A 42,596-nucleotide genomic window follows, 5' to 3' on the forward strand; every position below is an offset into this window, starting at 1 on the left:
GCTGCAGCCGGCAATGAAGCCGGGCGCGCCCTTGAAGGCGACCATGGCGACCAGAAAGCCGATCGCCTGCGAGACGAACGGGTGCATGCCGAACATCGCGCCGGCCGCGTTGGTGACGAAGTAGCTGACGACGATGCCGACCCAGACCTGCGCGATCCGCTGCCCCCAGGTGAGGCCGGTTTCGACCAGCAGGCTGACGATCGACCCGAGGCCGGCGGGAACGAGGCTGATGACGAACGCCAGCAGCCACGTCCCGAATTCGTGGAGGAGATCCTTCATCGTTCAATCGCTCCAAAGCTGGATAATGTCGCGAACGGTGACGGCCGGCGCGGTGGCAGGGACTGTGACGGCGGTGCCGGCGGGCAGCACGGCACCGAGCCCGGCTAGGCCGGGATTGGCGGTGAGGACCGGGGCGAGATTTGCCGCGGCAAGGCCGCGCTCGCGCCAGATCAGCGCGTCGAGCGTGTCGCCCTGCTGCGATCGGATAACGTCCGCCATCAGATCAGCTCGATACGGGTGCGGGTGCGGCCGAGGATGCTGCGGACCGCCTGGATGGCGTTGCGGCGCAGCTCGTCGACCGACGGTTCGAGATCCTCGACCTTCCGGTCGCCGCGACCGGTCAGATCGGTGTCGCGATAGCCCTCGATGATGCGGGCCTTTGTCTCATCGGCGATCGCGCTGAAATAGAGCAGCAGCAGACGGCTTTGCCCGTCGATCATTTTCGCCGGCACGGCCGCGAGCGTCGCATATCCCGCGGCGCGCTGCGTTTCCGCCCAGGTATCGAGGTTGTCGCCGACCGTGATGATGGCGGCGAGGATCTCCTTGCGCAGACGCGGGGCGAGAACGCCATCGCGGATCCGCGCTTCGGCGCGCAGCCGCATCGGGTCGATGTTCGGATACCAGCCATCGTTGACGACGATCGCCTCGGCTGCTGCCGGATCGTCCGACACGACGGTGGGGTTGAAGCTGAGCGTCATGCGAGGTTCGCGCAGATCGCGTTGGCGGTGAGGATGAAGATCGCCAGGCCGACGATGAACAGGATCCATCCCAGCACGGTATCGTCGGTGTCACGGTACTCAGGCGAATTGACCAGCGCGATGACGGCGCCGGCCAGCGTGAGAGCAACGCCGACGCCGAGGCCCAGTGTGAGAGCGAGTAGAGCGCACATCTGCGACAGGGCAGCCATCGGTTGATCCTTGGAAATCTCGGGGGTGGGGATCAGGGTCGGACGATGGCCCTCAGTGCCGAAGCACCCTCCCATCCCGCGTGATCCGCCCCCGAGCGCCGGGGGCGAGCTTAGGAGCCGGTGGGACCGGCGGTATCTGGAGCGGCCGGGACCGTCGTCGGTTCGGCGCGCTTGGTGATGGCTTTTTCGAGCCGCTTGATCTGGCCGGCGACGCCGACCCGGTCATGCAGGCGGACGGCTTCGCGCAGCGGCGCCAACGCGCGGACGGCCGCGACCACGAACTCGGGCTTGGTCGGATCGATATCCTCGGCCGTGCGCGCCAGTTCGGTGCCGATGGCCTTGTGCAGCTTGGCGCGCACCTGGTCGTGCATGTCCGCGTCGGCCGTCAGCTCTTCGACGTGTTCGAGGACGTCGAGCGGGAATAGCTGTTTCGCGGTCTGCGCCCGGATCGCGGCGTCGGCGATCTCTTCGACGATCAGCGTGGGCGCCGATCGCTCGTAGCGCGACGGCAGCGGAACGTCATAGGCGACGACATGGTCGGCGAGTTCGAGCGCGCGTGCATAGTCGCCGGTATCGATCAGCCAGACCATGATGGTCGGCAGGACGTCCTCGGCAACACCGACGCCGGCATTGCGACCTCCGTCGAGCAGTCCGGCAATCCAATCGGCATAGGCGGGCAACAGCTCGCGCTTGGTTTCGATCTTGCGCTGGATCGACTGGATCTCTTTCAGCCGGCGCAGGTCATGCTGCAGCCGCATCGCGATCGACGCCGCAGCGCGTTCGGCGGGCGTGCCCGCGTCGGACGCTGGCGCCGAGGCGGTATGGGATAACCCGCTCTCCGTGACGGGAGCAGATGCCATCTGGGATGCAAGGATACGATCCCGATGTTTGCGAGCAAGGCTCATGGCATGTCCTGTGGAGAGCGGGCTAACTGGTGGGGGCAGGGCGGCCTGATCAGGCCGGCTTCTTGCCCATGACGATGTTCTCGACGAGCGCGACCTTGCCCATGTCCTCGACCACGAAAGCCTGATTGACGCTCTCGTAATTCTCGACCTGGTCGCGCTTGGCGTTGTCCTCAATCTTGCGGCGCTCGGTGCCGATCTGCTCATAGACCGAGAGGTTCGCGAGCGTGGTGATGAGCAGCGCGTTACGCGGGAACTTCGGGACGCGGACTGCGTCCAATCCGCCGAGCTTCTTCGCCGACAGAAGGACGTCGCGCGCGAGCAGTTCGGTCGCCTTGTCGCCGGCCGCGTTGACGATCGAGAAATACTTGTCGTGAACCAGATCGCGGCCGACGATCACGACCAGGTCGGTGTCATCGCGGTAATTCTCATCGAGCAGCTCGATCGCGTCGTAGATCAGCGCGTCGATGTTGACGTAGTCGACATCCTCACCGACCTCACCGGCACCGACGTACACCGCGCCGGCAACGGTCACGACGCCGTTGACGCGGGTGGCGGGCTTCAGCTCGCCTTCGGCCAGCACGCGGGCGGGCGCATCGAGGCGGATGTGCTGCAGCCAGCCGATGTTGACGTCCTGCAACAGCGGGTACGTGGTCGGGTTCGTCTCGACCGCGACGTGCGTGCCGTTGAACCCGATCGTGATGATGTCGAGCGCCTTGGCCTTGACGATCGCGTCGCGGATCAGCGGCTGGAAATTCGGCTGGTGTGCCCAGGCGTCGAGCGTCTCGTAACGGATTAGCGTATCGAAGTCGGTCTTCTCGCAACGGTAGCGCGTCTCGTCGAGATCACCGGGATAGCGCGGCTGGCGATCGTGAACGCGCGTGTCGGTGCGGCTGGCGATCGTGCCCTTCACGCCGACGCCGACCTTGTCGCCTTCCTGCGCGACAACGGGGATGATGTTGATGCTGGTCAGGAATGAGCTCGATGCCTGAATCTTGCCGCGGAGCGTCTGCGCGACCGCGGGGGCAACGGTGAACGACTTGCCGGTGTCGGCAACGCCGTTCAGCTTGCCGATCTGGATCGTGTAGGCATCGTATTTCAGGCGGGTGTCGTTAAGCATGGGGGCGGCTCCTGGGCGGATATCGTGCGGGTCGAAGGGGGGCTGGCGTCAGCAGTCGGTGACGAGATCGCCCGTGCCACCATTGGCGGGCGCACGGCCGAACTGCGGCTCAGGCGTTTTTTCGAGCTTGCCCTTCAGCGTCGCGAACTCGCTCTGCATCGACGTATGGGCATCGGTGATCGGTTTGAGTGCGGCCGCGAGCGTGGTCGCCATCGTATCGCCCATGGCGACCGCGAAGGCGGCGAGATCGTTGTCGTTCGCCGGTTTCGGCTTTGGTTCGGGCTTCGGCTTCTCCGGTTCGCCGGCCTTGAACATGGCAGCAACACCAGCGAAGCCTGCCTTGATCGCGTCGGCGATGCTGGTCGGCTCGACGGACTTGGCTTCGAATTCGAGCGCTACCGCATCGGGCGAAGCGGCGAACACTGTGCCGGGGGCGGTGCGCGAGAATTGGAGGCGCTGGGTGCCGATCGATGCCGGCGTATCGGTGAACGCGAGACCGATCAGGCCGATCTTGTCGGTGCCGGCATAGCTCGGCGTCAGCTCGACCGAGGGATAAGGCTTTTGGTCGGCCTTCGCGAGTGCGACGAGCTGGTCGTTGGCATCGACCTGGCAATACAACGCCTTGCGCTTCTCGACCTTGCCGTCGATCGTGAAATCATCGCTCTGCACCTTCACGGCGACGACATCGCCGTAACCGTTGAACGGTGGTTCGGGGCTGTAGCCCGCGAGATGCTCGATGTTGATGCGGGGGCTGTAGGTTTCAGCGTTGAAGGTCGAGACGACCTGATCGATCATCTCGTCGGTGATGACGCGCCCGTCGCTTATCGTCGCGCCGGATACGAATGCGCGGAAGAACTTGTTCTTGGTGCCCATGGCGGTCGGTCCCTCGGGGTTCGAAATCGGTGGGCCGCGTCGGGCGGCATCTGGAAGCTCGCAAAGGGACCGAAACTGCTCAGCTTCTCAAGCGAGCGGTCTTGTAGAGAGCCTCTCTACAAGAGCCGGCGCTAAGTTCTGGCGAGTGCGCCCGGCTAGGTTCGCCGCGTCATGGACAAACTTCCCGCCGATACCGGCATGCCCCTGCCAGCCTCCACGTTTCCCATTCCGGTGGACGTGCGTCGTCAGGCGCGCAGCCTGTATTGGCAGCGTTGGGGCGTTACCCAGATCGCCGAGGAACTGCACCTCAACCGGGCGACCGTGGAAAGCTGGAAGCAGCGTGGCAAATGGGACGATGCGCCCTGCATCGCCAAGATCGAGGATCACCTCGAGGCTCGGCTCTGTGGGCTGATCGCCAAGGATAAGAAAACCGGGGGTGATCTGAAGGAGATCGACCTGTTGATGCGCGCCGTGACGTCGGCCGCGCGTGTCCGGCGGTTCGAAGCGCCGGGCGGGCATGAGGGCGATCTCAACGAGAAGGTCGCCAACCGCAATGCCGGCGAGCGCAAGCCCGGCAAGCAGAAGAACCACTTCACGACCGAACAGGTCGAGCAGCTCGAACAGATTTTCCACGAGGAGCTGTTTGGCTACCAGGAGGACTGGTGGGCGGCGAAGGATCAGCGCACCCGCATGATCCTGAAGTCGCGGCAGATCGGCGCGACGTGGTATTTCGCCCGCGAGGCGCTGCTCGACGCGCTACGCGGGGGCGGCAACCAGATCTTCCTTTCGGCGTCGAAGAACCAGGCGCATATCTTCCGCAACTACATCGTCCAGTTTGCCGCGCGCGTTGGCGTGAAGCTGCAGGGCGACCCGATCGTCGTGACGGCCGAGACGATGCCGGAAGGCGAGCCCGCGGCCGAGCTGATCTTCCTCGGCACCAACGCCCGCACCGCGCAGGGCTATCACGGCAATTTCTACTTCGACGAGTTCTTCTGGACCTACGAGTTCGAGGAGCTGAACAAGGTCGCCAGCGCGATGGCGATGCACAAGCGCTGGCGCCGGACCTATTTCTCGACGCCGTCAACGATCGCGCATCAGGGGCACCCATACTGGACGGGCGAGCGGCGCAACCGGCGCGTCAAGAAGGCCGACCGGATCGAAATCGACGTAACGCACGCCCGCCTGCAGGCGGGCGTGCTGTGCGAGGACCAGGTGTGGCGGCAGATCGTTACGATCGAGGACGCAGCGGCGCGTGGTTGCGACCTGTTCAATCTCGACGAGCTGCGCATCGAATATGCGCCCGACGAATTCGCCAACCTGCTCATGTGCCAGTTCGTCGACGACAGCCTGTCGGCGTTCAAGTTCAACGAACTGCAGCGCTGCACGGTCGACGCCATGGTCGACTGGACCGACGTCGACATGCTGGCGAAGCGGCCGGTCGGCAACCGAGAGGTGTGGGCGGGGTTCGATCCGCAAGAAAGCGAGGACGGCGATAATGCCGGGTTCGTCATCGCGCTGCCGCCCGCCGGCCCCGGGGGCAAGTTCCGCCTGCTCGAACGCCATCAGATCAAGGGTGACTTTCAGGCGCAGGCCGAGTTCATCCTCTCGCGCCTGGCGCGGTACACCTGCACCTATCTCGGCATCGACAAGAAGGGCGTCGGCGCCGCGGTCTACCAGCTGCTGCGCGACAAGATGCGCGGCGTCGTTGCGATCGAATATTCGCTCGAGGTGAAGACCGGCTTGGTCATGAAGGCGCAGCACACCTTCGCCCGCCAGCGCGTCGAATACGATGCCGGCTGGATCGACCTGCAGTCTGCGTTCCTGTCGATCAAGAAGGCGCTGACCCAGAGCGGCAAGAGCGTGACGTTCAAGACCAGCCGCACCGAGGCGGTCGGGCACGGCGACCTCGCCTGGGCGGCGATGCACATCTTCATAAACGAACCCCTCGACGGCCAGGCGCGCCCGAAAACACGAATGGAGCTATTCTGATGAGCAAGCGAAACCGGGCGCAGCGTATGTCGCGCGGCGAGACCACCGCGGCGCGTCAGGACGCGCTGCAGGCGACCGCCAGTCCGTCGACCGCCGTGCAGGCATTTTCGTTCGGCGAGCCGGTCGAGGTGCTGAACCGGCGCGAGATCATGGATATGGTCGAATGCTATCGGAACGACCGCTGGTACGAGCCGCCTCTATCGCTCGACGGCCTGGCGCGCGCGTTCCGCGTGTCGCCGCATCACAGCTCGGCAATCATGCTCAAGCGCAACCTCGTCACCTCGGCGTTCGATCCGGTGCCGCGGAGTGCTGGCGACCCGACGCCGATCCTGTCGCGCTCGGCATTCGGCAAGGCGGTGCAGGACTATTTGGTGTTCGGGAACGCCTATCTCGAAGCGCGAAAGAACGTGCTGGGCAGGGTGATGGATCTGCACCATGCGCTCGCGAAATATACGCGGCGCGGTATCATCGACGGGGAGTTCTTCTGGGCGCCGGGGATCTCGGCGCCGACCGCGTTCGCCGCTGACAGCGTGATCCAGATCATGCAGCCGGACATCAACCAGGAAATCTACGGTGTCCCGGAATATCTCAGCGCACTGCAGTCGGCATTGCTGAACGAGGCGGCGACGCTGTTTCGGCGCCGCTATTATCTGAACGGCAGCCACGCCGGTTATATTCTTTATGCCACCGGCGACATCGACGAGAACGATACCGACGCCCTGCGCGACGCGCTGAAGAACTCGAAGGGGCCGGGCAACTTCAAGAACCTGTTCGTCCATGCGCCTGGCGGCAAGGAGGGCAGCATCAAGATCCTGCCGATCGCCGAGGTGGGCGCCAAGGACGAGTTTCTCGGGATCAAGAACGCGACGCGCGACGACGTGCTGGCGGCGCATCGCACGCCGCCGTCGGTCCTCGGGATCGTGCCGGCGCAGGGCTCGCAGCTGGGCAAGATCAGCGAGGCCGTCGACATGTTCTTCGAGCTGGAGATCCGGCCGCTGCAGTCGGCGTTCCTTGAGATCAATGATCGCCTCGGCTTCGAAGCCGTCCGATTCACAGCGCGCGCGCCTGCTGCGGTCAAATAGCTTTCGCGTCCGGCATAGCCGGGCGGGGGATGCCGGGGTGCAACCCGGCAAACCGACGAGGATCTGTCTCGCCACGACCATCGGCCACTGGCCGTCCCGCACCCCACCGATTCGCGGGGTGCGGGCCTTATAAGCGAGAACAGAAAGTGAACACCCTTAATTTTGTTCGGCCCGTCGCACCCGCGGCCGGCTACATTGGCGGCAAGCGCAATCTGGCGTCGCGTCTGGTCGCGATGATCGAGCGTGTCGACCATGACGGCTATGCCGAGCCGTTCGTCGGCATGGGCGGCGTCTTCCTGCGGCGCCGATCGCGGCCGAAGGTCGAGGTCATCAATGACGTGTCGGGCGATGTCGTGACGTTCTTCCGCGTGCTGCAGCGCCACTATCCGTACATGATCGACATGCTGCGGTTCCGGGTGGCCGCTCGCGCCGAGTTCGAACGGCTGAAGGCGACGCCGGCCGAGACGTTGACCGATCTCGAACGCGCTTGCCGGTTCCTCTACCTTCAGCGCCTGGCGTTCGGGGGGAGGGTGAACGGCCGGAATTTCGGCGTCAGCACGACCGTCGGTGCGCGGTTCAACGTCACCAAGCTGGAGCCGATGCTCGCCGATATCCATGAGCGGCTGGCCGGCGTCGTGATCGAGCAACTCGGCTATGCCGACTTCATCCGGCGCTACGATCGCGCCGGAATGTTGTTCTATCTCGACCCGCCCTATTGGGGATGCGAGACCGACTACGGCCAGGACGTCTTCAGCCGCGCCGACTTCGACCAGCTGGCCGACCAACTCGCCGGCATCAAGGGCCGCTTCATCCTGTCGATCAACGACACGCCCGGCGCGCGCGCAACGTTCGCGCGGTTCCACGTCGATTCAACCGACACGACGTACACGGTCGGCACTGGCGCGGCTAAGCGCGTCGGCGAGCTGATCGTGTCGAACTTCGCGATCTAAGCGGCCCACTCTTCTGGAGGTAGCTGACAATATTCGTCCCATACTCCCGGTTGCGGTCTCGGTGCCGGTAGTGTGGGACGATCGCCACCAAACCTCAGCCGGATTGTAACTGTGTAGGTGTCGAGCCCCTGGAATATCGCGATGCAAGTTTCACCGGCCGCAAGCCTGCTGCCGATCCAGCCGCACCGCTCCGCCGCCAGATAACCGAGCTGGATGCCGCGTTCGCTGACGACGGCAACGGCACGAGGATCATATTTGTTTCGCGGCTCTGCCACGAGCCGCACCTCGTCCCCTGGCTTGCATAGTAAGGCCTCATACCGTCGATCGCTCTTATCGGTGTTCGGATATTGGATCCCGACAACCGCCGTACTGAACTCGTTCACGCGCACTCCACTTGAGAACATAACGGGAACGCCGTATAGATTTCGGCGTCGATTCGGCAAGAGGATTGAGCGATGTACGACGACCAGGATGTGATCGAGGCGAAGCCCGAAGCGTTCGGCCGATGGCTGCTACGGCAGCGTGATCGGGGAGATTGGATCGATGGTGTTGCCGAAGCGGCGCGGGGCGATCGGCAGTTCCCGAGAGACGGCGATCCCGAGGCGGTTCGCAAGCGCCTGCGTGAGATGTCGGCCGACGGCGACGCGTTCGCGGCGATCGACGACGCCGAAATGCACTGGCTGGCATACTGATGAGCGCGAAGCTTTGCCTAGTGCTATCGCCGGCTGATCCGCGTCAGGCGCTGCGGCTGGCGGTCAACCAGCGGGGCGAAAGCCTCGCAGCGTTGTCGCGCTTGATCGACCGATCTCCGGGCTACCTGGCGCGCTTTATCGACGACGGCCGGCCGATAGCGCTGTCCGAGCGCGATCACGGGATGCTTGGCGCCTACCTTGGCGCCGGCCCGCTCGGGCTGGGCATCCGCGACCTGTGGGCACGACCATGAACAGAATCAGCCGGGAAGAGCTGCGGATGATCATCGAGGTTGCGCTGACGGTGCGACGTAAGTCCGAACGGATGAGCGTCGACCTGCAGGGCGCTCGTGCCGTGCAATCGTTCACTGACGACTTGCTGCAGCGTATCATGGGCCAGGAGGGCAGCGAGACCATCCTGATCGTGCCGAGCAATGTCGGACCGCAGCACTCACCGAAGCGCGGATCATGGGGTGTCGATGAACCGCACCCTCATCCGGACCTTTCCTATCGGCACCATATCCTGCAGCATCCGAGAGGCGGGGGGATCTAAGCTATCCTGCGGCCCTAGGGGCGGTCGTTTGCCCGGCCGCCCCTAGGCGTTGCCGCCTACCGCCGGCAGGGCAGGGTGCCCACCACGGGGCGCTCCGTGCCTACCAGGCCCCAACTGTTCGGTGACCCCAAATACGGCGCAAGAACCCCCGCCTCGCCCGCGAGCTTTTTATGTCGCTCGCGATGCAGTCGGCGGATGCGATGCGGAGGGAGGACGACGCATAGCTTCAGCGGCCATCTGATCGCACACCTGATGATGCAAATTGATGCAGCTGTCGCCGCAATTCGTTCACTGCCCCCGCCCTCCGCCCGCGTTCTTCTCGAGTTGCAAAAGCGGCAATGACATAGCCAGGCGGAACCGCCCAGAACAAGGCATTCGGAGTGGCTGTTGCGCTTCCTGATTGCGGACGTTCATTAGGAGGGTTAGCTACCGCTCATGCGAACAGCCATGAACGCGCCGCCTGAGGCACTGGATGATCCCGAGCGAGCGTTTATAGCCAAGGTCCGAGAGCATGGCTGGTTCGACACCGCAGTGTTTGGCGACGTCGAAGGGCCGGGCTTCTCATTTACCACGGGGTTATGGGTGAACACAGGTCAGCCAGAGTTGATCATGTTCGGCATGAAGCGTGAGATGGCTCATGACGTGTTCTGGGAGTTGTTCCGAGAGGCTAAGGCAGGATTGCCGCTACCAGTGGGTGAGCCAACCGATAGAGCATTCGAAAATCTTCTTGCCTATGCATTTCCGGTGGCGAAGCGGTTCTACCGCGATCACTTGGGCTGGAGCCGATGGTTTTACGGCGGCGACGAGTTCCCCTGCCTTCAAATTGTCTGGCCGGATCGGAGTGGCGTTTTCCCATGGGAGCAAGGGTTCGACACAGCTTTCGCAGCCGACCAGATCGACTTGACAGAAAATGGTTGGGAGTCAGCGCTTACACCGTGAGTCCGCTTTCCATCGAACTGGCCTCAAAAGCCGCCGGTCCGCTATCCTTCCCATCCCGGCCATTCCCAAAATTCGATCCCAATCGGGAACGAAACAAGCGTTGTCGTTTTTGCGGAATTCAGATTGATCAGCCCAAAATTGCAAAGTCCGAGAGGCCAGATGCCAATGTATCGAACACCGCTCGACACCTGCGGCTGGTCCGAAGGTCCTCATGCATCACGAGCCAAAGCGGAAGGTCGAGACTGAATGCCTCGGGTAAGACGCGGACCAGTCCATCGTCCCGTGCAGCGATCATGGTCTGACATATCCCGATGCCGAAGCCAGCGCGCAGCATGGCAAGCTGGACCAGATTGCTGTCGACACGCATGGCGAAGTCGGCATGGCTCACTCGCGGAAGCATCCCCATGACCGCCTGGCCGGTAGTCGATAGCGTATCCATACCGATCAGGTCGTGGGCAGCGAGGCTGACCACATCGGCCGGTCTACCTCGGCGTTCCAGATAATCCTGCCGCGCGAACAGCCCGAGCGTCACCTTGCCAAGCCGGCGTGCAATCAGGGCGTGCTGGGTCGGATCGGTCATGCGCAGCGCGATATCCGCTTCGCGCTGAAGCAAGTTGGTGACTGCGTCTGTAGGTGCCACCTCGATCGACAACGCCGGATGTTTGCGGCGCAGTTGCGCCAGCAGCGGTGGCAGATGCTCGGCCGCGAACACCTCGGCCGCCGTCACGCGGACTGTGCCGGCGACCTCGTCGTCCGCTGCCGAAGCTGCGCGCAGCAACGCATCCGTCGTCTTGACGAGTTCGTCGGCGAACGGGCGCAGGGACAAGGCGCGATCGGTAGGCGATAGTCCGCGCTGCGACCTTAGGAATAGCGTGCCGCCAACCGCCTGTTCCAGCGTCTCGACATGGCGTGCTACGCTGGGCTGGGTGAGTCCTAGCAGACGTGCCGCGCCCGACATAGAGCCCGTCCGCATCACTGCGGCGAACGTCCGATACAGATCCCAGCTCGGCCCTGTGTTCATTCATTATCGTATACCTATGCGCCGTTTTTCGTCAATTCCGTGGTGATCGCCTCTGCTCCATCTTCCGGCAGCAATATGGAGGCGGTAATGACACGAACGGCTTTAGTGCTGGGCGCAACGGGTGGGATCGGAGGCGCGGTAGCGCGCCGGCTGATACAATCGGGCTGGTCCGTCCGCGGGATGGTCCGCGACGGCGGTGCAAAGCGTCTTTCTGCAGGCGTACTACCGGTCATCGGCGATGCCTTGGATGCGGCTGCGGTCGCCAAGGCCGCGATAGGGACTGAGTTGATGGTGCATGCGGTCAACCCGCCCGGCTATCGCAACTGGCGCCAGCTGGTCCTGCCGATGCTCGACAACAGCATCTCTGCGGCTAGCGCAGCCGGTGCACGACTTCTCCTTCCTGGAACCGTCTACAATTACGGACCCGACGCATTCCCGGTCATTGGCGAGCAGGCGCCGCAGCGACCCCGGACGCGCAAGGGCGCGATCCGTGCCGAGATGGAACTTCGCCTTCGCGATGCCGCTGAGGCCGGCGATCTAACGTCGTTGATCGTGCGAGCGGGCGATTTCTTCGGACCCGGCGCCGCCAACAACTGGTTTAGTCAGGGATTGGTGAAGCCCGGTACGCGTCCGACGATCATCCATAATCCCGGTGCACGGGGAGTGGGTCATCAATGGGCCTATCTGCCGGACGTCGCTGAGACTATGGTCCGCCTCGTCGAGGAAGCCTCGCTGGCACCGTTCGACACCTTCCACATGGATGGTCACTGGGATGCGACCGGCACGACGATGACGAACGCGATTGTGCGGGTGTTGGGCGATCCAACCATGCCGGTTGGGCAGCTTCCCTGGTGGCTGTTGAAGATCGCAGGACTGTTCGCCGCCACCCCGCGTGAGCTTGTGGAAATGCGCTACCTGTGGCGCGACCCGGTTCGTCTGGACAATGCTCGCCTGCTGGCGACGCTCGGCTCGGAGCCCCGCACGCCTCTCGATGACGCGGTGCGTACGACGCTAAGTGCCATAGGGTGCCTTCCAAGTTCTCAAATGAACAATGCCAGCGGGCTTTGATAATGCTAAAACTTTCCCAAAACTCGATCCTTTTCGGGAAAGGGCGGCCGCGCTGGGAACGTCCGCTAACGCCATCTGCCTCCCCAATAGCTGCCGGTCCGCTTTCCTTCCCATCCCATCGATTCCGCTTAGGGGGTATCGCAACATGGTCGACGTGGATGGGTGAAATGGCACTGAATTTGCGCATCCTTCCCAGGATGCACGGGACGGCGCAAGCCGGCACGCTCGCCAGCGGTTGCTGGACGTTGAGCCCGCTGGGTTCGGGGCCGTCGGGGCTTGGTGGAGCTTCAAACTGCGTACGCCATAGGCGTTCCACTTATCTTTAAGTCTTACAGGGCCTCTGTGTGACCGCTCGGCGGATTTGCACTATCAACGGAAGCGCGGACGCGAGCGAGGATGGCGCGCAGCTCGGGGCTTTGGACCTCGGCGATCACGTCGTCGACCGTCGCGGTGTCCAGCTTCTTCTGGCGTGCGAGTTTCTCGGCAACATCGCGGACGAACTCGCTAGGCTTACGAAGCATGCGGCGGACGCACTCCCGCACCGTTGGCGGTTGCAGCAGGATAAAGGCGTTGGCGATCTGCTCGCTCTGCTGCTCGTCAGGCTCAGCATTCTCGATCGGAACGCAGCGCCGGATCCAGTCGAGGAAGCCGCACGCCTTCAGCCTGTCGAGCGCCTCGCCTACGGCGCTGCGCGACCGATGTATCTTGTCCGCTATCCATTGATAGGTCGGATCGAGCCGGCCGTCCTTACGGCCGCGCAGGCGCAACAGGCAGCGCAGCACTTCGAGCCCGATCGCGCCGAGCGCGCCGTTGCGCTTCCCCGGTAGCTTCCTTTGGTGCTCGAACGCCTCGGCCGCGCGCATCCGCGCGTTATGCTCTGTCTTTGGAAATGTGTTGTGCGTTCGCCATAGCGACACCTCCGATCCGCCGGCATTGTAGCTGTTGCGGCGTACTGGTGAGTTTGAGCGTGCGCGGTCACGGATACCGGTCGTAACCTCGCTAAACGAGCGGGCAATGTTGCTCACGACCGGTTAGCCAGTTTGTCGGAGATCCGCAGGTTTGCGCGGTCGGTATCTTGTAGGTTAGCCAATCCAACGTATTGATTTGGTGCAGTTATTGGAGACCAGTCGGGTGCACCAGACCTCTCCGATGACGCACCTCGCGCAATCTCCCCGCGGTCGGCCGCAGACACTGAAGGCAAAGACTTAAAAAGGCGCCCCCCCGGAAGGATCGCGGTTATTTGGTGCGTCTCACGCTGCTTGTTATCGGCCAGCCTGCGATGTCTGAAAAGGGCAGGCGCGCGCGAACGTGTCGCGCGGTCGACGATGGACAGATGCCTACTTGAGTTCGCGCACCGTCTGGATCAGGCCCAGCTTGCAATCAGCGTCGTGCCAGGTCGGGGTGAAATTACTCAGGGTTCGCCGACGGCCGCCCCGGACTTGATCTTTGGCGGCGGCGTCTTGGGCTTGAACGCGCAGAGGTCGCTGACGATGCACCGCCAGCATTCGGGTGTCCGCGCCTTGCACACGTAACGGCCGTGCAGGATCAGCCAGTGATGCGCATGGAGGCGGAACGGCTGCGGCGTCGCCTTGTCGAGCTTGAGTTCGACCGCGAGCGGGGTCTTGCCGCGCGCCAGGCCGGTGCGGTTGCCGACGCGGAAGATGTGCGTGTCGACCGCGAACGTCTCCGCGCCGAATGCGACGTTGAGGACGACGTTGGCGGTTTTTCGGCCGACACCGGGCAGCCGCTCGAGCGCTGCGCGATCGTTGGGGACGACGCCGCCATAGTCGTCGATCAGCATCTGCGAGAGTGCGATGACGTTCTTCGCCTTGGTGTTGAACAGGCCGATCGTCTTGATGTGGCGCTTCAACTCGTCGAGCCCGAGCGTGACCATCTTCTCGGGCGAGTCGACCTCGCGAAACAGCGCACGCGTGGCCTTGTTGACGCCGATATCGGTGGCTTGCGCGGACAGCGCGACCGCGACGACCAGCGTGTACGGATTGACGAATTCGAGTTCGGTCTCGGGATGCGGGTCGGCCTCGGCCAGACGCGCGTAAAACTCGAGGACGTCGGCCTTTTTCACCGCGTTACAGCCCGAGCACGTCGCCCATCCGGTAGCGACCGGCAGGCTGCGCCGCGAGCCAGATCGCCGCGCGGACCGCACCCCGCGCGAAGATCGAGCGATCGTCGCCGCGGTGGTTGAGTTCGATCCGCTCGCCTTCGGTCGCGAAGATCACGCTGTGATCGCCGATCACCGATCCGCCACGTAACGACGCGAAGCCGATCGTGCCCTCGGTGCGCGCGCCGACAAGCCCCGCGCGGCTGTCGACTCGGAGTTCGGCGAGCGACGATCCGCGGCCCTTGGCGGCGGCGTCGCCAAGCAGGAGCGCGGTGCCCGAGGGCGCATCGACCTTGTGCCGGTGGTGCATCTCGACGATCTCGACGTCCCAGTCCGGGCCAAGCCGCGCGGCTGCCTCGCGAACGAGGATCCCGAGCAGCGTCACGCCGAGCGAGGTGTTGCCGGTCTGGAGGATGGCGATATCCCGCGCCGCGGCGTCGATCATCGACTGATGCTGCGGCGACAGCCCCGTCGTGCCGATGACGATAGCGGTACCAGTCGAACGCGCGGCCGCGAGGTGCGCCTCGACCGCGGAGTGGGTCGAGAAATCGACCAGAACATCGGCGGCGCGGGCGAGCGGAGTGGGATCTTCGCCCGCATCGACCCCACCGGCGAGCGATGCGCCGGCGGCCTCGATCGCGTCGACGATCGCGCGGCCCATCCGTCCGGCGCTACCATAGATGCCGATCGAAGGCGTGCCGCTGACGTGCGGGGCGGGGTGCGGCGCGGTGGCCGGTGCGGGCGTCTGCATCACAGCGCTTTGCACCAAGCGGCGGTTTGGGGACAGGGGCGAACGATAGCCCGAGGCAATTTGTCCATGAACATGCCGCGCAAGGTCGCAGCGCAGGAACCTCAGCCGTGCGCGAGCAGGTCGCGGACGAGGTCGAGGTCATCAGGCTTGTCGACGTCGACCGCAGCGAGGCCGAACGGGCTGGCGACTGCGGCAGCCTTCAGGTTGGCGAGCCGTCCCAGATGCGCCAGCGCAGCGACCAGCGTCAGGCGGCCGGACATATAGCGGAGCAGCGTGCCGATCCCGAGTCGACGGACGATCCGCCATGGCCGTTTGCGATCCGCCTCGACCTGCGCCCACAGATCAAGCGCGGCGACCGCGCGCGGCGTGGCGAAGTGGAACAGGTTGCATCCCGACCATGCGCCGTCGGCAAAGCGGAGATAGGTGCGGCGCGTGCCGGGGGCGGCCGCCTCGATCACGTCCCGGCGCGCGAGCAAGGCAGCGACGTCTGCGTCCGCGGGGACGTCGGCGAGGAAGCGCGTGATCCATTCGGGGCGGAGCAGCGCATGATCCGCCGTGGTGACGAGCAGCGGCGCCCCGAGCGCTGCGATCCCGTCACGGACGCTGTGGCTGGGACCGGATGCCGCGGTCAGGACGGTGAGGCCGAGCATGATCGCGGCGGCGCGGACGGCGTCGTCGGACACCGAGACCGCGATCTGCGTCGCGCCCGCCGCGCGCAACGCCTGCGCGACCCGCGCGAGCAAGGTCTGGTCATCGAGGACGATCAGCGCCTTGTGCGACACCCCGGCATAGTCTGCGACCGGATCGCTCCCGCCGCGCGATCCGGCGAGGATCAGCGCGTTGAATCCTGTGTTCATACCGTCTTGGCACCGGCCTGCGCCCGCGCACGCCAGACCCGCCAGAATACGCCGGGCGCCGCGAGGATCGGATGCTTCTCGCGCCACGGCGTCAACGGCACGACGATCCCGGTGTGCCGCTCGACCTTCCATACGCCGTAGCGCGCAGCCCCGTCGAAGGTGAACGCCGCGCGGACCAGTCGCGCGACATTGAGGGGTTTGCCGGCTCGGCGTCGGCGGTTCCAGGCGTGGAGCAGCGTGCGCCGCCGTGCAGGGGCAAGGTCGGGGCTCAACTTGCCTGCCTCGTCGCGGAACGCGATGCCGTCGGCGGTCCAGGCAAGCGGGAGAAGTTCGACATAGCGCGACGGGTCGAAGGCGAGAATCTGTCCCTCGCGGCCCTTGCGTTCGACGCGGAGTTCGACCGCGTAGGTCTGGCGAAACAGCGCGCGCCAATAGTCGTCTGCGGTGCCGGTTGCGGGCCCCAGCGCAGCGGCGAACCGCGCGGCCGACCTGGCCGCGTCGCCGATCGCGTTGGCTACCAGCGTTGCGGTAGCCTGATCGCGCACCCAGACCAGTGCGGAGGGCTGCACGAAACGAGTCCATATCGTCGTGTCGAGCGTCCGCGCCGCGGCAGCGTTCGCAAACGTCGCCAGTCGCATCGTCGCGATCTTGGCGCGCAGCATCTCGCCGTGCCGATCGACCTCGCGGTAGCTAACCGTCGGCCAGATCCCCCGTTCGGGAGGGCCCGCGGTCAGCACGTAGAAATCGAGCACGCCTTCGGTCGCCCCGGTACGCAGGTTCGAGCCGTAGAACAGCACCGCCACGACCCCCGGAGCGTCCGCCAGCAACGCCGCGAGATCGCGGACTGCGGGGATCGTCGGAACATGGAGCTGACGGCGGACGACGTCGCCGAGCGTGATCACGGGACGACGAAGCGGAGCGCGCGCGCCTCGCGGACGATGAGGTCGCCACCGGGATAGACTTCGCCATCGAGGATGAAGCCCGATTCGATCGACAAGTCGAAGCTTGGCGAGTCGATCCGGTGGTAGCCGGCGCGGTCAAGCCAGGCGGCGGGCGAACCGGTTACGATCAGTGGCGCTGCCGCCGCGAGCCAGCGTGGCGGCGCATCGACGACCAAGGTCTTCAACCCGGCGCGTGGCACGCCGAACGGGCGGATCCCGATCGGCATTCGCTTCAGTGTCGAGGCGAGCAGGATATAGCGCGCACGATCGGTGTCCGTGTTTCTGCCCGCGGCATGAACGCCCTCGTCACCGCGTGACTCGAAGCGGAGCCGCATCCGGCTGCCGGCACGCCACGCACTGTTCACACCACCGAACAGCGTCTGCAGTATCGCCCAGCACAAGGCGAGCCCGACCGCGACGCCGTTGAACGCGCCCGCACGGTGCGTCCGCTGCGCTAGGGCGGTCGCATCGACAAACGCACCGGCACCGAACAGAAATCCGTGGAGGCGCGTGCCCGAGTCCTTTCGAACGATTTCAATCGGGCTGCGGGTCTTGAGGTTACCACCCCGTGCCGCGGCAAGCGCCTGATCGAGCGTCCACGTATCGGGAATGCCAAGGTCGAGCGCGAGCGCGTTGGTCTTGCCCGAGGGCACGATCGCGACGCGCGGTGCCGCGCCGGTCCACACGCGCGCGGCGGCGGTCATGACATCGCGGATCGTCCCGTCGCCGCCATCGATCACCAGCAGTTCAATACCGTGCCGCGCGAAACCGGTCAGCACCTCGGCCAATTCGGCCTGGGTCCGCGGCGTTACGGCCAGCACGGTTCCCGACAGGAACGGCTTGGTCGCCTCGACGCTGCTGCGATTGCGATGGCTCTTGGGGTTGCAGATTATACCGGTACGGATCTTGGCGGCGGCGTCGCGTGGGCTCACGCCATGCCTTTCGGATACTGCCGGATCGAACAAGCCGTCAGGCAGCCAGGCCGGCGGTGCCGACGGCGAAAGCGGGTGCCCGCCAAAGGCATGAAAGTTCGAAACAGCATCGGCCACGATATAGGATACCCGTCACGGCGCAGAACCGCTACAATTTTGTGTCAGTTAGATTTCCGTTGCGCGTCGGTCGCAGCCGGTACGAGACTTATCGGCGATACCGCATCTTCATCCGTACGACGGCGCCGGATGCGGGAAGGGCGGTGCGAACCGCGTCGAACGACGGCAGCCCGATCGAAGTCGGCGCGTCGTTGGAAAAGCCGAAGCCCTCTTTCGGCACGAACAGCGTTCGGTTGAACTTATGGTCGCCATTCTCGTCGTGATATTGCGCGACCGCATAGTGACCCGGCTTCATCCAGAAGCAGGCGCGCGGGCTGGCCGCCGACACGCGAGCACGCCCGACCTTCGCACCCTTTGCCAAAAATCGTGACTTGTCGTCGGGATAGATCGCAAACGCGACCTCCCCCGCATTGTTGCGCAGCGTCGTTGCCTCCAAAATCAGCTTGGCATTGCCGCCGCCCGGCGTGCCTTCGCAGGTTTCGGCGGCGTGCGCCTGGACCGGCGCAAGCGCGGTCGCCGCGCCGAGCGCGAAAAGAAATCCGTAGTTCATTGACCGACTAAGCCCCAAAATAGTGGCGATAGAGCGGCGCGCAGATGACATTTGCGACGTGAACGAGGCGTTTATCGCAAACGTCGGTCGCTCCGTGGAGGCTATGCTCGTCCCGGCGTCCGGGTCATATGTGCGGCCGCAAACCCCAGCAGGATCGCAACCGCAACCGATCCGGCAGCGACCGAAGCGGCGATACCGGCCGATCCGTAGGCGGGCATCAGCGCAAAAGCCGCGACGAACATCAATGCGACCCCGACCGCACGAATCGCAAACACCGTGCCGGCGCGGTGCAGTGCGGTCATCACCGTGTCGAGGCTGACGGTGGCGAGATCAAAACAGCCCGCGGCCGCGAGCCACAGCAAGACCGGATACGCACCGCCGAACGACTTGCCGCCCACCAGCTTCAGGATCGGTTCGCCGACCAGCGCGACGATCGCGAGGATGACCAACGCCGCCGCGGTGCTGGCAAGCATGGTCCGCACCAAAATGCGGCGCAGGCGCGAGGGCTCGGCAGTCCGCACCGCGCGGACGATTTCTGGAAACGCGGCGCGCGACAGCATCTGCGACAGTTTGGCAAGCGCTTGTGCAAGCTGCGTCGCGAGGCGAAAGGCGCCCGCTGCGGCGGGGCCGATCGACGCGCCGACCAGCAGCAGCGGGATCTGCTTGCTCGACAGGCCCAGCGTCGCGCTGGCGTTGGTGCTGAGCGCGAACCGGACGATGCCGGGGTTCTCGTCGCGGACCTGCTGCCAACGCCCCCGACCGCGTGCGAGCAGTCGCAGGTCACCGCTTTTCGCGACCATGATCCAATAGGTCGCCGCGGTGACGATCTCGGCGACCGCCCAGGCGATCATGAAGCCGCGGATCGTCGGTTCGAACAGCATCGCCGCGCCTGCACCGACGAACCGCATGATCGGCGTCATGCTGTCGGCGAGCGCGGACAACGAGAATTTGTCGCGCAGCCGCAGGATCCCGAGCGGGGTCGAGCGGATCGTGATCAGCTGCACGACCGCGAACATCAGCGTGTCGCGCATCAGGTCGGGCGGAATGCCGAACCCGTCGCTCCACGCGAACAGGATCGCGACGGTCAGCGCAGCCCCGACCAGCGCGCTGCACAGGTCCAGGATTGCTGACAACCGAAGCAGGCGCGCAAGCCGCGGCGCGTCGCCCTGCTGGATCGGACCGACGCCGTACTGGACGATGATCTGCCACGTCTGGAATCCGACGAACGTCGTTAGCGCCTGCGCCGCGCCTGAGATCAGCGCGAACCGGCCGAAATCGACCACGCCGAGCGTGCGCGTCGCAAACCCGAGATAAAAGAGCGACAGGATCGCCAGAACGCTGCGACTGGCGAGCAGCCAGCCGAGGTTGCGCGCCGCCGCCCGGAAAATCCCGGTCGTGCCCGCACGTGCCGGTGCATCCGCCGGAGCCGGAGAAGGAGCGGGGTCCTGAACCATCTGCGACCGGCCCCTAGAGCGCGATCGTGGGTGCGGCAAGGTGCGCGGGGCGGCGGGGGGCGCAGAGGTGACAAAACCGGAGGCGGCCCCTAGACCGCGCGCGATCGGGCGACAGTGCCGCCGTCATGCGAGGGATCGTTCGTCATCTGCGGAATTGCCGGCCTTTACGCGCGGGGTGGCGGTGCCGTTTCGCCCCGCCTCGTCACCGCACCCCTGATCACCGCGCAGTGCGACGCGATCCTGCACCGCGGTCCCGACGACCAGGGCGTGATGACCGATGGCGACTTCGGCTTCGGGATGCGCCGGCTGAGCATCATCGACATCGAAGGCGGGCATCAGCCGTTCCACTCGCCCGACGGCCGCTATGCGCTGGTCTTCAACGGCGAGATCTACAATTTCCGCGACTTGCGACGCGAGTTGCAGGCACTAGGGCGGGTGTTCGAGAGCGCGGGCGATACCGAGGTCATCCTCGCCGGCTACGAACGCTGGGGCGACGATGTCTGGACGAAGCTCGACGGCATGTTCGCGGTCGCCGTGTGGGACATGCACGCCCGGCGACTGACGCTTGCGCGCGATCCCGTCGGTATCAAGCCGCTTTATTATACCGACCAGGCGGCCGGGTTCGCGTTCGGCTCCGAACTCAAGACGCTGACCTTGCTGCCGGGGATGGCGTTCGACGTCGACGCCCGCGCGCTCCACGATTATTTCAGCTTCGGGCATGTCCGTACGCCGCGCTCGATCTACGCGCAGGTCCGCACGCTGCCGCCGGGGCATGTGATGACCGTCGAGGCGAGCGGTCCCCCGGCGATGCGCGCCTATTGGACGCCTGCCTATCATCCGGCCGAGCCGCGGTCCGAGGCGCGGTGGATCGAGCAATTCCGCGACCAATGGCTCGACACGATCGGCAAGCAGATGGTCGCGGACGTCGATGTCGGCGCGTTCCTGTCGGGCGGTGTCGACTCGTCCGCGGTGGTCGCGGCGATGGCGCAGGTTTCGGATCGCCCGGTGCGCACGTTCACAATCGGCTTCCCCGATCCGCGCTTCGACGAATCGCCACATGCCGAGGCGATCGCGCGGCATCTCGGTTGCAACCATGTCACGCGCACGCTCGAACTGGCGGATGCGCAGGCGATGCTGCCCGAGGTCCAGCATTGCTATGACGAGCCGTTCGCCGATCCATCCGCGGTGCCGACCTGGTATGTCAGCCAGATCGCCGCGCAGGAGGTGAAGGTCGCGCTGTCGGGCGATGGCGGCGACGAGCTGTTCTTCGGCTACAAGCGGCATGCGACCGAACGCCGGATCGGTGCCTTGCCAGCACCGTTACGCAAGCTCGCGCGGGCGCTCGACGCGGTGCCGACCTTGCCGTCGCGGCATGCCAATGCGGTGTTGCAGCGCTGGCGGAAAACCACCGGTAGCGCCGCGCTCCCGAACGGCGTCGCGCGGTTCTTCGCCAAGACGCAGATCACGAACGAAGCCTTCCGCCGCGAAATCTTTTCGGCCGAGTTCATCGCCGAGGAAGAGGGCGGAATCGCCGCGCTGGTCGCGGAATATTTCCCTGATCCCGCCGCGATCTCGGCCGACACGCTCGAGCAGTTCGGGCTGGCGGATCTCGCGCTCAACCTGCCCGGCGCGATGCTGACCAAGGTCGACCGCGCGAGCATGGCGCACTCGCTCGAGGTGCGCGTGCCGATGCTGGGGCAGGGGATGGTCGACCTCGCGCTGTCCATGCCCGCGGACATGAAGCTGCACGGCAAGGTCGGCAAATACGTGATCCGTCAGGCGATCGCGCCGTGGCTGCCCGTAGGGATCCTCGACCGGCGCAAGCAGGGGTTCCAGATGCCGCTCGCTGCGTGGTTCGCGGGCGATTTCGGCGCCTATGCGGAGCAACTCTGGCGCGACAGCGGCGTGCGCGAGCAGGGGATGTGGCGCACGGGCGCGGTCGACAAGGTGTTCGCGGATCACCGGGCGGGGAAGCGGGATTACAGCCGCTTCCTGTACGCGCTGGCGATCTACTGCCTTTGGTGGATCGGCCGGCCCAAGGCCGTTGCGCTCGGCATACTCTAGATCGTCATCCTGACGAAAGTCAGGACCCAGAGCCACGGACGTCCACCTTTGTGACCCTGGATCCTGACTTTCGTCAGGATGACGGGGCGATGCCTATGCCAGCCAGCTCACCAGCGTCTCACCCTTGGCCTTGCGCGCCATCGCCTGCACCAGCCGCACCAGATGCACCACCAGCGAGATTGCGGTCCAGGCCGCCACGCCAATGATCCCCCAGTCGGGCCGCATCACCAGCAACCCCGCGAACAAAATCACCATGTTCGGATTGCGCCGCGCGGTGATCAGTCGGAACCAGCTGTCGAACCGCTCCCAGACGTGGATGTGCATCCCGAACCGGACAATGAACGCCCCCTCGATCAGCCGCTGCGCGACATAGCCGAACAGCATCGTCCCGATCACCGCCCAGAACATCTGGTCGTCGAGCGGCCGCCCATAGGGCGCGCACCCCGCCGCCCAGGCCCACCACCAGAAGGGCGGGTGGACCAGGTCAACGCCGTGATCCCACGCATTGCCGAGCTTCGACGACGTGATCGTGCACCGCGCGAGCTTCCCGTCGACGGTGTCGAGCACCATGAAGAACAGTCCCGTGGCAAGGCCCGTCCAGAACCAGCCATACCAGAACGCCACGGTCGCCACGATGCACAGCACCGATCCGAGCGCGGTCACTTGGTTTGGCGTGATCCCGGCGCGCGCGCAGACCCGCGTGATCGCCAGCGCCCATTCGGGCCACAGATATTTGGTGAGCAGATCGGTGACGCCCTTATAGGCGCCGACATAGCTCGCGCGCTCGATCGCCGGCACCGCGGGCGGAGTCAGCAGTTCGGCAAACGGGCGTTCTCGCTTGCGCAATGACTCGTTAAGGATCCCGTCCTCGGCTTCGGTGGCGATCACCGTGAGGCCGCTCACCAGCGGCGCCTCGCCGAGCATCGCCGCGGTCATCCGCGCGCGCTCGTCGGCGTCGCGGACATGCGCGAGAACGGGGACGCCGGTGCGTGTGACGACCGTACCGGGCCGCGACTTCAGATGCGCAATCCACACCGGATCGAACGCATAGGCGAGGTTGGCGAGAATGACGGGGCCGTCGCCATCATCTTCCGGCAACCCCTGCGCGACGCCGATCCGCCGGATCCGCTCGGCATTGGTCATGCCCCAGAGCAGCGTGTCGTTCGTCCGGACGGTGCGGAGCGCTGGCGTGGGGGCTGTAGAATCTACCATGCCGCACCCGTTAGCCGATCTGGTCCTGAAAGCGAGAGGGGGAGTTCGCGAGAGCCACGCTTCCCCAGGTCACCACCCCAGCGGAGGCCGGGGCCCAATTGGGACGGCCGGAGCAACTTCGCGCGGTCCCTTGTCAGCATCGTCCCCCAATTGGACCCCGGCCTTCGCCGGGGGTGGTGGGGTTTATCGAACTGGCTTCGCTTCCAACACGCGTACGACTTCCCGCGCAGCCCGCACCGCGCCGCCCTCGACCGCGCCGAGCGACCCGCCGGCGAACTCCGCCTGAATTGCCGCATACTCGGCGTGGAGCAACGCGGCACGATCGAGGGCCGTCACGACCTCCGCGACGTCACCGACCACCTCGCCGCACGCCCACATCGCGTAGTTCGGATCCCCCTCCCACGCGACGCCGCCGGCATTCAGAAACACGCAAGGCCGCGGCCGCATCAGGAACTCGATCACCTGGCTGGACGTGTCGCCGAGATAGACGTCCGCGACGCCGGTATAACTCCCGTCGACCATCGCGAAGCCGTCAATGTCGCAGTGCACGTGCGGCAAGCCGCCGATCTCGCGCATCAGGTCGGCCACCTCGGGCGCCTTCTCGACCAGGCGCTGATGCGGCGCGAAGATCAGATTGTAGCGCCCGTCCGCGACGATCCGCCGCACGACCTCCGCCCCCCAGCGCCACCAGGACGAGCGATGCTGTTGCCAGTGCGGCGTGTACAGCACCACCGGCCGCGTATCCGCGAACGGCGGCGCGGCGTGCGTGCGGTGCGTGAAATCTGCCTTCACATAGCCGGTCGCGACGAACCGGTCGGGCGCGAACCCGCGATCGAGATAGGTCTGACGCTCCCGCTGGCTCGGCACCAGCGTCAACGCTGCCGCGCGCCGGCGTGGGTCGTCGCGTGCGCTCATCGAGCCGACGCCGTGCGAGGTCTTCACGAACTTCGCGCGCATCGGAAACAGCCTGGGAAGCCAGAGGCTCGTCTGCTCGGCGCACACCACGACGCGTGCGCTGCGGAGATAGGGGAGCAGCCGCACCAGCATCGGGATCTTGGCCGGCAGCACGGGATTGCGCCCCGTGCCGTCGTCGGCGACGCGGCGGAAGCCCGGCACGCGGCGGATACGCACGCTGGAAAAGGGGGCCGTCCACCGGGTCAGGAGGTTCTCATGGACCGAGGTGCTCACCCACAGGTCGATCGGCACGTCTGAGGTGGCGGCGAGCGCCTCGACGATCGGATAGAGATGCGGGATCAGCAGCGTCTCGCCGAGAAACAGGAACGCGACCTTGCCTCTGGGAGGGGCGCTGGTCATGGCCGGTGATCGCGTTCCCACAGCGCGATATCCTCGGGCCGGTCGATCTCCTGCCAGTGCGCGGCGGTCGCGATCCGCACCGCCGTCACGCCAGGCCCCTGCGCGACGCGCGCGACGACGGCGTGGTGATAGGCGTGGATGCCGTTCTCCTCGCCGATGACCGCGCGCAACGCCTCGGCATAGGCGCCGCCGCCGTGCGACACGATCAGCCCGAGCGAGCGATCGGTCGCCTCATGCCCGACGAGGTGCTTGCCGACTGCGATCACGCGGGTCCCGTCGGCCTCGACCAGCATGTCGTCGAGCCCGGCGTCGACCAGCGGCTCGACGAGCAGCGCCACGCCCGCCGTGTCGCCGCCAAGCGCGGTGTGCAGGATCGTCGGGTCGAACACCGTATCGCCGTTCATCAGGGCGAACGGCGCGTCGAGATAGGCGCGCGCCGCCCAGGCGCTGCCGATGCTGTTCGCGCTCGACCAGAACGGGTTGAAGACGAGCTCGGTCGGCAGGCCGCCGTCCTGTGCGCCCAGATGCGCGTCGATCTGGTCGATCCGGTAGCCGCCGATGATCACCGCGCCATCGAAGCCCGCGGCGGCGACCGCGTCGAGCTGGTGATCAAGGATCGCGCGTCCGCCGACCTCGACCAGGCATTTGGGCGTGGTCAGCGTCAGGGGCAGCAACCGCGATCCGTGGCCCGCGGCGAGGATGATGGCCTTCATGGGGTGCGCCTCTACGCGGCAAGTGTGGCAGGAAAATGCAGTTGCGCGCCGTTCTCCCGCCTCCGGGGGGAGAGCGTTATCGCTGGACGCTCTCGCTGTCCGCCCGCGACCAGCCTCCGCCCATCGCCTGATACAGCGTGACATAGGCGGTCAGCCGATCCGCGCGTGCCTGCACCAGCGACAGCTCGGCGGTCAGCAACCCGCGCTGCGCATCGAGCTGATCGATATACGCCGAATACCCTGCCCGGTAGCGGTTCGATGCGTTGCGCAGCGCCCCCGCGAGCGCATCGCGCTGCCCGGCGAGCGCCACCGCCTGCTGGCCCGAGCGTTGCACACCCGCCAGACTGTCGTCGACCTCGCGGAACGCCTGCAACGCGGTGCGGCGATAGGCGAACGCCGCCTGGTCGCGGCGCGCGGTGGCGGCGTCGGCCTGCGCGCCGAGCCTGCCGCCGTCGAAGATCGGGCTCAGCACGCTCGCGCCGATTGAGAATACCGCGATCGGGTTCGCCAGCGCGCTCGAGAGCACCACCCCCGCCGAGCCGGTCAGTGCGAGGTTCGGCAACATCGCCGCGCGTGCGCTGTCGAGCGAGCGGTCGGTCGCCACCAACGTCTGTTCCGCCTGATAGAGATCGGGGCGGCGGCGGAGCAGGTCGGCGGGCAGGCCGTCGGGGATCGCCGGCGCGGCGAGCTGGTCGAGCGTGCGCCCGCGGGGGATCGGGCCCGGGTTGTCGCCGAGCAACAGGCTGAGCGCATTTTCCTGCCGGCTGATCGCGAGCTGTGCGGCGGGGACGAGTTGTTCGGTGGCGTGATATTCGGCCTCGGACTGGCGAAGTTCGAGGTTCGAGGTGTAGCCGGTCTCGGCGCGGCGGCGGGCGATCCGCAGGCCCTCCGCACGCGCCGCCAGCGTCTGCCGCGCGACTGCGAGGCGCAGGTCGAGCGCGCGCAGCGTGATGTAGCCGGTCGCGACGCTGCTCGCGATCCCGAGCCGTACTGTGTCCTGCGCCGCCTGGCTGGCGAGCAACTGTGCCTGCGCCGCGCGGCTCGCCTGGCGGAGGCGGCCGAACAGGTCGAGATCGTAGCTGATGCTGACCGAGGGCTGCGCGCCGATCGCGTCGGAGGGCAGGCCGAACGCGTTGACCGTCTGGCCGGTGGTGCTCGGCGCCGAGCCGTTCACGAGCGGGGTCTGTTGCGCGCGGGCGAGACGCGCGGTGGCGCGCGCCTCGTCGATCCGCGCGGCGGCGGCGCCGAGATCGGGGCTGTTCGCCAGCGCACGCGCGACGAGCGCCGTAAGCGCGGGATCGCCGAACGCGCTCCACCAGTCCGCACGGATCGGCGCGCCGGGCCCGAGCGTGGTACGCCATGCGGGGGGCGGGGCAACCGCGGTGGTCGCGGGTGCCTCGGGGCGGGGGCCGATGCAGGCGCCGGCGAGGAGGGCTAGGGGGAGGATCCCAATATCCCGAATCAACCGCCACCCCGGCGCAGGCCGGGGCCCAGGTGGAAAGGTCGTAGTAACGGCGGACTGTGCTTCGTTACAGCCGTCCCCCAACTGGGCCCCGGCCTTCGCCGGTGTGGTGGCCAGGATTGAGGTGGTGGCCTGGATCGAGGTGGTTTGTTCTGGGGCAGTGGCATTTCCCCTGTGTCCCCGCGAAGGCGGGGACACAGTCTGGGCTCCCGCCTTCGCGGGAGAACAGGACGCGGGCGTGACGTCGGGGTTGGGCGGCATCACCGGACGCCCGGTCCGCCGGCAGTGTCCACGCGCGCCTGCACCGACATGCCCGGCCGCAACCGTGCGCTCAGCCGCTGGCCGGCGTCGACGCGGATCCGTACCGCGATCCGCTGCGGCACCTTGGTGAAGTTGCCCGTCGCATTATCCGCCTTCAGCACCGCGAATTCGGACCCCGCGGCGGGCGAGATCCGCTCGACATGCCCAGTCAGCCGTTCGTTTGCGAGCCCGTCCACCGTGAACGACGCCGGCTGGCCGACCGCCATCCGCGCGGTCTGCGCTTCCTTGAAGTTCGCGATCACCCAGGTTTCGGGCGGCACCAGGAACATCAGCTGCGACCCCGCGGTCACATATTGGCCGAGGCGGACGCCGACCTCGCTCAGCCGCCCCGTCTCGGGCGCGCGGATGACGGTGTTGGCGAGGTCGATCTGCGCGAGGCTTCGCGCCGCCTCGGCCCCCGAGACGCCCGCCTGCTGCCCGCCGCGGCCGACCTCGACCGTGCGGATGTCCTGCCGGGCGATCTCGCGCGCGGCCTTGGCTTGCTGGACCTGCGCCTGCGCCTGGCGCAGCGCCGCCAGCGTCTGGTCGCGCTCGCGCAACGACACCGAGCCGTCGGTGACCAAATCGTTGACGCGCGCCATATCCGCCTGCGCCCGCATCAGCTGCGCGGCGGCGTTCGCGACCGCGGCGTCCTGTGCCGCGAACGTCGCCTCTCGGCTGGCCGCGGTCTGGCGACTGTTCGCGAGCGTCGCGGCTTGCGCATCGACCTGTGCCTGCGCCTGGTCGACTCGCTGGCGGTAGATGCGGTCATCGATCTTCACGAGCGGATCGCCCTGCTTCACATCGGCGAAATCGCGCACGAGCACCTGCGTGACATAGCCGCTCACCTGCGGGCTGATCACCGTCGTCCGGCCGCGGACATAGGCGTTGTCGGTCGATTGATAGGTCGTCGCGAACGGCGGCAGCCGCCACGCCGCGAGCACCGCGCACACGCCCGCCACCGCCAGTAACGCGATGATGATGATGACGTTGCGGCTCGGCGGCTGCGGTCGCCAGCCCGACCCGACCGGCGTGGCCGGAGCGGCCGGGGGCGGGGAGGGCGCCGGCGATGGTGCCGCCTCTGCGATCTTCTCTTCGGTCGCCGGTCCTTCGGCCACCGGGCTGCGCGCGTCGGTCATGTCGTCCCCTCCAGCCGCGTGCGCCGTTCGCGTCGCGCGCGTCTCGCCAGCAGGAACAGCAGATAGCCGAACGTCCCCCCCGCGAGAACGGCGATCAACCGGAAGACGTCGTCATACGCAAGCACGTTTGCTTCGCGCGTGGTGGTTTGCGACAGGATCGCCGCCCCCTCGGCGGTCCGCAGCGTCGGATCGACGATCACCCGGCTGACCGCGGCGCCGCCCGCGGCGATACGCTGCGCGACGATCGGGTCGGTCGGCGAGATCTGCTGGACCAGCGCCACGCTGTTCGCCTTCTCGCGAATCACCTGATAGCTGCCGAGCAGCGCGGTGCCGCCGAGCCCGCCCAGCGAATTGATGATCCCGAACAGCGCGATGAAGCTGATGATATGGCCTGCGCCTTCCTTCAGCGCGCGGGTCATGCCGAACAGCAGCGCGGGGCCGAGGAAGAACGTCGCGGAAAAGCCGATGATCGCCTGCGTGACGTACATCTGCGGCGCGCGCGTCAGGCTGGTCGCGTAGGAATCGAACCAGGCCGCCACCGCGACGAGTCCGATCGCGAGCATGATCGGATGGCCGAGCCGCTCGACGTCGAGCGTCACCGCGCTCGCGATGACTCCCGCGACCGAAGCGACGAAGATGATCAGGAAGAACGGCACCAACTGGTCGTTGTTCTGCCCCAGCACGGTCAGCAATCCGACCGCGGCATAGGTCTGCTCCGACAGCACGATCCGCGCCATGACGATAACGATCGTGAAGCGGACGATGTCGGCGCTGCCGAGCCACCGCGTGTTGAGCAGCGGGTTGGCGCGGTGATGCTCGACGACCAGCGCGGCGGCGAACATCGGGATCGCCGCGATCAGCGCCCAGCCGATCCACGGCGCATTGGTCCACCACACGATCCGCCCGAGCCCGAGCACCGCGGCGAACAGTGCGGTCGAGCCCGCGAACAGCACGAATGTGAGGAAGTCGAGGGGCTCGAACGCCTTGCTCCGCGTCGTCGGCGGCAGGCGGAGGGCTGCGACCGCGGCGAGCGACAGCAAGGCGAGCCCGAGTTCGAACAGGTACAGCGTGCGCCACTGCGACATCGCCAGCAGGTCCGGCGAGAACAGCCGCGCAAGCGGCGTCGCGCATTGCGGGATGCCGATGCCGAGCACCACCGCCTTCAGTCGCCATTTCGCCGGCAGCGACTGCATCACATAATACAGGCACAGGCTGCTGAGCGCCGCGCCTGCCATGCCGCTGATCGCGCGCACCGCGATCGCGGTCGCGAAACCGTGCACGAACAGATGCGCGAGCGTGATCAGCACATAGAGGATCAGGAAGATCATCGCGAACGGTCGCAGCCCGAATTGTGCACGGAACTTGATCATCAGCAGGTTGATGCTGACGTTGGTCATCACATAAACCGTTGGCAGCCAGGCGATCTGCGCCGGATCGAGTCCGAGTGCGCCCTGCAGCGTGTAGGTGTTGGCGCTGATCAACGCATTGCCGAAGCCGACCGTGAGCCCGAGCAGGATGCCGATCAGCGCATAGGCGATCTGCCGACGGCGCGGGTGGAGTGGCGAGCCGGGGGAGCCGGGCAGCACGGGCAGTTCGTGGGGCGCGAACTGCCAGTCCTCTTCGCTCAGGAAGTGTCTGATTCTCCGGGCTATCATCGGGGGGCGTTTTGGCACGATCGGGGGCGGTCGTCATCCGGGAACGCTGACGGGCTGGCGCAAAGGGGTCACGAAACGCACGCCTCCCCGGCGAAGGCGGGGACCCAGTCGGGGAGCGCGAGGAACGGCGAACAGCGCTTCATGATTGCGACCTTTCCAACTGGACCCCGGCCTGCGCCGGGAAAGGACTCGTTTGCGAAGCTGGCCGTGTTGACCGTGCTCATGCTGCACCGCAGCGGAACATCCCTGCTCGCGCGCCGTTGCGCCATCATGCGCATGTTCAGATCGCTCCACATACCGCCCCAATGGGTCTGGGTAGAAAGCGTCGCCGTCGTCTCGGCGGCGGTTCTGTTCGCGCTGGTCGCGCATTGGCTGACGATGCGGATCGCAGGCCATGCCCAGCGTCGTACCACCGCCAAGACCGACGGCCTTGTTCTCGCCCGGATACGCCGCCCGTTGCGTGCCGTGTTCGTCATCATCGCGGTCGCGTTCGTCGCGCGGATCCTGCCGATGGACAATGACGTCGAGGATTTGTGGAAGCAGCTGCTCGGCTTCCTCGTGCCCGCGCTGCTGGGCTGGCTCGCGGCGGCGGCGTTGCGCGCGTTTCAGGACGTGATCGAGATCCGCGCCGACATCACGGTCGAGGACAATCTTCGTGCACGCCGCAAGCGCACCCGCGCGGCGATCCTCGGGCGCATCGGCACGTTCTTCATCATCTTCATCAGCGTCTGCCTGATGCTGCTGAGCGTGCCCGGCATCCGATCGATCGGCGTCACGCTGATGGCGTCGGCGGGTATCGCCGGCCTCGTCGTCGGTGCCGCCGCGCAGCCTGCGCTGAAGAATTTGATCGCGGGCGTGCAGATGGCGTTCACCGAGCCGATCCGGCTCGACGACGTATTGATCATCGACGGTGAATGGGGGCGCGTCGAGCAGATCAACCTGACCTTCGTGGTCGTCAAGATCTGGGACGAACGGCGCCTCGTCGTGCCAGTGTCGAAGTTCCTTGAGCAGAGCTTCCAGAACTGGACGCGCGAGACCAGCCAGTTGATGGGGTCAGTGTTCTGGTACCTCGATCCGTCGGCGGATGTGCCGCGGCTGCGCGAGAAACTGGGCGAGATCATCACGTCGAACCCGCGGTGGGACAAGCGGTTCTACAACCTCCAGGTCACCGACGTGAAGACCGACTGCATCGAGCTGCGCGGACTGATGACCGCCAAGGACGCGGCCATCGCGTTCGACCTACGGTGCGACGTGCGCGAGGCCCTGCTGAAATACATCCGCGACGAGATGCCCGAGGCGATCCCGCGCAACCGCCTGCTGATGGCGTCGGATCCTATACCCCGCCCCTGAAACTATTCTCCCCCGCCAGGGGGATGTGGCGCCAGAGGCTACGGAGGGGGAGGATAGATCAACCGGCGTCGCGCGTCCTCCCCCTCCGACTGGCTAATGCCAGCCACCTCCCCTTTGGCGGGGGAGGATTAATCAGGCCTCGATGTGCTCGGGCACCGCTTCCAGCGCGGTGATGAACAGCTCGCACCACCACATCACGTCTTCCTTGCGGACGTTATCGATCAGCTTCTCCCAGCGCGCCTTGCGTTCCGCCAGCGGCATCGACAGTGCGCGCGCGATCGCGTCGGACATCTCTTCGGGGCTGTACGGATTGACCAGCACCGCATCTTTCAACTGCGCGGCGGCACCCGCAAAGTGCGACAGGATCAACACGCCCGGGTCCTCGGGATCCTGCGCCGCTACATATTCCTTGGCGACCAGGTTCATCCCGTCGCGCAGCGGCGTCACCAGCCCGACGCGGGCCGCGCGGTAGATCCCCGCCAGCACATCGCGCGGGAAGCCGCGGTTGACGTAGCGGATCGGCGTCCAGTCGATATCCGAATATTCGCCGTTGATACGACCGGACATCGAATCGAGGTTTGCGCGGATCTCCTGGTAGGTATCGACCTTCTCGCGGCTCGGCGGCGCGATCTGGAGCATGTAAACGAGCCCCGCCCGGTCTGGGTGCGACCCCAGGAAGCGCTCATACCCGGCAAATCGCTCGGCCAGACCCTTGGAATAATCGAGCCGGTCGACCCCGACGATCAGGCTGCGTCCGGTCGCGGACATGTACATCCGCTCCTTGGCATGCCGCGCGGTGTCGCTGTTGGCGGACTTCTCGAAGTCCGCGGTCTCGATCCCGATCGGCGTGGTGATCGCCTTGATCGTACGGTCGCCGACCGTCACCCAGCCGTCCTCGCCCACCACGCCGTCGAGCTGGCTCGTGACGTAATGCAGGAAGCTGTCGAGCCAGTCCTGCGTCTGGAACCCCACGACGTCGTACGCGAACATCGATTCGACCAGCGCGCGGTGGCTTGGCAGCGACAGCAACATCGCCATCGGCGGCCACGGGATGTGGAGGAAGAACCCGATCTTGTTCTCGACCCCCAGCTTGCGCAGTTCCTGACCCAACGGGACGTGGTGATAGTCGTGGACCCACACCAGATCCTCGGGCTCGATCAGCGGCAGCACCGTCTCGGCAAAGCGCGTGTTGACCCGCGCGTAGCCGCTGGAGAAATCGCGTTCAAACTCGGTCAGGTCGATCCGGTAGTGGAACAGCGGCCATAGGGTCCGGTTCGCATAGCCGTTATAATATTCGTCGAAATCCTGCTCTTCGAGATCGATCGTCGCGGTGGTGACGCCCTTGCCCTGCTGGAAATTGATGTGGCCGGTGAACTTGTCGGTCGTTTCGCCCGACCATCCGAACCACACGCCGCCCTTTTCGCGGAGCGCCGCGAGCAGCGCGACGGCGAGTCCGCCCTGGTTGCCCGAGGGCGCATCGACCGACTGGACCCGGTTCGAGATGACGACGAGGCGGCTCATCGGACGGCACTCCAGGGCTTACTGAGCAGGACCGCGCAGTTGATCAGCCCCACCAGCGAATAGGTTTGCGGATAATTTCCCCACAGCTCGCCGGTCGCAGGATCGATATCTTCCGACAACAGGCCTGCAGGGGTACGGCGCGCGACCATCTCGTCGAACAGTTCGCGCGCATCGGCGGTGCGACCCGTCGCGTGCAGCGCTTCGATCAGCCAGAAGGTGCAGACGTTGAACGCGGTATGCGGCAGCCCGAAATCATCCTCGGTCGCATAGCGCAGCATATGGCTGCCGCGACGCAGCCCTTGCTCGACCGCCTTTAGCGTCGACTGGAACCGCGGATCGTCGGGCGCGAAGAACCGCAGGTCGAGCAGCTGGATCAGGCTCGCGTCGAGATCGTCGCCGCCGAACGTCGCGGAGATACGCTGCGTATCCTCGCGCCAGGCCGACGTCTCGATCGTCGTGCGGATCGTGTCCGCGCGCTCGTTCCAGAACGCCCGGCGATCCTCGAGCCCGAGCACGCCCGCCGCGTTGGCAAGCCGGTCGCACGCCGCCCAGCACATCGCGGCGGAATAGGTGTGGACATGCGCCCTGGTCCGGAGCTCCCACAGCCCGGCGTCGGGTTTGTCGTAGGTTTCCCACGCACGGTCGCCGACCAGTTCGAGGCTCTTGAAATCCTCCTCGCTCGACATCCGGAACAGCCGCTTGTCGAAGAATGCCTGGACGTCGGACAGGATGATCTGGCCGTACGCGTCGTGCTGGATCTGCTCGTACGCCTGGTTGCCGACGCGGACCGGGCCCATCCCGCGATAGCCGGGCAGGTCGCTCTCGGTCCGCTCGACCAGCGTCGACTCGCCCCCCACGCCATAGAGCGGCTGGACATGGCCGCCCTTCGACGCATCGACGATGTTGCGCAGATATTCAAGATACCCCTCGAGCACGTCAAGCGCGCCAAGCCGGTTGAGCGCCTGCACCGTGTAATAGGCGTCGCGGATCCAGCAATAGCGGTAATCCCAGTTGCGTTCCGACCCCTCATGCTCGGGGATCGAGGTGGTCAGCGCGGCGACGATCGCGCCGGTCTCCTCGTGCTGGCACAGCTTCAGCGTGATCGCGGCGCGGATGACGACGTCCTGCCATTCGACCGGCGTCGCGAGCCCGCGGACCCAGTGGCGCCATTCTTCCTTGGTCCGCGAGAGCATTGCCTCGGCGGCCTCGTGCAGCACACCCGCGAAACTTTCGTCGGGGCCGAGGAACAGGTGCATCGGCCGTTCGAGGCGGAACCAGTTCTCGCCGACGATATGCCCGACCGGCGCGTCGGTGGTCAGCCGCAGCGTCTGGTCGGCCATCAGGAACCGGATATGGTTCGAGCCCTGCGTATGATCGGTCGGCTTGCCCCAGTTGGTCGCGACGCGCATCCGGATCCGGATTCGCGGCGAACCCGCGACCGGCTTGACGATCCGCACGAAGCTGGTCGGGCGATAGGTGCGGCCCTCACGGACGAAGCGCGGGCAGAAATCGGTGATCTCGACCGCGTTGCCGGCCTCGTCCTCGTGCCGCGTCACCAGGATCGGCGTGTTGCGAATATAGGCCTGCGTGGTCTTCGCAGCGCCTTCGAGTTCGATCGCCCAGAACCCGGTCTCGGGTGCATCGCCGCCAAGCAGCGCGCAGAATGCCGGGTCGCCATCGACGCGCGGCACGCAGCCCCAGACCAACGTGCCGGTCGTGTCGATGAGCGCAGACACCTGGCAATTGCCGATCGGCCAGAGGTTCATGTCGGCCTGGGGAGAAGCGGGGAGGGTCGGTGCGGTCATCGTGTTTCCAATATGGCGGCGATCCAGCCACGGAGCGCGGCTACGTCGTTCAGGCGATAGGTGGCGGCGGTGGCACGGTTTTCGCCGATCAGCACGCCGGCGCCGCCGAGACCGCGCGCGGCTTCAAAGCCGTCCTCGTCGGTGACGTCGTCGCCGAAAAAGAAGGGCATGGTGCCGGCCATTGCGGGCGCGGCGATCAGGGAACGGAGCGCAGCGCCCTTGTCGCCGGGGGTGCGCAGTTCGACCATCATCTTGCCGCGCTGGAGCGTGAGACCGTGGCGTGCGGCCAGCGTCTCGGCGAGGGCCACGGCGTCGGCCTCAAACGCCGGGGCCATCCGGTAATGCAGGCCCGCGCCGAGGCTCTTGGCCTCATAGACGAGGCCGTTCGCGGCGGCAAAGGCGGCGAATTCCTCGGCTGCGGCTTCGAGCGAGGCAGGCCGTGCGGCGGCAAAATGGCCGTCTTCGGGCGTCCTGCGCTCGGCACCGTGGCTGCCCGCGACCGCGAATCTTCGCGCATGGTCGCCAAGCATCGAGTCGAGCTGTTCGATCGACCGGCCGCTAATGATCGCCACACGTCCGGGATAGTGTTCGGCAAGGCTGTCGAGTGTGTCGCGCAGGGGCTGGTCTACAAGGACCGCGTCGGGGGTCGCGGCGAGATCGACCAGCGTGCCGTCGAAATCGAAGAAGAGGCTGACGGTGTCGAGGGCCACGGGTGGCGGATCGAGCGCGACAGGCGGCGGCGCGAGGACTTCAGTCGCGGGCTGGCGTTCGGCTAGCATGGGCGTCAAACCCCCGGGCATGCCGCTACGTTCCGCTGCACTGCGAAATTGGAACGGGTGCGGTTCGATTATTCTGGTGCGGAGCGGGCTTGGAGGCAGGGCGTAGCTCGCTCCCCCTGCCGTTCTCCCGCGAAGGCGGGAGCCCCGGACCCGGTAACCCTGGGCTCCCGGCTACGCGGGAGAGCAGTTTATGGGATGAAGGCCCCCCGAACCCCCCGAACCCCCCGAACCCCCCGAACCCCCCGACCCCCCCGAACCCCCCGAACCCCGCGGACACCACGCGGGCGAAGGCCGGCTTCCAGTTGTCGGACGGCAATGATCCCCGCTGCGCCCTGTCGTGTCCGACGTTCCGGCTGGACCCCCGGCTCAGCCGGCGAGGTGCCAGCGGATACGATGCTCACCTCTCCTCGGTCATTCCCGCGAAGGCGGGAACCCAGACTGGCGAACCCGTCAGCATACCCGCCGACTCTCGGTCAGGGGGATCCCCGCCTGCGGGGGAACGGGAACGTCGGCGGGGATACCGCGCTCAGGCGCTACAGAATTCTACACAGGTACACGCCGGACAGCACAGTGTCCGAAACGCTCCACACTCGCAGCACCCATCCCGTCTGCGACACCTCGCGACACAAAAGCGCTGGACTAGCCCAAGCCCGTTGGCCATGCCTGCCGCCCATGTTCCGAGTCCGGCTTCCTTTCATCGCATCCGCCGTATCCGGAGGGATCCTGCTCGCAGGCTGCACCGTCGGCCCCGACTATCGCCCGAAGGCTGCGGCCGAACTCGGTGTTCCGGACGCTTATTCGGTCACCCCCGCGACCAGCCCCGAAGATCTTACCCGCTGGTGGCAGAAGTTCGACGACCCCGTCCTAGGCCAGCTCGTCGAACAGGCCGCCGCCACCAATCTCGACCTCGCGCAGTCGGTCGCCCGCCTCCGTCAGGCGCGCGAAAGCCTGATCCAGAACCGCGCCTCGTTGCTCCCGACCGTCAGCGGATCCGCAGGGTATCAACGCAACGAGAATGTCCGCGGCGGTGGGCGCTCGTTCACGCTGCCCGACGGCACGCTCGTCGACACCGGCGGCGGCGGCACCAACAGCGTTTCGCTCGGCGCCAGCGCCAGCTATCAGGTCGGCGTCTTCGGAGAGATCCGCCGTACCGTCGAGGCGAGCCGCGCGGACTATGCCGCATCGGGCTACGACTACGCCACCGTCCTGATCTTGGTTGAGAGCGAGGTCGCACGCAACTACGTCCTCGCGCGGTTGTATCAGCAACAGCTCGCCAATGCCCGCGCGTCGCTCGCGATCCAGGACGACAATCTCGAAATCGCGGGCTTCCGCGTCCAGGCCGGCCTCGTCTCCAGCGTCGACGCCGAACAGGCCCGCGCCCAGCGTGCACAGACCGCGGCGACGATCCCCAGCCTCGATCAGCAATATGCCGCCGCCGTCGCGCGGATCGGCATCCTCACCGGTCAGGCCCCCGGCGCGCTCCGTCCGCTGATGGCACCGGTCAAGTCGATCCCGACCGGCCCCGCGGCGGTCGGCGTCGGTATTCCCGGCGACACGCTCCGCCAGCGTCCCGACATCCGCTCCGCCGAACGCGCGCTCGCCGCCGCCACCGCGCGGATCGGCGTCGCCAAGGCACAGCTTTATCCGGCGCTCGCGATCACCGGCAACCTCAACACCAACGCGACGTCGCTCGGCAGCATCGGCGATGCGATTACCGGCAGCCTGTTCGCCGGCCTCACCCAGGCGATCTTCAACGGCGGCCGTCTTCGCTCACAGGTCCGGACGAGCGAGGCCGCCACCGACGGCGCGCTCGCGCTGTACAAATCGACCGTGCTCACCGCCTTCGAAGACGTCGAGAACGCCGTCGTCGCACTCCAGACCGCGCAGGAACGCGAGCGACAATTCGCGATCGCGCTCGACGCGTCCAACAACTCCGCGATACTGAGCCGCAGCCAGTACCGCACCGGCCTCACCGATTTCACCACGCTTAACCAGCAGGAAACCGCCCTCCTGTCCGCGCGCAACGGGGCGACACAGGCGCGCGCCGACGCCGCGACCGCGCTGATCGCGCTCTATGCCGCGCTCGGCGGCGGCTGGGACTCGACCGTCATTCCCGAAGCGCCACCTAGCGCCCCAAACACTTCAGAGGCACGCTGATGGCCGACGCATCGATCGACGACTTCCTCGGCGTCAAGCCGCAAGCGCCCTGGCGGCGGTACGTCAAATGGGTCGCGATCGCGATCGGCGTCGTGCTGCTCTGCCTCCTTCTCGCACGCTGCTTCGGCGCCAAGGAACAGACGCAATATTCGACGCAGGCGGCGCGGCGCGGCAACCTGACCGTCACGGTGTCCGCCACCGGCAAGCTCGCGCCGACCACTCAGGTCACGGTCGGCTCGCAGCTGTCGGGTCTCGTCACCAAGGTCGTGGTCGACGTCAACGACCGCGTAACGGCAGGCCAGCCGCTCGCGCTGATCGATCCCGAACAGCTCGACGACCAGATCCGCCAGACCAGCGCACAGCTCGCCGCGAACCAGGCGCAGGTCGCGCAGGCGCAGGCCACCGTGTCCGAATCCCGCGCACAGTTGAACCGCCTCGAAGAGGTTTCGCGCCTATCCAGCGGCCGCGTGCCATCGAAGACCGAACTCCAGACCGGCCGCGCCGATTACGCCCGTGCCGTCGCCGCGCAGAAGGTCGCCGAGGCCAATGTCGTCGCCAGCCGCGCGCTGCTCGCGCAGAACCAGACGCAGCGCGCCCGCGCGATCATCCGCTCGCCCGTCACCGGCGTCGTGCTCGCGCGTCAGATCGATCCGGGCCAGACCGTCGCCTCGTCGTTCAACACGCCGACGCTGTTCGTGATTGCCGAAGACCTGACCAAGATGAAGCTCGAGGTCGCGATCGACGAGGCGGACGTCGGCGAGGTCAAGGTCGGCCAGAAGGCCAGCTTCACGGTGGATGCGTTTCCCGGCCAGACCTTCCCCGCGACGATCACCAGGGTCGATCTCGGCTCGAACCTGACCGTCAGTTCGGCGACCTCGTCGACCACGACCACGACGACCTCCACCGGCCAGGTCGTGTCCTATGCGGCCGACCTCACCGTCGGCAATCCGTCGCTGACGCTGCGCCCCGGCATGACCGCGACCGCGGACATCGTCACCTCGGACAAGCGCAACGTCATGCTCGTCCCGAACGCCGCGCTGCGCTTCAAGCCGAGCGCGGACGGCGCCAAGGATTCGGGCGGCGGCATCGCCGGCTCGCTGACCTTCCGCCCGCGCCGCGGCGCCGGTGGCAACGCGCGGACCGCCAAGCTCGATCGCGGGTCGCAGCAGACGATCTACGTCAAGGGCACGGATGGCACGCCGCAGCCGGTGCAGATCACCACGGGCGACACCAACGGGACGATGACCGAAGTCCTGTCGGGCAATCTCCAGCCCGGCGCGCAGATCATCATCGGTCAGCTCGCCACCGGCACCGATTCCAGCAAGTCCGGCGGCAGCCGCCGCGCCGGGGGCGCCAGCAAGGGTGGGGGCGGTGGCCAGTAATCCGCCCCCGCTGATAAGTCTGCGCGGCGTCACCAAGACGTACGGGCAGGGCGCGACGATGTTCCAGGCGCTGAAAGGCGTCGATCTCGACATCGCGGCGGGCGATTTCGTCGCGGTGATGGGGCCGTCCGGGTCGGGCAAGTCGACGACGATGAACATCCTCGGCTGCCTCGACGTGCCGAGCGCGGGGACCTTCACCTTCCGCGGCTACCACGTCGAGACGCTCGACCGCGACCAGCGCGCGCTGCTCCGCCGCAACTATCTCGGCTTCGTGTTCCAGGGCTTCAACTTGCTCTCGCGCACGTCCGCGCTGGAGAATGTCGAACTGCCCCTGCTGTATCGTGGTGACGAAAAGCGCGCGCGGCGCGATGCGGCGATGGCGAGCCTCGACACGGTCGGCCTCGCGGACTGGTGGGACCATACCCCCGCCGAACTGTCGGGCGGCCAGCAACAGCGCGTCGCGATCGCGCGCGCACTGGTAACCAGTCCCGACGTGCTGCTGGCGGACGAACCCACCGGCAATCTCGACAGCGAACGCTCGATCGAGATCATGCAGCTCCTCACGCGGCTGAACGCGGAGAAGAACATCACCGTGCTGATGGTTACCCACGAACCCGACATGGCCGCGTTCGCGCGCACCGTCGTTCACTTCAAGGACGGCCTGGTGGAACGCATCGAAAGCCAGCATCGGCAAGGCGAGAGGGTGGAGTCGTGAGCGCCCCCCGCAACCCATTCCCCTCCCGCCTGCGGGAGGGGAATGGGGAGGGGCGTGCCCCACTGACCAGTCTCCAGTACGTACGTCAGTCCCTCCCCCGACCCCTCCCGCAAGCGGAAGGGGAGCAGCAAGCCAGCGTCCTCGATAGCGGAGCGACGCACTAGTGTTCGGCACCACGCTCGTCCTCGCGCTCCGCTCGATCCGCCGCCACTTGCTGCGCTCGTTCCTCACCATTCTCGGCATCGTCATCGGCGTCGGCGCGGTCGTTACGATGGTGACGCTCGGCCAGGCGACTACCGCGGCCGTGCAGAAGTCGATCTCGTCGCTCGGCACCAACATCCTCCAGATCCGTCCCGGCCAGGGCTTCGGCCGCGGTGGTGGCGGACCACCGCCGCCGCCGCTCAAGATGGACGACATCGATCCGATCGCCCGCCAGATCGCGGGCGTGACCGCGGTCGCACCCACCGAACAGCGCAGCGCCACCGCGATCTACAACGGCGCGAACTGGACCACCTCGATCAACGGCACCACGGGCGCCTATTTCGAGGTGCAGCCCTGGCCGCTCGCCGGTGGCCGCATCTTTACGGGCCAGGAGGAAGCCGCGGGCAAGGCGGTCTGCATCATCGGCAACACCGTCATCCAGAACCTGTTCCGCGGCGTCGATCCGATCGGCAAACGGATCCGGCTCAACGACATTTCGTGCGACGTGATCGGCACGCTCAGCACGCGCGGGCAGGCGGGCTTCGGCGGCGATCAGGACGATGTCGTCGTGATGCCGATCAAGACCGTCCAGCGCCGCTTCACGGGCAACCAGAACGTCGCGGCGATCCTCGTCGGCGTCGATCAGGGCTATGACACGCAGCAGGTTCAGGCGTCGCTGACCGATTTGCTGCGCGAACGCCGCCACCTCGTCGCGGGGCAGGACAACAATTTCAACATCTTCGATACCAAGCAGATTTCGGACACGCTGACCGGCACCACGACGCTGCTGACCGGCATCGTCGCCGCGGTCGCCGGGATCAGCCTAGTGGTCGGCGGGATCGGCATCATGAACATCATGCTGGTGTCGGTGACCGAACGCACGCGCGAGATCGGCATCCGTCTCGCGATCGGCGCGGTCGCGCGCGAGGTGCTGATGCAGTTCCTGGTCGAGGCGATCGCGCTGTCGTGCCTGGGCGGCGTCATCGGCCTCGTCATCGCGCAGCTCGCGATCGCCATTATCGCGCCGCTGATCAAGGTTCAGTGGATCTTCGTGCCGGAAATCAACATCTTCGCCTTCGTCATCTCGGCGGTCATCGGCGTGGTGTTCGGCTATTTCCCCGCACGCCGCGCCGCCGCGATGAACCCTATCGACGCGTTAAGGCACGAGTGATCGCGGCCTTGGGATCGTGTACCAGCGCCTGCAGCCGGTCCAGATCCTCGGGCGTGTCTATATCGATCAGCTCGGCGGGCGCGGTGACGACGTGCCGCCCGGCCTTCACCAGATCGCGCGCACCCGCATCGCCGTCGAGCGTCAGCAGAAAATCGAACCGCTCGCGCCCGAACAGGGCAGGGGGCGAGGGCTTCTCGCCATCGCTCGATGCCACCACCGCGTCCGCGCTGTCGGCGGCATCGAGCATCCGGTAGATATGCGCCGCGGTCACGCGCGGCATGTCGGCGAGCGCGATCAGTACCGCCTCCGCACCCTCGTCCTTGGCACGCTGCACGCCGAGCTTCACCGACTGCGACATACCCGAGGACGGGTCGTCATTGTGGACTACGTCGAACCGCTCGCTGATGAAATCGAGCTTGCAGCCATCGGTGACGACCAGCCGCCGCTTGAACGGGATGTTCTCGAACGCGGTGACGACGTGCAGCCCCAGCGGCTTGTTGAGGAACGGCACCTCGAGCTTGTTGGGGATGCCGAACCGCTCCGAACGCCCCGCGGCGAGGAGGATGAGAAAGACGTTTTCAGCGGCGATCATTGAACGCTCCTATCATCGCCGCCGCAACCGACAGCGCGATTTCTGATGGTCCGATCGCGCCGATATCGAGCCCGACCGGCGCATCGATCCGGTCGATATTCTCGGCCGTAACGCCCTCCGAGGCAAGCCGCTCGCGCCGTGCCGCGTGGCTCTTGCGGCTGCCGAGCGCGCCGACATAGGCGGCATCGGACGCGAGCGCCGCGATCAGCGCAGGGTCGTCGATCTTGATGTCGTGGCTCAGCGTCACGACCGCGGTCGAGGGACCGGGGCGGAGCGCCGCAATTGCCTCGTCCGGCCAGCGATCGTCGAGTGTCACCCCGGGGAACCGCTCCTCGGTCAGGAACCGCGCGCGCGGGTCGATCACGATCGTCTCGATCCCGAGTTCGCGCGCAAGGCCCGCCAGCGCCTGCGCGATCTGCACCGCGCCGACGATCAGCAGGCGGCGCGGCGGGTCGTAACGGTTGACGAACACCTCGCCCGTCTCGAACGGCCGCGCGTCGCTGTGCCCGGTCTTGAGGTCGGTCGTGACGGTCAGCGCATCGCCCTGGTCGCGCGCGCCGGCGATCCGGTCGAACAGCTCGGGATCGAACCCCTCGGCCGACACCGGCTGCACCATCACCGCGATCTCGCCACCGCATGGCAGGCCGACTTCCCACGCAGCCGCATCTGCGACACCGTAGTTCCGCACCTGGAACGGCGCGCCGGCGATCACGTCGGCGGCGGTCGCAAGGATATCGCTCTCGACGCAGCCGCCCGACACGGATCCTTCAAACCGGCCATCGGCGTGGACGAGCATATGGCTACCCTTGGGCCGCGGCGCGGATCCCCAGGTCGAGACGACCGTGGCGATCGCCATCTTTTCGCCCTTCCACGCCTTGGCGGCGGCAATCACGCTATCGTTCTCGGCCATGTCTCGTTCTCTTTCTAATCCTCCCCGGACCGGGGAGGGGGACCAGCGCAGCTGGTGGAGG

General features: G+C 66.4%; 42 protein-coding genes (1 of these 42 running past the window's edge). 14 read left to right on the forward strand and 28 right to left on the reverse strand.

The annotated features are described in order from the left end of the window. The 7 genes from ASE88_RS13725 to ASE88_RS13755 form a co-directional block, all read right to left on the reverse strand. Positions 1 to 279: the 5' portion of a hypothetical protein gene (locus tag ASE88_RS13725; RefSeq protein ID WP_055878278.1), read on the reverse strand. 75 nt of this gene lie to the left of the window's left edge; only the first 279 of its 354 coding nucleotides appear in the window; its start codon is at positions 277 to 279; the stop codon falls past the left edge of the window. 3 nt (positions 280 to 282) lie between these two features. Continuing rightward, complete coding sequence (locus ASE88_RS13730) at positions 283 to 498, reverse strand: tail protein X (protein ID WP_056478571.1); 216 nt, start codon at positions 496 to 498, stop codon at positions 283 to 285. Next, positions 498 to 977 (reverse strand): head completion/stabilization protein, encoded by a 480-nt coding sequence (locus tag ASE88_RS13735; protein ID WP_056478572.1) that lies wholly within the window; start codon positions 975 to 977, stop codon positions 498 to 500. Before ASE88_RS13735 ends, ASE88_RS13730 begins: the two co-directional genes overlap by 1 nt. Beyond that, positions 974 to 1,186 carry a DUF6458 family protein gene (locus ASE88_RS13740; RefSeq protein WP_056478573.1) on the reverse strand — a complete coding sequence of 71 codons (213 nt, stop codon included), beginning with the start codon at positions 1,184 to 1,186 and terminating at the stop codon, positions 974 to 976. Before ASE88_RS13740 ends, ASE88_RS13735 begins: the two co-directional genes overlap by 4 nt. A 110-nt stretch (positions 1,187 to 1,296) precedes the next feature. Next, the gene (gene gpM, locus ASE88_RS13745; RefSeq protein WP_235527945.1) at positions 1,297 to 2,046 is read right to left on the reverse strand and encodes a phage terminase small subunit; all 750 of its coding nucleotides are present in this window, start codon (positions 2,044 to 2,046) and stop codon (positions 1,297 to 1,299) included. Between the two features lie 94 nt (positions 2,047 to 2,140). After that, the gene (locus ASE88_RS13750; protein WP_056478575.1) at positions 2,141 to 3,208 is read right to left on the reverse strand and encodes a phage major capsid protein, P2 family; all 1,068 of its coding nucleotides are present in this window, start codon (positions 3,206 to 3,208) and stop codon (positions 2,141 to 2,143) included. A 48-nt stretch (positions 3,209 to 3,256) separates the two neighbouring features. After that, entirely contained in the window at positions 3,257 to 4,081 is an 825-nt protein-coding gene (locus ASE88_RS13755) for a GPO family capsid scaffolding protein (RefSeq protein WP_056478577.1), read from the reverse strand. A 204-nt stretch (positions 4,082 to 4,285) separates the two neighbouring features. Here ASE88_RS13755 and ASE88_RS13760 point away from each other — a divergent pair, with 204 nt between their 5' ends. From ASE88_RS13760 to ASE88_RS13770, 3 genes are all read left to right on the forward strand, one after another. Next, on the forward strand, positions 4,286 to 6,070 hold the full coding sequence (locus tag ASE88_RS13760) for a terminase large subunit domain-containing protein (RefSeq protein WP_414893899.1): 1,785 nt from the start codon (positions 4,286 to 4,288) through the stop codon (positions 6,068 to 6,070). After that, the gene (locus ASE88_RS13765) at positions 6,070 to 7,152 is read left to right on the forward strand and encodes a phage portal protein (RefSeq protein ID WP_056478579.1); all 1,083 of its coding nucleotides are present in this window, start codon (positions 6,070 to 6,072) and stop codon (positions 7,150 to 7,152) included. The genes ASE88_RS13760 and ASE88_RS13765 overlap by 1 nt, the downstream gene beginning before the upstream one ends. A 146-nt stretch (positions 7,153 to 7,298) precedes the next feature. Then, entirely contained in the window at positions 7,299 to 8,102 is an 804-nt protein-coding gene (locus ASE88_RS13770) for a DNA adenine methylase (RefSeq protein WP_056478581.1), read from the forward strand. Here ASE88_RS13770 and ASE88_RS18450 read toward each other — a convergent pair. Continuing rightward, positions 8,099 to 8,506 carry an HIRAN domain-containing protein gene (locus ASE88_RS18450; protein WP_235527946.1) on the reverse strand — a complete coding sequence of 136 codons (408 nt, stop codon included), beginning with the start codon at positions 8,504 to 8,506 and terminating at the stop codon, positions 8,099 to 8,101. The genes ASE88_RS13770 and ASE88_RS18450 overlap by 4 nt on opposite strands. 51 nt (positions 8,507 to 8,557) lie before the next feature. Between ASE88_RS18450 and ASE88_RS13775 the strand changes: the two genes are divergently transcribed. The 4 genes from ASE88_RS13775 to ASE88_RS13790 all read left to right on the forward strand — a co-directional run bounded on the left by ASE88_RS13775 (position 8,558) and on the right by ASE88_RS13790 (position 10,283). After that, the gene (locus ASE88_RS13775; protein ID WP_056478583.1) at positions 8,558 to 8,794 is read left to right on the forward strand and encodes a hypothetical protein; all 237 of its coding nucleotides are present in this window, start codon (positions 8,558 to 8,560) and stop codon (positions 8,792 to 8,794) included. Then, positions 8,794 to 9,045 (forward strand): hypothetical protein, encoded by a 252-nt coding sequence (locus tag ASE88_RS13780; protein ID WP_056478585.1) that lies wholly within the window; start codon positions 8,794 to 8,796, stop codon positions 9,043 to 9,045. Before ASE88_RS13775 ends, ASE88_RS13780 begins: the two co-directional genes overlap by 1 nt. Next, positions 9,042 to 9,344: a hypothetical protein gene (locus ASE88_RS13785; RefSeq protein WP_056478586.1), complete on the forward strand. Its 303-nt coding sequence runs from the start codon at positions 9,042 to 9,044 to the stop codon at positions 9,342 to 9,344. Before ASE88_RS13780 ends, ASE88_RS13785 begins: the two co-directional genes overlap by 4 nt. A gap of 447 nt (positions 9,345 to 9,791) precedes the next feature. Further along, positions 9,792 to 10,283, forward strand: a complete 492-nt coding sequence (locus ASE88_RS13790; protein ID WP_235525671.1) for a DUF4262 domain-containing protein — start codon at positions 9,792 to 9,794, stop codon at positions 10,281 to 10,283. A 127-nt stretch (positions 10,284 to 10,410) separates the two neighbouring features. Here ASE88_RS13790 and ASE88_RS13795 read toward each other — a convergent pair whose 3' ends face one another. Further along, on the reverse strand, positions 10,411 to 11,304 hold the full coding sequence (locus ASE88_RS13795; protein WP_056478587.1) for a LysR family transcriptional regulator: 894 nt from the start codon (positions 11,302 to 11,304) through the stop codon (positions 10,411 to 10,413). Positions 11,305 to 11,391: 87 nt separating this feature from the next. On the opposite strand from ASE88_RS13795, the gene ASE88_RS13800 reads away from it, so the two are divergent. Then, positions 11,392 to 12,372 (forward strand): NAD-dependent epimerase/dehydratase family protein, encoded by a 981-nt coding sequence (locus tag ASE88_RS13800; RefSeq protein WP_156357059.1) that lies wholly within the window; start codon positions 11,392 to 11,394, stop codon positions 12,370 to 12,372. A gap of 329 nt (positions 12,373 to 12,701) precedes the next feature. Here ASE88_RS13800 and ASE88_RS13805 read toward each other — a convergent pair whose 3' ends face one another. The 8 genes from ASE88_RS13805 to ASE88_RS13840 all read right to left on the reverse strand — a co-directional run bounded on the left by ASE88_RS13805 (position 12,702) and on the right by ASE88_RS13840 (position 20,093). Next, positions 12,702 to 13,397 carry a replication protein A gene (locus tag ASE88_RS13805; RefSeq protein ID WP_156357030.1) on the reverse strand — a complete coding sequence of 232 codons (696 nt, stop codon included), beginning with the start codon at positions 13,395 to 13,397 and terminating at the stop codon, positions 12,702 to 12,704. A gap of 386 nt (positions 13,398 to 13,783) precedes the next feature. Then, entirely contained in the window at positions 13,784 to 14,455 is a 672-nt protein-coding gene (nth, locus tag ASE88_RS13810) for an endonuclease III (RefSeq protein ID WP_056478596.1), read from the reverse strand. Between the two features lie 4 nt (positions 14,456 to 14,459). After that, entirely contained in the window at positions 14,460 to 15,242 is a 783-nt protein-coding gene (gene dapB / locus ASE88_RS13815; protein WP_055878848.1) for a 4-hydroxy-tetrahydrodipicolinate reductase, read from the reverse strand. A gap of 101 nt (positions 15,243 to 15,343) precedes the next feature. Then, complete coding sequence (locus tag ASE88_RS13820; RefSeq protein ID WP_056478598.1) at positions 15,344 to 16,099, reverse strand: nucleotidyltransferase family protein; 756 nt, start codon at positions 16,097 to 16,099, stop codon at positions 15,344 to 15,346. After that, complete coding sequence (locus ASE88_RS13825; protein WP_056478600.1) at positions 16,096 to 17,001, reverse strand: hypothetical protein; 906 nt, start codon at positions 16,999 to 17,001, stop codon at positions 16,096 to 16,098. Before ASE88_RS13825 ends, ASE88_RS13820 begins: the two co-directional genes overlap by 4 nt. Continuing rightward, the gene (locus ASE88_RS13830) at positions 16,998 to 17,972 is read right to left on the reverse strand and encodes a diacylglycerol/lipid kinase family protein (RefSeq protein ID WP_162233422.1); all 975 of its coding nucleotides are present in this window, start codon (positions 17,970 to 17,972) and stop codon (positions 16,998 to 17,000) included. Before ASE88_RS13830 ends, ASE88_RS13825 begins: the two co-directional genes overlap by 4 nt. Before the next feature lie 205 nt (positions 17,973 to 18,177). Next, a complete protein-coding gene (locus tag ASE88_RS13835) occupies positions 18,178 to 18,639 on the reverse strand; it encodes a DUF2141 domain-containing protein (RefSeq protein ID WP_055878244.1) in 462 nt (153 codons plus the stop codon). A 101-nt stretch (positions 18,640 to 18,740) separates the two neighbouring features. Beyond that, positions 18,741 to 20,093 carry a lipopolysaccharide biosynthesis protein gene (locus tag ASE88_RS13840; RefSeq protein WP_156357031.1) on the reverse strand — a complete coding sequence of 451 codons (1,353 nt, stop codon included), beginning with the start codon at positions 20,091 to 20,093 and terminating at the stop codon, positions 18,741 to 18,743. Positions 20,094 to 20,207: 114 nt separating this feature from the next. Here ASE88_RS13840 and asnB point away from each other — a divergent pair, with 114 nt between their 5' ends. Then, entirely contained in the window at positions 20,208 to 22,157 is a 1,950-nt protein-coding gene (asnB, locus tag ASE88_RS13845; protein WP_235527948.1) for an asparagine synthase (glutamine-hydrolyzing), read from the forward strand. Between the two features lie 93 nt (positions 22,158 to 22,250). Here asnB and ASE88_RS13850 read toward each other — a convergent pair whose 3' ends face one another. The 6 genes from ASE88_RS13850 to ASE88_RS13875 all read right to left on the reverse strand — a co-directional run bounded on the left by ASE88_RS13850 (position 22,251) and on the right by ASE88_RS13875 (position 29,952). Continuing rightward, on the reverse strand, positions 22,251 to 23,369 hold the full coding sequence (locus tag ASE88_RS13850) for a CDP-alcohol phosphatidyltransferase family protein (RefSeq protein ID WP_056478609.1): 1,119 nt from the start codon (positions 23,367 to 23,369) through the stop codon (positions 22,251 to 22,253). Between the two features lie 183 nt (positions 23,370 to 23,552). After that, a complete protein-coding gene (locus tag ASE88_RS13855; RefSeq protein ID WP_056478611.1) occupies positions 23,553 to 24,683 on the reverse strand; it encodes a hypothetical protein in 1,131 nt (376 codons plus the stop codon). Then, entirely contained in the window at positions 24,680 to 25,396 is a 717-nt protein-coding gene (locus ASE88_RS13860) for an NTP transferase domain-containing protein (RefSeq protein ID WP_056478613.1), read from the reverse strand. The genes ASE88_RS13855 and ASE88_RS13860 overlap by 4 nt, the downstream gene beginning before the upstream one ends. 76 nt (positions 25,397 to 25,472) lie before the next feature. Beyond that, the gene (locus tag ASE88_RS13865; protein WP_056478616.1) at positions 25,473 to 26,861 is read right to left on the reverse strand and encodes an efflux transporter outer membrane subunit; all 1,389 of its coding nucleotides are present in this window, start codon (positions 26,859 to 26,861) and stop codon (positions 25,473 to 25,475) included. 257 nt (positions 26,862 to 27,118) lie between these two features. Continuing rightward, entirely contained in the window at positions 27,119 to 28,297 is a 1,179-nt protein-coding gene (locus tag ASE88_RS13870) for an HlyD family secretion protein (RefSeq protein ID WP_055878231.1), read from the reverse strand. Continuing rightward, the gene (locus ASE88_RS13875) at positions 28,294 to 29,952 is read right to left on the reverse strand and encodes an MFS transporter (RefSeq protein ID WP_055878229.1); all 1,659 of its coding nucleotides are present in this window, start codon (positions 29,950 to 29,952) and stop codon (positions 28,294 to 28,296) included. Before ASE88_RS13875 ends, ASE88_RS13870 begins: the two co-directional genes overlap by 4 nt. Positions 29,953 to 30,228: 276 nt before the next feature. Here ASE88_RS13875 and ASE88_RS13885 point away from each other — a divergent pair, with 276 nt between their 5' ends. Further along, on the forward strand, positions 30,229 to 31,302 hold the full coding sequence (locus ASE88_RS13885) for a mechanosensitive ion channel family protein (RefSeq protein ID WP_056479574.1): 1,074 nt from the start codon (positions 30,229 to 30,231) through the stop codon (positions 31,300 to 31,302). 132 nt (positions 31,303 to 31,434) lie between these two features. Here the strand turns inward: ASE88_RS13885 and ASE88_RS13890 are convergent, their stop codons facing one another. From ASE88_RS13890 to otsB, 3 genes are read right to left on the reverse strand one after another with little or no spacing between them, the layout of a single operon-like run. Continuing rightward, entirely contained in the window at positions 31,435 to 32,823 is a 1,389-nt protein-coding gene (locus ASE88_RS13890; protein WP_056478620.1) for an alpha,alpha-trehalose-phosphate synthase (UDP-forming), read from the reverse strand. Beyond that, positions 32,820 to 34,628, reverse strand: coding sequence for a glycoside hydrolase family 15 protein (locus tag ASE88_RS13895; protein WP_056478622.1), 1,809 nt, complete (start codon positions 34,626 to 34,628; stop codon positions 32,820 to 32,822). Before ASE88_RS13895 ends, ASE88_RS13890 begins: the two co-directional genes overlap by 4 nt. Next, positions 34,625 to 35,338, reverse strand: coding sequence for a trehalose-phosphatase (gene otsB / locus ASE88_RS13900; protein ID WP_235527949.1), 714 nt, complete (start codon positions 35,336 to 35,338; stop codon positions 34,625 to 34,627). The genes ASE88_RS13895 and otsB overlap by 4 nt, the downstream gene beginning before the upstream one ends. Positions 35,339 to 36,079: 741 nt before the next feature. On the opposite strand from otsB, the gene ASE88_RS13905 reads away from it, so the two are divergent. The 4 genes from ASE88_RS13905 (at position 36,080) to ASE88_RS13920 (ending at position 41,033) form a co-directional block, all read left to right on the forward strand. Beyond that, a complete protein-coding gene (locus ASE88_RS13905) occupies positions 36,080 to 37,564 on the forward strand; it encodes an efflux transporter outer membrane subunit (protein ID WP_056478626.1) in 1,485 nt (494 codons plus the stop codon). Further along, the gene (locus ASE88_RS13910) at positions 37,564 to 38,946 is read left to right on the forward strand and encodes an efflux RND transporter periplasmic adaptor subunit (RefSeq protein WP_056478628.1); all 1,383 of its coding nucleotides are present in this window, start codon (positions 37,564 to 37,566) and stop codon (positions 38,944 to 38,946) included. Before ASE88_RS13905 ends, ASE88_RS13910 begins: the two co-directional genes overlap by 1 nt. 58 nt (positions 38,947 to 39,004) lie before the next feature. Further along, a complete protein-coding gene (locus ASE88_RS13915) occupies positions 39,005 to 39,661 on the forward strand; it encodes an ABC transporter ATP-binding protein (protein ID WP_082466592.1) in 657 nt (218 codons plus the stop codon). Between the two features lie 163 nt (positions 39,662 to 39,824). Continuing rightward, positions 39,825 to 41,033 (forward strand): ABC transporter permease, encoded by a 1,209-nt coding sequence (locus ASE88_RS13920; protein WP_056478632.1) that lies wholly within the window; start codon positions 39,825 to 39,827, stop codon positions 41,031 to 41,033. On the opposite strand, the gene ASE88_RS13925 is transcribed toward ASE88_RS13920, so the two are convergent. After that, positions 41,008 to 41,625 carry a nucleotidyltransferase family protein gene (locus ASE88_RS13925; RefSeq protein ID WP_056478634.1) on the reverse strand — a complete coding sequence of 206 codons (618 nt, stop codon included), beginning with the start codon at positions 41,623 to 41,625 and terminating at the stop codon, positions 41,008 to 41,010. The genes ASE88_RS13920 and ASE88_RS13925 overlap by 26 nt on opposite strands. After that, a complete protein-coding gene (locus ASE88_RS13930) occupies positions 41,612 to 42,535 on the reverse strand; it encodes an XdhC family protein (RefSeq protein ID WP_055878210.1) in 924 nt (307 codons plus the stop codon). The genes ASE88_RS13925 and ASE88_RS13930 overlap by 14 nt, the downstream gene beginning before the upstream one ends. Between the last annotated feature and the right edge of the window lie 61 nt (positions 42,536 to 42,596).

Source organism: Sphingomonas sp. Leaf38 (genome assembly GCF_001421825.1).
GTDB lineage: Bacteria > Pseudomonadota > Alphaproteobacteria > Sphingomonadales > Sphingomonadaceae > Sphingomonas.

Excerpts from the sequence above, each read along its gene's own strand:
- ASE88_RS13730 (WP_056478571.1), bottom strand. The coding sequence starts at position 498 with ATGGCGGACGTTATCCGATCGCAGCAGGGCGACACGCTCGACGCGCTG.
- ASE88_RS13875 (WP_055878229.1), bottom strand. The coding sequence starts at position 29,952 with ATGATAGCCCGGAGAATCAGACACTTCCTGAGCGAAGAGGACTGGCAG.
- ASE88_RS13930 (WP_055878210.1), bottom strand. The coding sequence starts at position 42,535 with ATGGCCGAGAACGATAGCGTGATTGCCGCCGCCAAGGCGTGGAAGGGC.
- ASE88_RS13785 (WP_056478586.1), top strand. The coding sequence starts at position 9,042 with ATGAACAGAATCAGCCGGGAAGAGCTGCGGATGATCATCGAGGTTGCG.
- ASE88_RS18450 (WP_235527946.1), bottom strand. The coding sequence starts at position 8,506 with ATGTTCTCAAGTGGAGTGCGCGTGAACGAGTTCAGTACGGCGGTTGTC.
- ASE88_RS13755 (WP_056478577.1), bottom strand. The coding sequence starts at position 4,081 with ATGGGCACCAAGAACAAGTTCTTCCGCGCATTCGTATCCGGCGCGACG.
- ASE88_RS13910 (WP_056478628.1), top strand. The coding sequence starts at position 37,564 with ATGGCCGACGCATCGATCGACGACTTCCTCGGCGTCAAGCCGCAAGCG.
- ASE88_RS13895 (WP_056478622.1), bottom strand. The coding sequence starts at position 34,628 with ATGACCGCACCGACCCTCCCCGCTTCTCCCCAGGCCGACATGAACCTC.
- ASE88_RS13840 (WP_156357031.1), bottom strand. The coding sequence starts at position 20,093 with ATGGTTCAGGACCCCGCTCCTTCTCCGGCTCCGGCGGATGCACCGGCA.
- ASE88_RS13740 (WP_056478573.1), bottom strand. The coding sequence starts at position 1,186 with ATGGCTGCCCTGTCGCAGATGTGCGCTCTACTCGCTCTCACACTGGGC.
- ASE88_RS13795 (WP_056478587.1), bottom strand. The coding sequence starts at position 11,304 with ATGAACACAGGGCCGAGCTGGGATCTGTATCGGACGTTCGCCGCAGTG.
- ASE88_RS13925 (WP_056478634.1), bottom strand. The coding sequence starts at position 41,625 with ATGATCGCCGCTGAAAACGTCTTTCTCATCCTCCTCGCCGCGGGGCGT.
- gpM (WP_235527945.1), bottom strand. The coding sequence starts at position 2,046 with ATGGCATCTGCTCCCGTCACGGAGAGCGGGTTATCCCATACCGCCTCG.
- ASE88_RS13905 (WP_056478626.1), top strand. The coding sequence starts at position 36,080 with ATGTTCCGAGTCCGGCTTCCTTTCATCGCATCCGCCGTATCCGGAGGG.
- ASE88_RS13835 (WP_055878244.1), bottom strand. The coding sequence starts at position 18,639 with ATGAACTACGGATTTCTTTTCGCGCTCGGCGCGGCGACCGCGCTTGCG.
- dapB (WP_055878848.1), bottom strand. The coding sequence starts at position 15,242 with ATGCAGACGCCCGCACCGGCCACCGCGCCGCACCCCGCCCCGCACGTC.
- ASE88_RS13735 (WP_056478572.1), bottom strand. The coding sequence starts at position 977 with ATGACGCTCAGCTTCAACCCCACCGTCGTGTCGGACGATCCGGCAGCA.
- ASE88_RS13850 (WP_056478609.1), bottom strand. The coding sequence starts at position 23,369 with ATGGTAGATTCTACAGCCCCCACGCCAGCGCTCCGCACCGTCCGGACG.
- ASE88_RS13870 (WP_055878231.1), bottom strand. The coding sequence starts at position 28,297 with ATGACCGACGCGCGCAGCCCGGTGGCCGAAGGACCGGCGACCGAAGAG.
- ASE88_RS13820 (WP_056478598.1), bottom strand. The coding sequence starts at position 16,099 with ATGAACACAGGATTCAACGCGCTGATCCTCGCCGGATCGCGCGGCGGG.
- ASE88_RS13890 (WP_056478620.1), bottom strand. The coding sequence starts at position 32,823 with ATGAGCCGCCTCGTCGTCATCTCGAACCGGGTCCAGTCGGTCGATGCG.
- ASE88_RS13915 (WP_082466592.1), top strand. The coding sequence starts at position 39,005 with ATGTTCCAGGCGCTGAAAGGCGTCGATCTCGACATCGCGGCGGGCGAT.
- ASE88_RS13790 (WP_235525671.1), top strand. The coding sequence starts at position 9,792 with ATGAACGCGCCGCCTGAGGCACTGGATGATCCCGAGCGAGCGTTTATA.
- ASE88_RS13855 (WP_056478611.1), bottom strand. The coding sequence starts at position 24,683 with ATGACCAGCGCCCCTCCCAGAGGCAAGGTCGCGTTCCTGTTTCTCGGC.
- ASE88_RS13860 (WP_056478613.1), bottom strand. The coding sequence starts at position 25,396 with ATGAAGGCCATCATCCTCGCCGCGGGCCACGGATCGCGGTTGCTGCCC.
- ASE88_RS13750 (WP_056478575.1), bottom strand. The coding sequence starts at position 3,208 with ATGCTTAACGACACCCGCCTGAAATACGATGCCTACACGATCCAGATC.
- ASE88_RS13885 (WP_056479574.1), top strand. The coding sequence starts at position 30,229 with ATGTTCAGATCGCTCCACATACCGCCCCAATGGGTCTGGGTAGAAAGC.
- ASE88_RS13780 (WP_056478585.1), top strand. The coding sequence starts at position 8,794 with ATGAGCGCGAAGCTTTGCCTAGTGCTATCGCCGGCTGATCCGCGTCAG.
- ASE88_RS13765 (WP_056478579.1), top strand. The coding sequence starts at position 6,070 with ATGAGCAAGCGAAACCGGGCGCAGCGTATGTCGCGCGGCGAGACCACC.
- ASE88_RS13800 (WP_156357059.1), top strand. The coding sequence starts at position 11,392 with ATGACACGAACGGCTTTAGTGCTGGGCGCAACGGGTGGGATCGGAGGC.
- ASE88_RS13775 (WP_056478583.1), top strand. The coding sequence starts at position 8,558 with ATGTACGACGACCAGGATGTGATCGAGGCGAAGCCCGAAGCGTTCGGC.